Consider the following 57,671-nt stretch of genomic DNA (forward strand, 5'->3'; position numbering starts at 1 on the left):
TAGAAACTGTTGCAGGACCAGGCGTGAAGAAAGCTTCCGCTTTATTTGTCCAGGTCGTTGTTTTAAGTGTATCTCCGTCTGGGTCGGTGCTCATATCCGTATAAGTGATCATCTCACCCATTTTGTAGGAATCCTTATCGGTCGTAAAATTTGCAACCGGCGGTGTATTCGGTTTTAGAATCGTGATCGTCGTGGAGTAAGGATCACTCCATTGTCCATTAGCATCCCTAACAGAGTAGGATACTACATATTGCCCAGGTGTATCATAGATATCCTGCTTCCCTTCCCACTTCTCTTCAACTATGGCTGAACCAATCGGTGAAGAGCTAGAAGTCAGGAAATTCACTGGATCACCAGCATAAATTATAGCCGGTACTGTAAAAGAAGCTTTAGGCTTCAAATTTAGTGAAAGAATGACTCGTTTTTGCACATTATCCACGGTATACGGAATGCCCAGCGCCCCAGTAATGGACGTCAATGGAATCATAAAGGTTCCTTTGAATTGATAAGCTGGACCTTTCATTGTCACATTCTTACCATTTACGGAATAAATCTTGCTGTCTGTCTTAAACCGCATAACGTCGCTGCCTTTAGTAACAATGGTCTCTTTCGTCTTATAATCGTAAATGTATTTCACACCTACACGTTCAACCATAGCTCTAATCGAAACGTAGGAAACGCCATTCTTCACTGCCATTGGCTGATTAGCCAAATATTCAATGCCATTCTGATACATTTTGTTACTATTCATCATAAGTACAAGCTGATTGCTAGCCCCTGCATTAACTATATCTGTTGTAATCGGTGGTGTGGTGGTCGCAGGTATAAGTGTAAGACTTGGACTCGGTGTGGGGGATGGTAACGTTGTTAAAGTAGAATCGGTTATTCCCCCTGTAATTGGCGTTACTGTCGCTGTTGGTGTTGCTGTTGGTGTTGCTGTTGGTGTTGGTATTGCCCCTTCTGCTACCGGACGTGTCAATGATGGCAATGGATCAGTAGCTTCTGGAATTACTTCCGCAACAGTTGTAGTAGCCACTCTTACTCCACTGGTGTTACTGGAGGTAACATTTCCAGCTTCAGCAAAAACGGGTACTGCCGCAGCAGTCTGAGATACGGCCAATAGTACAACTAATGATAGTTTTTTTAAATGCATGATTTGACTCCTCTGCTCCATTTGTAAATATAAGTGGCCCCTAACTTTACCTTCCTCATATATAACGAGACAGTGCTTTTACTTCATGGTACATTCATTATTTCAAATCGTATTATTTGACGCAGTAGATCTCAAAAAGTTTCATTATAAGTAAATAAAAAACAATGTTGTATATTAATTACACCATCCACCTCTATCTCCTTTATTTGTTATCATATAAACTCCACCTAGGCTTTAACCCAATTCTCCAAGCAAGCATATACTGATGCCATAGAAACTACTGGCACGCCGAAAATAAACTATGACCTTACCACTATCGGCGTACGGGCTGGAGGGAAATCCGTGCTAAACATCATCCACGCCTCTTCTGCAGAGACGCCCGCTTCACTACAAAACCATTTCGAGATTTTTCGTGAGCACACCATTGGAATTCGGCATCAGATCACCACGCCCTATGGTAGACAGCCACTGCTGTATGCCGATTGGACCGCCAGCGGACGCTTATATGAACCGATTGAACGGAAGCTGCAGGAAGCCTTCGGTCCATATGTTAGTAATCCACATACAGACTCCAACACGACCGGTTTAACCATGACACTGGCTTATAATGAAGCGCGACAAATTATTAAAAAGCATGTAAATGCTGGTCCTCAGGACATCCTGCTCTTCTGCGGAAATGGAACAACGGGAGCCGTAAACAAGCTGCAGCGTATCATGGGCTTAAGACTCCCTGAGTGGATTCAGGACTATAGCGCCCATTCGATGGAGGAACGTCCTGTGATCTTCACCAGCCATATGGAGCATCATTCCAATATCCTTCCCTGGCAGGAGGGGATTGGTGATGTTGTGACTGTTCCTCCCGGAGAAAACGGAAATATAGATCTTCAGCAGCTTGAAGCCCAGTTGAAATTGTATCAGCATCGCCGCTGGAAAATAGGTTCATTTACGGCTTGCTCCAATGTGACCGGAATTCAGACTCCCTACCAGAAGCTTGCCGCAATTATGCACCGCCACGGAGGCCTATGTTTTGTAGATTTTGCCGCCAGCGCACCCTATGAGCCTATCGATATGCATCCTGTCTCACCGCTGGAGAAGCTGGATGCAATCTTTTTTTCTCCACATAAATTTCTGGGTGGACCGGGCACGAATGGCGTTCTAATTTTTGATGAGGCTCTAAGTAATGGACGTATTCCTGACGAACCGGGTGGAGGTACAGTGGCTTGGGTCAATCCTTGGGGAGGACGCCGCTACACCAACGAAATAGAGATGCGGGAAGACGGGGGAACGCCGGGATTTCTGCAAGCTTTTCGGACGGCACTTTGCGTGAAGCTGAAGGAACAGATGAATGGAAACGGTCAATATATGGTGATTAGAGAGCACGAGCTATGCCAGCAATTAATGAACGGGCTCCGTAGCATACCCGAATGCTCGCTGCTAGCTGGACATCATACAGAACGTCATGGCATTGTCTCTTTTACACTACGTGATATTCATTATAATCTTGCAGTTCAACTACTGAATGATCGCTTTGGTATACAAGCCCGGGGTGGTTGCTCTTGTGCAGGTCCTTATGGGCATTACTTACTTGAATTAGGGTGGGTGCAATCTGCTCAGATCGCTGAGGCAATTACTATAGGAGACCAGTCGCTTAGACCGGGTTGGATTCGCATCTCTCTACACCCCATTATGACGAATCAGGAGGTAGAGAGAATTGTATCCGCTGTACGAAATATCGTGATCCATTTCCAACAATGGAAACAGGACTATTTTTATGATGCTTCTACGAACAGTTGGACCCATATCTACAATGAGGATCCCGCAGAGGCGAAGGTCAAAGCGCTTTTTTCGGTGTAGTTCCCAGCTTATTGTGTAATGTCCTTCACCATGTCCAGATCGGCAGCACTAGCGTTGGAGATAACTTGTTCTACATTTTTACAACCTGGAATTACACTGGTTACTGCGGGATGCTGAAGGCACCACGCCAAAGCCCACTGCGCCATATCGAGTCCAGAAGGGACTTCATTGGCAGCAATTTCAGCTACAGCGCGCAGCTGTTTTTGCCTTACATCCTCTTTATGGTTAGCACGCACATCACCCTGACCAAATACCGCATCCGGCTTGTACTTGCCGCTTAAATAACCACTCGCTAACGGAACACGCGCCAACACACCTAATTTATGCTCGATGCAGAGTGGAAGAATCTCTTCCTCAGGTTGACGATCCAGCCGATTATATACTACTTGTATGGCCTCTGCTTGCACATCCGCTGCTGCAGAGGTCTGATGTACACCCGAGACTGATGCACTTATCGAGACGCCTAAATGACGGATTTTCCCTGCCTGCTTCTGTCTGTCGAGCATGCTCCACAGCTTGTCGTTATCGAATTGCTCATCCGTTCCGGAATGGAATTGATAGAGGTCGATGTACTCGGTCTGAAGTGCACGCAGGGAATCATCCAGCTGCTTCAGCACATCCTCAGCACGCCATAACTGTTCCCGCTGCAAATGTCCCTGAAAATGATGACCGAATTTCGTAGCTACAATCCAGTCCTCACGTTTCCGGCGAGTCAGATAACCCCCGATGAACTTCTCCGACAAGTGATCTCCGTAACATTCTGCCGTATCAATCAGGTTAATACCGAGCTCTCCAGCCTTATCTAGCATGGCATCGACTTCTGCTTGAGTGAAATCCTTGCCCCACTCTCCACCGAACTGCCAAGTACCCAATCCGATCACCGATACATTCATCCCTGTACTGCCAAGTTTACGATATTTCATCATCATTTCCTCCTTTGTTCTATTAAAATAGTCCATTCACATTACTAAGCGGCTTTGTTTCCATCTTCCACCGTTCTAGCGAACCGCGCCTCGATGGCTTTAACTCCCCATAGTGACAATCCAATAAACACCAAGACATAGATGATCTCCCACGGCTGGCGGATAAATCGTTCCAGATCATTTCCAATATATGAAACTGCGAATACCATGATCGCTTTGCCCACAGTGAGCGCAAGGAGGTATGAACGAAACCTCATACCAGCAAGACCAGCAGCCATATTAATTACAACGAAGGGGCCTACCGGGAATATACTAAGCAGAAATACATAACTGAATCCGCTTTGCCGCACCCATGTCATACTTTTGGCTACCTTTGGTCGTTCTGCCCATTTTCGCAGATACCGATGCGAAGCTACTTTGCGAATAATCCAAAATGTGGTCACACAGCCCGCAACCAAGCCGATCCAAGAATACAAAAAACCTAACCATAAACCATATACAGCCCCGTTTAATCCGACGATCGCAATCGTTGGTAGTGGTGGTATAAATGATTTCAAAAACGTTAACGCAATCCCCGGAAAGGGCCCAAACGAACGATATTGTTCAAGCAGATGCCGCAGATTATCCTCTGTCAGCCAAGACATAATATCAAGAAAGTACATAATCAGCTGATCTCCTCATCCGATTGGAATTCTTAACACCTGGTCTCAATTATACACGAAGTTGCGAGCATTCTCACAGCTCTTCCAATATAAAGAAAACAAGCTAGAACTACATGAATGACAGTGGGTAAGTTCTTCGTTACGATAGACAAAATAAGATTAAGTTACTTCATTACAAAGGGACTTCAGGACACTTATCTTGACAGCACAACGATTAATAGTAAGATGAGTGTTGATGGAAATAAAATGAATTTATGGGGGCGTTATTTGTTGAAGAGATTGTCGGTTTTAGCAATGATATGCGTTTTGATATTTTCTGTAGGTCTTATTCCTGCTCCAGTGTCAGCAGCTTCTAAGGGATCCCACATTTTTGTGGATGGGGTGCCACTAAATTCGAGATCTGTGAGTAAAAACGGAGTTTCGTTCGTCCCTTTCCGAGAATTATTCGAGAAGCTTAAGATGAGTATAGAATATAACGCAAAACTGAAACAAGTTACGGGCACCAAAGGCGATTTGAAGATGTCTTTTACTATTGGTAGCAAAACAGCCTACGTGAATGGCCAGAAAAAAATGCTGCAGGCGGCGCCGTTTGCTCAGAATGGCACTACGTTAATTCCGGTTCGTATCGTTGGTGAAGCAACCGGGAACGCCGTTTATTATTCAGCAGCAGCAGATGTGATTCAAATTAATAGCCCATCTTTTAAAGGTGCCTCTTACACCATTGACGGCATCGCGATCTTATTCAATGCCAATGGAACTGTCTTGTTTGGTCCCAACGCATCAAAAGACATGAATTCACAAAAGGAAATAGCTGAGATCGATGCCATTAAAGATTTCACAGCTAACGCTCCCAAAATTCGTATTGTCGGAGTACCGCCAACACAAGAACAATCCAAAGATCCCGGCTATAAAGGATACCCTGATTATTTTGACGCCAATTATGTAACCGCAGCCGGAAACAAGGAAACCTTGCCTCCGCTTATGAGCGAAGGTTGGATTTCCTTATCTATGCTCTCCGAAATTGAAAAAATCATTAATCTTGGAAATAGTGATTCCAACACCCTTAGCATAGGTAAATATGCTGAGATGGGCCTCTTAAGATACGATATCGTTGTGACAGATGAATACAAAAAAGCAAAAACAGGCCAATTCACGTTAAGCGACATACGTGTAAAGAAATATAAGGGCACTATGTATCTTAACATTGAGGATTTACAAACCGTTGGCCTCATTGAGCCTAATTAAACTAGCTTGTTAGTTAGTTCAATAATTCAGAGAAAAGGCCATCCTTTTGCAGGGTGGCCTTTAATTTTCATCATCACAACAAAAAGCCGAGCAGCAAGCTCCGACTCAGGAGCTTACTACTCAGCTTTCAGTACCCGCACCTCAAACCTCTCCACTGTATCAACCCGCCTGCTCACCTTCCGTCCTCAGCCCCGCAACCACAAGGGTTGTCACGTACTTACGAGCATCCGCTGTCAGCAGTAACAGCTCTACCGAGCTTATAGCCGGCTCCCCTCTGACAAACTTTATTCGGGCACCGTCCAAATCCTCTTGGATGCCGGCAATCGTATATCCTTTAAAAAGCAGCCCATCAATCTCCTGCTGCTCTTTGGTATATTCCGCAAAAGCAGACATTAGACTACACCTCCGCTGATTTCTGCCTTAGAAGGAAGAGGAGCCTCCGCTGCAAAACGTTTGCGTTTCAAATATTTTCCTGAACCTGCTTTGCCCACAAATTGTTTGTCACGAATAACAAATTCGCCTCGACTGAGAACAGAAACAGGCTCTCCCTTCACTTCAAAGCCCTCAAACGCATTATAATCTACGTTCATATGGTGCGTGTCCGCAGAAAGGGTTCTTTCTACAGAAGGATCAAAAATGACCAGATCAGCGTCACTACCTACTGCGACCGTGCCTTTTTGCGGATACAAGCCAAACAGCTTGGCACTAGAGGTAGCAATAATATCTACGAATTTGTTCAATGAGATCCGGCCTTTCTGCACACCTTCCGAATATAGAATTGTAAACCGGTCCTCAATGGTTGGCCCACCGTTCGGGATTTTGGAGAAATCGCCTAGCCCCAGATCCTTTTGTCCTTTGAAATCAAACGAGCACTGGTCAGAGCCAATCGTCTGCAAGCTGCCGCTCCATAGCGCATCCCACAATACATCCTGATTCCACTGCTCACGCAGGGGCGGAGACCACACGTATTTAGCACCTTCGAAATTAGGCTTTTCCAACGCCGTCTGATCCAGCACTAAATACTGTGGACAAGTCTCGCCATAGACGCGCAGTCCCTTTTTACGCGCTTCAGCAATCTTCCAAGCGGCTTCCGCACAGGTCACATGTACAACATACAGCTGAGAATCTGTCAGTTCGGTTAGATAAGCTGCGCGTCCCGTAGCTTCACCCTCCAGCTCCGGCGGGCGGGTCAGCGCATGAAAGATCGGATCAGTGTTGCCTGCGGCTAAGGCCTGCTCAACAAGATATTCAATGACATCTCCATTTTCCGCATGCACCATAACGAGTGCACCTTCTTTTTTCGCAGCTTGAAGGGTCTTAAAAAGTGTGCCGTCATCCGCCTGAAAAGTATTCTTATAAGCCATAAATACTTTGAGCGAGGTAATGCCTTCATTCTCAATTATCTCCGGAAGCTCACCCAGTACTTTATCGTTTAATTCTGAGACCATCAGGTGGAAGCTGTAATCAATCACCGCTTTATCCTGCGACTTATGATGCCATGTATCTACGGCTTGCTGTAGCGGTTGTCCTTTGGTGGTTAAGCAGAAATCAATGACTGTGGTCGTTCCGCCATATGCAGCCGCAATGGTTCCCGTCTCAAAATCATCAGCTGTAACCGTGCCGCCAAAAGGCATATCCAGATGCGTATGAGGATCAATGCCTCCAGGAAAAACATAACACCCCGAGGCATCTATAATTTCCGCACCAGGGACATCCAAATGAAGGCCAATCTCCGTAATAACCCCGTTTTCAATCGCCACATCGCCTGTATAAGTATCTGCTGCGGTAACGATGATGCCGTTTTTAATAATCTTTTTCATCCTTACACCACCTCCACTTCCGAATAGGAGCCATTCAAACTGCCGATCACTTTCTGCCGCTGGTTCCAGGTCAGTGGGGCTGCCCCGGTATCCACTGGAACCATATCGATCGCGCCGTCCGCTGGACAGACAATTGAGCAAAGATTACAGCCTACACAATCTTCCTCGCGGACCTGTAGAATAGCTTTCCCATCTGCATTAGTTAACATATCAATACATTGATGTGAAGCATCTTCGCAGGCAATATGGCATTTATTACAGTTGATGCAGTTGTTCTCATTAATACGGGCAACGACCTTATAGTTGAGATCCAGATCACCCCAGTTGGAGTACCGGGATACCGATTTACCGATTAACTCTGTTGCGGAAGCCAAGCCTTTGTCATCCAAATAGTTGTTCAGGCCATCGATCATTTCCTCCACAATCCGAAAGCCATGATGCATGACCGCTGTACATACTTGAATGCCCGTAGCACCCATCAACATGAATTCAACAACATCCTGCCAGGTTGAAATCCCTCCAATACCAGAGATAGGAATGCCGACTCCCCGGTCACGGGCACACTCAGCCACCATACTAAGCGCAATTGGTTTCACGGCCGGCCCGCAGTAACCGCCATGCGCACCCTGACCTCCAACATTCGGAATCGTGTTCCAGCTATGAATATCTACACCAGCAAGGCTGTTGATCGTGTTGATCATACTAATCGCGTCCGCTCCACCCTTAACCGCATGGCGGGCAACTACGGTAATATCCGTAATATTAGGCGTCAGCTTCACAATCACCGGTGTTGTCGCAACTTCTTTTACCCAGGTGGTCTGTGCCTGCACCAGATCAGGCTGCTGCCCCGAAGCAGCGCCCATTCCACGCTCAGCCATCCCGTGCGGACAGCCAAAGTTAAGCTCCAGACCGTCTACACCCACATCCTCTACCCGTTTAACAATCTCATGCCATTTATGCTGCGTTGGTTCTACCATCAGGGAGGCTATAATCGCATGATTCGGGAATCTTTTTTTCGTTTCATAAATTTCCTTCAGATTAACTTCAAGCGGACGGTCAGTGATCAGTTCAATATTGTTAAAGCCCGCAACCCGTTGCCCATTGAAATTTACTGCCGCAAAACGCGATGAGGTATTAATGATCGGATCGCCGAGCGTCTTCCACACCGCCCCGCCCCAACCTGCTTCAAAGGCCCGTTGCACTTGATAACCTGTATTCGTAGGCGGCGCGGAGGCCAGCCAGAACGGATTCGGTGATTTGATTCCTGCGAGATTAATACTTAAATCTGCCATTGATGTTCCCTCCCTGTCATGTAAAATCCAATTTGATTTCTACGCTCAGCCCGCAGATCTAACAACAACCTCCTGCTGGAATGACAATTGTTTAACAATCGCATGGGCTGCATCTTTTCCCTGCTGTGCCGCTGATACAACCATAGCCTCGCCCTTACCTGAACCAAAAATGATGTCCCCAGCGGCATAAATCTGCGGGTCGGAGGTTTGGCAGGTGACCTCATCCACCTTAACAACCCCACGGTCATGCATAAGACCTAAGGAATCTATCAGATCTAGACGACGTTTTTGACCAATAGCTATTACAACCGCATCTACAGGAATCAAGAACTCAGAACCCTCGATCGGCATAGGTATTGGACGCCCATCTTTACCCAGCTCCTCCGTCAGCTTCATCTGCACACATTCCAGTGCGGTTACATTCCCAAGCTCATCACCCACGATACGTTTCGGTAAGGTAAGCCAGTTGAACTCCACACCTTCCTGCTTCGCGAATTCATATTCAAAGTCATATGCCGTCATCTCTTCGCGGGTCCGGCGGTAGACCATTTTTACATTAGTGGCTCCCAGCCGCACTGAGCAAGTCGCTGCATCAATAGCCGTATTCCCTGCACCAATGACAGCGACCCGCTGACCCATCAGCTCTAGCAGAGGAATGCCAGTCTTAGTGGATTCTACGAGCGCAATGGCGTCATAAACTCCAGCCATTTTTTCACCTTCAATCCCTATCGGAGGCACATAACCCATACCCGCTGCCAAAACGATGGCATCATAATTCGACTTCAGCTCATCTACAGAAACATCCACTCCGACTTTTACACCTGTACGTATTTCCACACCCAGCTTCTCTACCTGCTCTACTTCCCAAAGAGATACAGACTGCGGGAGCCGAAACGATACAATCCCATGTGTATCCAGCCCACCCGCTAACGCCTTTGCTTCGTAGATCACAACAGCAAAACCTTCACGGGCGAGCTCCCTAGCCGCAGACAATCCCGCAGGACCACCGCCGATTACGGCTACCTTTTTCCCATTAGGGGTGCCAGCCTTAAATAATTGAACTCCGCTGTTCATCGCCCAATCTGTCGCATAACGCTGCAGCAGTCCGATTTGGATCGGCGCCGAGGCATCATTTAATACACAAGCTCCTTCACACAGCTCATCTGTAGGACAAACACGAGCACAGCTGGCACCCACAGGATTAGAATCCATAATCGTCTGTGCCGAGCCTTTCAAATTGTCAGTAGCGATCCGTTTGATAAAGGAGGGAATATTAATGCTGGTCGGACACGCTTTTATACATGGGGCATCGTAGCAATATAGACAGCGATTGGACTCATCCATCGCACCCTTATGGGTCAAAGGCGGCTCAGCCTCGGCAAAGTTACGCATGAACATATCTGGTGTAAATGCTGTTAACGGAGAAGAATGCTCCATCACTAGTCCCTCCTTATGGGTGCTTTTTCAATTTAATGTTATATAATATAACATTATTTCAAGTTTTGTCTGAATATTTTGCTTACATCTTTGAATTTTTGTAGTAATATAAGCATTAACAGAAATTATCTCTCAATATTCTTCCTGATTAAGTTATATATACTGACATCCGATAATCAAACTATAGTCATTTCGAATTTTCGTTGCATTAGACACTTTGTCTAATTTCAAAACCGTATTTTTTACGTGTGAGAATAGGCTGAGAATAACAGGACGTTAACAGTGGGCATAGCACAGTAGAGCGAGGGGGAATAACTATGGACTGGGAGCTTGTATTAACCATTCGTGACGCTTTAAAAAGACCACTATTTGCAGAAGCCGAGGTGATCGGCGGGAAAAGCGGCCTAAGCCGTGCCATTCGCTGGGTGCATGTGCTGGAAAGTGCCAACTTCGAGACTCTGATTCATGGTGAAGAAATGATTTTGACTACGGGGATTGGTGCAAGTGTCGATCTCCCATCCTCCTTGGAGTTTATGCAGAACCTAATCGACAAAAATGCAGCTTGCCTATGTATTGAGTTAGGTACGTATTTCAGCACCATCCCGCAAGAGATGATCGACTTAGCTAACGCAAATGATTTCCCTTTGATTATCTTCACCCGCACGATTCGCTTCGTCGATATCACCCTAGACCTCCATTCCATCATCATCAATCGGCATCACCGGATGCTGCAAGAACTCGAAAGCATCTCTCGTGAATTCCACCGTCTGACCTTAACCTCACAAGGAACAGTGAAGGTGCTACAATTATTATGTAAAAGCACCCGCACACAAATCGTCTATATGCAGTTGCAAGGCAAACCCTTATTCTTCCCGGCACTTCCGCCCGAAGAGCAAACTCCCCTGCTGAATTCCTTCACCACCTTCGGTGACGAGATGGAAGGCATTCAACCAGACATCGCTCCTTACACCCGAGAATATGGACAAAAGACGATTGCAATCAAGCCTGTAGGCGCGTTGGATCAGACCTGGGCTTATATCCTGATGGTCTGCAATCACAAGCCACAGGAATTTGACTGCCTGCTGCTGGATTCCGCCTCTCTGTCCATCGCTCAGGAGCTGCTGCGGACCCGGTATATGGAGGAGCGTAAGCTCTTTTCAGAAAATCTATGGGTCGACGAGCTAATCAACGGACGCATAGAGGATGATAACCGTCTAAAGGGACTGATCGGAACTAGCTTCAACGTAGTCAATGAGCTCCCTTATCGCGTATGCCTTATCGAGATCAAGAACCCTAGAGACGTAAAATGGAACAGCTCAGAGAACGAATGGGAGTCCATCACCTTCCACCTTTCGCTCATCCTGCGTTCCATTTTCGAAAAATATTCCCTACGTCCGCTGATCACGCTCAAGAACAATCGCCTCACCGTCATTGCCCTCGACATCCAATCGAAAATGCCTGGCAAAATGCGACTTCAGCAAGCACTTGAAGCCCTGCAGAACATCCGCTCCGATGAGAAGCTCAAGGATTTGCAGCTCGTCATTGGAGTCAGCAAATCGCATAAGCGCCTAAAACGAGCCTATTCCGGTTATCAGGAAGCCCTACAGGCATTGTCGTTATACTCCTGTTACCAGAAGTCACTACTCTTCTATGAAGAGCTGGGTGTATTCCAGTTGCTGTTGAGCTTAAATGACGGAAAAACGTTACAGAACTTCATTCGCAGTTATCTCGGCCCGCTAATCGACCACGACCAAACTAAGGGCAGCGAGCTACTTCTCACCCTGCGTGTCTACCTTGATCATGATGGCTCCAAACAGATTGCCGCGCGGAATTTATTCATCGTTAGACAGTCACTGTATTATCGTCTGGACAAAATAACAGAGCTGCTAGGGGAAGACTTCATGCAGCCAGAGAACCGGATCTCCATTCAGGTCGCCCTGCGCGCCTACCAATTTCTATATCCGGAAAAAATCACTTTACCTAGCCCCCGTTCAGCACAGATTTAAAAGTATCGATAATAAATTCTATATCTTCATCCGTGGAGGATAACGGCGGGGCGAAGGTAAGCACATTGTTGAACCCAGCTACCGTATCGCCATTCTTGCCAATAATAAGTCCTTTGGATTTGCATTCAGCAATTATGCCTTTAACGATGTTCAGATCAACCGGCTTCTTACTGACCTTATCTTCAACCAGCTCAATCCCTGTCACCAAACCAAAGCTGCGGACATCACCTACAAGCTTGTGATCCAGTAACTCAGTGAACGCAGTGTTCAGTCTTTTGCCCAAAAGCTCTGCACGCTCCACCAGCTTCTCCTGCTCGATAATTTCCAGATTGCGTAACGCTAGTGCACACGAAGCCGGATTGCCACCAAAAGTATTCACATGGCGAAAATGACCATAATCATCACTAGTATCCTTGAACGCCTCATAGATATCCTTACGAACAGCAGTGGCAGATAAGGGAAGATAAGCACTGGTCAACCCCTTAGCCATCGTTACGATATCAGGCTTCACATTAAAGTTGTGATGACCAAACTTACGTCCAGAGCGTCCAAATCCACAAATCACTTCATCCATAATAAGCAGCACGCCGTGTTTGCGGCAGATTTCCTGCACCCGATCTAAATACAGCTGATGTGGCACAATAACGCCACCACCCGTAATCACAGGCTCCATGATCACCGCAGCTACTGTCTCCACGCCTTCCCAGACGATCATATCCTCTATAGACTGTGCACATTGGAGGTTGAATTCTTCTACAGACATCCCTGCCGGGCGGCGATAGCTGTCCGGGGGAGCTACATGCAGAAACCCGCCTGTCAGCGGTTCATATTTATATTTGCGTTGTGCCTGACCCGTTGCGGATAACGCACCCAGCGAACTGCCATGATATCCACGATAACGGGCAATGAATTTATGGCGATAATGCTGGCCGATTTGCTGCTGGTACTGGCGGGCCATCTTGAAAGCAGCCTCGTTGGCTTCCGATCCACTATTGGAAAAGAAAATCACATAGTCGTCTCCGAGCCATTCATTCAGCTTTTCTGCCAGCGCAATCGCCGGGAGATGACTCTGAGTCAGCGGAAAATAAGGCAGCGTCAGCAATTGATTGTAGGCTGCTTCCGCCAGCTCCTTGCGGCCGTATCCCACGTTTACACACCATAACCCAGACATCCCATCCAAAAATCGGTTGCCCTGTGTATCCGTAATCCACGACCCACTCGCCGAAGCGGCAATCATAGGCGGATTCTTTTCACTATAAGGTGTAATGTTGTGCCATAAATATTTCCGATCCTTGTTTACCGCAAGCTCACTATCATTCCCCAGACTCTGCATAACATTTTCTCCTCTCAGTAGCTCATTTTCTCTAATAACGGGCAGTGATCATCTTTTTACGCGTATAGAACTCCACCCCATCACGCCCATTGGCATGCAGGTCTCCATAGAATGATTTCTTATAACCCGAGAAGGGGAAAAAGGCCATGGGCGCAGGCACACCCAAATTCACACCCAACATCCCTGCATCAATTTCTTCCCGAAATTCACGGATCGCCTTTGCGCTATCTGTATAAATGCATGCCCCATTCGCGAATGGGGACTGATTCGTTACCGCAATCGCTTCACTCAGACTTTTCACACGAATCACAGACAATACCGGCGCAAAAATTTCATCCTTCCAGATGGTCATTCCCGGCTGTACATGATCAAATATCGTCGGCCCGATAAAATAACCCGCACCACCCGTAGCAGCATCCTTCCGCCCATCTCTCACAAGCTTGGCTGCCTCAGCTTCACCAGTCTCAATGTAATAAAGAGTCCGCTCCTTATTCGACTGGCGAATTACCGGACCCAAAAACACCCCGTCATCCGCGCCATTACCAATCTTAAGCTCATCCGCAGCCGCAGCCAGACGACCCACTAGCTCGTCAGCGATATCCTCATGAACCACTACGACCGAGCAAGCCATACACCGCTCACCTGCCGAACCAAAGGAGGCCGCAATGATATTTTTAACCGCATTGTCCAGCTCCGCATCAGGGAGCACAATCGAGTGATTCTTAGCGCCTGCCAATGCCTGAACCCGCTTCCCCTGCGCCGTCCCCGCCTTATATACATATTCCGCAACCGGCTGCGAACCGACGAACGAAATCGCCTTCACTTCATCATGCTCCAGCAGCCCATTCACAACCTCGTGCGCCCCATGTATCACATTCAGTACACCTGGAGGAAAGCCCGCTTCGGCAAATAACTCTGCCAGTCGATTAACCAGCAGCGGCGTACGCTCAGAAGGCTTCAGCACAAAGGTATTTCCACAAGCGATGGCAAGCGGAAACATCCAACAAGGAACCATCATCGGAAAATTAAACGGGGCAATCCCACCGATGACCCCCAGCGGATAGCGGTACATCCCGGATTCAATTCCGGTAGCAATATCAGGAAGCTGGCTGCCCATCATCAATGTGGGGATGCCTGCGGCAAATTCCACACATTCAATTCCACGCTGCACCTCACCTTGCGCCTCTTCCAGACTTTTGCCATTCTCCAGCGTAATCAGCTCGGCCAGCTCATTCCAATGCTTTACCAGCAGCTGTTGATATTGAAAAAAGTAGCGGGCACGACGTGGCACAGCGACCCTTTTCCACGATTGAAATGCGGCAGCCGCAGCCTCGACCGCCATACTGAGCTCTTCTTTGCTTGATATAGGTACATAGGCAATCACTTCGCCGGTCGCCGGATTGTATACCTCTTCTTCCTGTCCGGATAACGACTCTACCCAAGCTCCATTCACATAATTCTTAACCTTCTCGGCTTGCGTCACTAGGTGAGACATAGCTCGCACCTCTTTCTCTATTTCAGATGCACAGATGGACCGCTGATTATAATAGATGACCGCCAGATCAGGCGGCCATCCACTATAACATTGAGCTCAACTGGTTATTTTGCCGCCATTTCTACGATTTCGTTCGTGTAAGCCTCATCTACCTTGACCGGTTCTTTAATGACACCAAATTTTAGCGAAATATCAGCAGTTTGCTGGAACGCCGCCGCATCGGTATATCCCATCTTGGCACTGTCAAAGCCTTCAGGCAGAATCAGCTTGGCAACCTCAGTCATCATTGTCAGCTGATGTTCCTTCGTCGTACTGCCGTCTTCCGCTTGCTTCATCACACTATCCACGGCGGCTGCAGGATCAGCAATTGCATCTTTCCAGCCCTTCAGGGAGGCACGCAGAAACTTTGCCGCAGTCTCTTTGTTCTCCGCAAGCCATTTCTTATTAGCGAACAAGTTATCCTCAAGCATCGCAACGCCTTCTGTATTCATGTCGATAACATTCAGATCCTCAGCCTTAATGCCTGACTCCAACACCACTTGGTACTCGTTGTAAGTCATCGCTGAGGCCGCATCGATCTGATCGCCCAAGAACTGATCCATCGTGAACCCTTGCTTCGTAAAGCTTAGATCCTTATTCGGATCGAACTTATATTTATCGAATAACGCTAATAGTTCAAATTCGTTGCCACCCATCCAGTTACCGACTTTTTTACCCTTAAGATCAGCGGCTGAGTTGATGTCTGCCGATTTTTTGGAGACCAGGACCAATCCGCTCTTTTGATAGATTTGCGCGATCTGCACCAGTGGCATTCCCTCTTCAAGACTCGGCAGCAAGCTGGCTACCCAACCCACACCGATATCTGCGGAGCCGCCTGCCACCTGCTGTTCCGGAACGATATCAGGTCCACCCGGCAAAATTTCTACACTTAGTCCTTCTTCCTTGTAATATCCTTTATCCTGCGCCACAAAATACCCAGCGAATTGTGCCTGCGGCACCCATTTCAGCTGTAGCTTCACCGTAACTGGATCAGCCGCCGGTTCAGTAGCAGCACTTGCGTCAGGAGCTGCTGATGCTTCAGGGGCAGTCGTAGCTTCAGCTGCCGAGTTATTATTGTTGCCCCCGCAACCCGCCATTAAAGAAATACTCAACATCATCACGATTACCAACAAACCACCACGAAATTTGCGTTTTTTCCCGTTCATCAATCGAACTCCCCCTATCGTAATTTAAGTTTGTAACAAGCGTAAACGCCTTCGTCGTCCATATAAGGACGATAAGCGTTTAAGCGAGAAATATAAGGATGATGTATAGTGTGAAACTTATAAATCCTTATATTTCAAGACAGCACAGTAGGGACAATCATCGTGGTGCGTTGTATGCATACAGCCGTGGGCGGTTTCTCTCTTCCATTCCCACTATAGCTGGATGTAATGAGGGTGAGATTAAGTACGCTGCGACGGATGCCACTTAATGAATACTTTCTCCAGCCGCTCAACCACTAAATAGAAGAGCACGCCTGCAATTGCAGCCAGCACAATACAGGACCAGCCCAGTGGCATTTTGGCAACTTTAATGGAATTGGAGAGCAGGTACCCAAGCCCTTTTGAGGAAAAGAAGAATTCGCCGACAATCGCCCCAATCATACTCGCCGTCGCGTTGATCTTCAGTGCTGTAAATACATAGGGTAAGCTATTGCGAATCCGCAGATAACGAAACACTGCCGGTTTACCTGCCGCATAGGAATGCATCAGATCCAGCGCCAATGGATCGATCGCCGCCATGCCTTTATAGGCGTTGATCGCCATCGCAGCCATTGTAGTTGCCGTTACTATGGCAATCCGCGAGCCTATCCCATCCCCGAACCACAGATTCATAATGGGCGCGAGGGCGACGATGGGCACAGCATTTAGAGCAGCAACCAAAGTTAAACTTCCACTTCCCCAGCGCGGCCAAGCTGTAGCAGCTAAAGCGATCAGAAATCCGATAGCAGAACCAACCAACATTCCCAGCACAGCCTCAGTAAGGGTGTATCCGGTATAGGATAGCAACATGCTGAAATTATCCCTCATGGTCGTGGCAATTGCTGTGGGCAACGGCAGCTGATATTTCTTCAGATCAAAGATCTTATGAAAGAATTCGAACTCCCATAGCCCAAGAAACAACACCCCCGCCAATACAGGCAGCAGCACCCCAGCACTTAATACCCTCTTTAGGCCATGCGAGCCGCCCTTACGCTTGGCAATTACCGCAGGCTTCGAGCCTGTTGCAACATTCTTCTGCGTAGCGGTTAATACCGGCTGGGCCACCTCTTTACTAGTAGAGCCTATAAATGAAGCCTCCCGAACGGAGCCCGTTTCCATTAGCGGCTACCTCCTTTCGGTCGAAGTTCAGGCTGCCACGGCGCCACCAAACGTTCTATCAGACTGATCAACCAGTAACTTGCAATCCCCAACAAAGCGCCGACAATCACCGTAGACCAGAACATATAGGTATGGGAGCTGCCATAGTAGAGATTACGCAGCATGATTACGCCAATCCCGTGCTGCGCACCCATGAGCTCTACCAGGATAGCACCAGTCACTGCGAGCGGAGCAGCAATCTTAAGCCCTCCGAACAAACCCGGCAGGGCCGCTGGGAACCTGAGTTTCCAATAGACTGCCCACGGCTTCGCAGCGTAAGAATGCATTAATTCCAGCGCGGAAGGATCCACACTTCGCAAGCCGCGCAGCATATTGAGAGCCACTGGGAAGAATGTAATATAACCCGAAATAATAATCCGTGAAGTCTGCTCATCTCTCACAATCCCATAAATGATCGGCGCCAGCCCCAAGATCGGAATCATCTGCGAGGCGATAGCGTAGGGGAAAGTTAACTGCTCTATCGTCTTCGACAAGCTCATTAACACCGCCAGTGAAGCACCAGCCACCGCACCAATCAGGAAGCCAACACCAGCATTGCCAAAGGTGGCAGCCCCCTCCTTCAGAAGCGTGCCACTATACTTCCACAGCGTGGATAGCACCTCATGAACGTAGGGCAACTTGGACTGAGCTAACGGTGTCTCCACTACATGGAGCAGCATCCAGGAGGTTCCTTCCCAAACTAGCAGCAAACCAAATATCCAGACAAACAACGGCAGCAGGCGCCCCCGTACAAAGATACTGCCCCCTTTCATCCCTACACCCCTTCAAAGCTGTCGCGAATACTTGCGATCAGTTCGAAAAACTCTGGGCTGTTTCTCATTTCCGCCGTTCGCGGACGTGGCAGAGAAATTTCAACCACGGCGGATAAGCGACCTGGATGCGGGGAAAGGACAAACACCCGGTCAGAGAGGAATATCGACTCAGGAATACTATGTGTTACGAAGACAATCGTGTTCTGCACCTTGCTCCAGACAGATAACAACTCTTCGTTCAGACGCTCACGTGTAAACTCATCCAGGGCAGAGAACGGTTCATCCATCAGTAGAATTTCCGGCTCCATCGATAGCGCTCTGGCAATCGCTACTCTTTGCTGCATCCCCCCACTGAGCTGCCAAGGGTATTTATCCGCAAAGCTCTGCAAGCCCACTAGATCAAGAAGCTCCAGCGCCCTCTCTTCACGGATCGACTTTTTAACTCCCATCAGTTCCAGCGGCAATGTGATGTTATGCTTCACCTTCCGCCAGTCATACAGCACAGGACTTTGAAAAACAATGCCATATTTCTGCGCCAGCCTTGCCTCTTTAGCACTTTTTCCAGCGACTACAATGTTCCCGCCCGTTGGTGCGATGAGATCGGCCATCAGTCTCAAAAGCGTTGTTTTGCCACATCCTGAAGGTCCGAGCAGTGAGACGAACTCCCCCTTTGCAATATCAAGACTCACCTGATGCAGTGCAAGCACTTCCGCAGCTTCTGCCCTATAGCGCATTTCAACATTTTCCAGCTGAATTTCAGGAATATTTGTCGCGAGTAATGACATCCTCAGCCCCCCTTATCAAAATAAGCTATGCAATTAATGTTAATTAATCTGACTCATTAGAGAGTGTGTCGAGTTAAAATCCTCTGTTGTGTAGTATTAACTAACATGTTACACGCTGCTCACTGGACTCTCATTAGACAATTAGTAAAATAGCTCCCGCTAAATCACGTCATTTTGTCTAGGGGGACATTTATTCGAGTTTCAAATGAAGTGATTTTTAAATATTTGTAGATATGTGGTAATATTTATCCATATCTTTCCTTAGTAGGAGACAATAGACCCATGGGATCTGTAATTTCGAATTATATTGTTATTGTGGCTATATCTGGTGTCCTGAGCGTTTTACTAGCCCTTTTCGCCTATTATAAAAAAACGGATTTCTTAGGAATTAGAGCCTTTGTTATAAGCTCCTTCACTTCCGCGATTTATACCTTCGGCTTCGCACTAGAACTATCGGGCAAAACACTGGAGGAAATGAGTTTTTGGATTAAAGTAGAGTACCTGGGGATGCCTTTTATAGCGCCCGCCAGCCTTATTATGGTGATGCATTTCGTAGGGCTGGAAAGTCTAATTAAAAAGGGCATGCGAGCAGCGCTGTATATCATACCGTTCATCACAACACTGATGGTGTGGACCAATGATTACCACCACCTCTTCTATAAATCCATTTATTTGCGAGACAATACGCCCTCCCCACTCGTTGATGTAGTGATGGGACCTTGGTATATCGTTCACGGCAGCTTTACTTTTGGCTGTCTACTGGCAGCTATCTGCCTTATGTTATGGCAGTGGAACCGGATGAAACGGGTATACCGGAGACAAATCTTTACCATTCTAATTGGACTAAGCCTTCCAACGTTAGGCTCTTTTTTATATTTAATGGGCCTGACTCCCTACGGGATGGACCCCGTTCCCATCATTATGAGTATCACTTCCACCCTATATATCTGGGCTATCCTATCAAGAGGTATGCTAACAGCTGCGCCTATCGCCCGTGAGAATCTGTTCGAAAGCATGCGAGATGGGGTGCTTGTCACCGATCGTTCGGACATGCTCGTCGATTACAATCGCGCAGCCGCGGATATGATAGAAGGACTTAATTCCTCAGCGATTGGTAAACCGCTGGCTCAACTGTTTCTTAATGCCGGCAAAGATGCCTTGTCCTATGTTATGGATACAGAGCCACTGCTACGCGAAGAACGGGAAGTTGCTTGGATCAAAGGAGACGAGATTTGTTACTACCAAATTCGGTCCTCTCCCGTACAGAAACAAGGGGGATACTTAGCAGGACAAATGATCATGCTGATTGACGTAACTGAACGAATACTGCTTCAAGATAAGCTGCGTCAATTGGCTACGATGGATAGTCTGACGGCGATTTATAACCGTACCTATTTTTTGGAGCTGAGCCGAGGGCTTCTTGTTCAGGCCGCGAGCAATCGGAGTTCACTATCGATTATTTTGCTGGATGTAGACTTCTTCAAAAGCATTAATGATCGATTCGGACATCAATATGGAGATCAAGCCCTTCAGCACATTGTCGAGGTATGCAACAGACATATCCGGGAGGGTGACATCTTCGGACGTTATGGCGGTGAGGAATTTGTGATCTGTTTGCCAGATACGTCACTGAAGCAAGCCGCACAACTCTGCGAAACTATCCGCGCAGATATTGAACAAAGTGTCTTGTATACGCTCATCGGGTCCATTAACGTGACTGCCAGCTTCGGAGTAGTAGAAGCCCTAAGTCCTAAAGCCACTCTAGAAGAGCTACTGTCAGAGGCTGATCATGCTCTGTACAGTTCCAAACGAAACGGACGCAACGCTGTCCACCTCTCCCAGAGATCAGAAATTACACTTTTCAAGCCTATATAAATCGCATCTTTGTCCCTCCTAACGCATTCATCAGCCTGCCTTATTTTTCATAGTCTGTTTTTACGTTTAATAAGAGTTATCTGAAAATCTAATCAGAGTGTAGAAAAAATTCGCTTTATGGATATGGAGGCGCAAGAAATAATGAGGAACCATACAATGATGCAATTTTTTGAATGGCATGTTGCTGCGGATGGGAAACACTGGGATCGCCTAAAAGAAACAGCTTCCGCACTAAAAGCCGTAGGCATTGATTCTGTTTGGGTACCTCCTGTGACAAAGGCCGTCTCCGCCGACGATACAGGCTATGGCGTGTATGATCTTTACGATCTGGGCGAATATGACCAAAAAGGTACGGTACGCACCAAATATGGCACCAAACAAGCACTGATTGAAGCCATTTCGGAATGTCAAAAAAACGGCATTGCCGTGTACGTTGATTTGGTCATGAATCACAAGGCAGGAGCGGATGAAAAGGAAGTCTTCCAGGTGATCGAGGTCGACCCTAATGACCGGATGAAAGAAATCTCCAAGCCTTTCGAGATTGAGGGCTGGACTAAATTCACCTTCCCCGGCCGCGGTGATGAACACTCTTCCTTTAAATGGAATCACAATCATTTTAACGGCACAGACTTCGACGCCAAGTCGGGGCGAACTGGCGTATTCCGTATCGCAGGCGAGAATAAAACATGGAACCAGAATGTTGACGACGAGTTCGGCAACTACGATTATCTAATGTTTGCAAATATTGATTACAGTCATCCAGAAGTCAAAAAAGAAATGATCCAATGGGGAAAATGGCTGGTGGACACGCTCCACTGCAGCGGCTTTCGCTTAGATGCCATCAAGCATATCAACCATGAGTTTGTGAAACAATTCGCGGTAGAAATGTTTAATAAATGTGAGAAGGATTTCTATATCGTGGGTGAGTTCTGGAATTCGGATTTAGAATCCTGCCGACAATTTCTAAATACCGTCGATTATAAGATCGACCTCTTCGATGTCTCCCTTCACTACAAGCTGCATTCAGCTTCCTTGGGGGGGAGAAACTTTGATTTAACCAAAATCCTCGACGACACACTGGTGCAGACCCATCCTACTAATGCTGTGACATTCGTTGATAATCATGATTCTCAACCCCATGAAGCTCTGGAATCTTGGGTAGATGATTGGTTTAAGCAAAGTGCTTATGCACTTATCCTACTGCGACGCGATGGATATCCGGTTGTCTTTTATGGCGATTATTATGGAATTGAAGGTCCTACACCTGTACCAGGTAAAAAAGATGCCATTGATCCGCTATTATACACCCGCTATCACAAGGCTTATGGTGAACAGAAGGATTATTTCGATCATCCCAACACGATTGGCTGGACGCGACTCGGCGTGAAAGACATCGAGCGCTCTGGTTGTGCGGTTGTGATTAGTAACGGTGAGAACGGCCAAAAAAGAATGTTCGTAGGGGAACAACGCGCGGGTGAAGCCTGGGTAGATTTCACCCATAATCACAAGGCGACTATAACGATTGAAAAAGATGGCTGGGCGACCTTCCCGGTCAACGGTGGCAGCGTATCTATCTGGGCTCTGCCTGATAAAAAAGTCGACGAAAAATAAGGGTTGTGTTACTCAAAATAGATGAGGTTGCTCTCGAAAGTAGTGAATGCTGCTTACGGGGCAGCCTCATCTATTTTATGGAATAGTCCAAGTAAAGACCTCACTTAACCATTAAACCTTTTCAGATTGGGTGATGATGGCAGACGATGATGAGAATATGCAGCGGGGATGTGCGGTGGGTGTTTTTGCGGTGGGCGGAGTGAGTTTAACAGTAATTAGGGAAAAGCTCCCTAAAAATATTCGATATTCGCTTATAATCAACGAAATTAGGGAATTCCTCCCTAAAAATTAGGGTAATGCCTTGATTTCCCACCAAATCAGATGAATTTTAGGGATATTTCCCCTAATTATTCTTATGACCAGTAATTTTAGAATTTCAGGGATGTTTCACTCAAACCATCATTTGAAACTTCAATTAACCTTCAACGCAAAAAAAGGGTCGTACCCAAGTAGCTAAAACTACTTTGAGACGGCACCCTCTTCTTTAGTTAGGCCAATGTACATAGAGACTCCACGCACGCCTCACTCTATTCCTCCGCCCTTGGATGGCGGGATACTAACCTCACCAGATCGAGCGTTAAGATCGGCAATGCTATGGAAGCCGGATAAGCCAAGTAACGCGGTTCCCACTCCGGGCTGAATTTTTCTTTATAGCGGCGAAGTCCGACAAAGCCGTACCAATGCCCCCCTCTTTTAAATACGAGATGAGCCAGCTTCTCCTCTTTCAAGGCCCCAGCATTCTCACCCACACTGGACAGCGGGGCATTACCTAGATTGAATCGATGATATCCCTTAGATTTCGCCCATTCTAGCAAACGAACAAATAAATAATCCATCGTTCCGTTCGGCACATTCTTTCGATGGCGCATCAAATCAATCGATAAGGTCATACCCTGATCATACCCATTTGCAATAGAAGCAAATGCCAGTATCGTCCCTTGGGCATTTCGCAGGAGCACGATTGGAGCCAGCTGCAGATAGGCCTCGTTAAACCAACCCAGCGAATACCCTTTTTCGGTGCGCCCATTCAACCATTCGTTCGAAACGGATCGCAGCTCTCGTAGTAAATCTTCAGCGTGCGGTGCTTCTACAACTTCGAATGCATAGCCTTCCCGTTCAAAACGGTTGCATACGCTTCGCAAATCACTGTTCTTTTTGCCACTGAGCGTAAAGGTATCGAGCATTACTAATGCCTCTTCCCCCAGCTTAAAAAAGCGATATCCCTGCTCATGATAGATCGATAAGAAATCAGGTGTGGCCTGATAAAAAACTACGACCAGACCGTACTTATCTGCAGCTTGTCTAAATTCACTGATTGCCTCATTCATGAGACTTCTCTCTCCCAAAGGATCACCAAGGACTACAAGCTTATCCCTAACCCTAGCGAAAGCGAGCAGCACCTTGCCTTCTTGCGCCCAGAAGAAGCTTTTATCACCCAAAAACAACATATGAGTTAAGGCATTGCCTCGAACTTCACCTAGAAAGTTTTTCAGCCTTGCCATATCAAAATTTCCGAATAACTCCTCCGGTTTACGATGGGGTCTAAGGGTGATCACCAAAGTAAGAATGATCCAAGAGAAAGCTAGTCCCCCTACGGCTGTAAAAGCAACATGACTATGCCGTTGTAGCCACTCTGGCTCTACACCGGGCGGGAGGTGCTTCAGAAATCCACGATGTACATGGCTGCCCAATAGATAGTAGCTTAGGGCAATTACTGAAGTAAGCGCAAGCCACCAAATCGTACTCTGTCTGCTTACGGGAGCACTGATCCGGTAGAACCGAGATCTGGAGATCCACAGAATGAGTGCAACGAGGAGTAGAAACAGCGCCTCTTCATAATCAAAGCCTTTAGCCACCGCAAACACAGACCCGGAAAACAATAAAATGCTGGTCCAGATGTACGCGCTACGAACCCGTAATGTAATGCCTCTCGACAACAAAATGAGCATAAAGCCAATAAGTACAGATAAATGATGTGAGAGCTGCATGATCGAGAATGACAATATTTCCTCTGTAATCTTCAGTCTGTACAACAATCCGGGCGTAGCTGTTGATAGTAAGAGAATAAGCCCGCTAGCTAGTACAAGCTTGCCTAGAGCCCACACACCAAGATCGCTCAGAAAGGTATACTGACCCGGCCAACCCCAAATTCTCTGCCAAATGTTAAGAGCGGGTTCGAACCCTGGAGCTGAACGATCTTGACCCTTTTTTCCCTGCAGACCAAATTCCAGTGCCGCCAGCACCAATCCGATCAGCCATGGAATGAGATAATAGAACAATCTAAAAATAACAAGCACTGCCATGGCCTGATCACTTTTGAATCCAAGCTGCGTAAGACCCAGCAATGCAATAAGGTCAAAAGCACCGATACCACCAGGCGCCATACTCAAGATGCCTGCGATGGCAGCAATCGTAAAGATGCCGAATATGGCTGGAAAGTGTACCTCGTGCAAAAGATGACTACTGATTGTCCAAAACGTTACGCCAGCAAAACTCCATTCCAGAAAGGAGGCACCTACAGAGGAAACTACTGTAAGCCAGGGTGTTCTACCTTGTCCCCGATTAATCCACTTTGCATAAAGAGCAGAGCGCTGTACAAACACAAAAAACGGCAAATAAAGCGCCATCCCCCATACCGCAAATACTAACCAATGATGTTCTTCCAGCAATGCCGTTGCCGGGAGTAAACCAAAAATATTTGCCCAAGAAAGTAAAGATAACCCGGTAATCATGAGTGGTGATAAAAAAACGATTGCCGGCGTTAGGACGGAAGTTGACACTCCGCTTTTTTTGTACATCAACGTCCTTAAACCCACTCCAGCCAGACCTGCAAAACCAATTAAATTATTAAATGTATTAGCTATCCAAGCATAACGGAAGGTGTCCCACAGCCCTACTTTTAAACGAAAATGTGCTCGTATCAAATAATCATAAGCACTCATTACAGCTACTGCGAGAAGTGCAAATCCGATCATTTGCAAAACGGCAGATGTAGGCACTCTTCTTAGCTCACGCATAATAAGTCCTAAATGAACCTGCTTCAGCTCATGTTGCCCCTCCCAATACACCAGCGCTATGATAGCTACTGGAAAGAGAGCTCTCACCGCCCGAATCCGATAGATGGATAAGAACAGCCTTACAATTTTGAATCTTTCTAATGTTTGTTGTTTTGATTGCATTAGGCCACCTACCCTTACCGCCGACACACGTTGTGCTAGACAATTTTTACAACCATTTCATTATAACAATTATTGGAATAAAAAACCCATGATAATCAACACCTACTACATTAGACTGCCAGCACAGCCCTAATCCCTGCAATAGTTAAAGAATGTTAATGAAATTCTATTTAGCTAAGGAACATTGAGACTGTAGTTTACACATAAAATTGTACAACAAAAAGGACATCCCTCACGGCAAAGGATGTCCTCTCTGTTATGTAGCACGGGTTTAATTAGCGTTTATACTCGAATATCAAATGTGCCTTTACTATCCGTTGTTGCGGTAGCTATCTCTTGCGGACTTGCTGCAGCAAGCGTATTGTTCGCAGGTTTGGCAGGTGCCTCTACAACACTGCTAGCGGAGGAAGTACTGCTCTGAGACTTCTGCGAGATTTGTGCCTCGATGATCTTAATCTGTTGCTCAATTTGCTTCGTTTTCGTTTCCTTGGTCTTGTCATCGTCTGAGCTGGCATTAATCTTGTCCAGTTCTGCTCCCAGTTTCGCTTTTTGTTTCTCAAGCGTACTGGTATCTGTAGTGCTAGATGTCGAGGTAGTATACGATGTGGAACCTGAGACTGCTGATATACTCATGGTTATCCCTCCCTTCCTTACCTCCAATATAATCCTTTTGCAAGTAAGGAACGTTAAGACCCGCTGAAAGTTTGCTGAAAGTACTACTTGCCAGGTTACAATGATAGACCGCTAGGAGCTTGCTTTTCCTCGTCTAACAAGCAGCAGATAAGATAGAATCGAGAGAATTCCCGTACATGCCATCACAATCGCCATCGGAAGTGCGGACTCAACGCCACCAAGACCCACAAGTGGCGCTACACAGCTACCTAGCAACAGGGGGATTAATCCGATTAATGCCGAGGCACTGCCTGCAGTTTCACCTTGATCTTGCATCGCCAGTGAGAAGCTGGTCGCTCCGACAATCCCTACACTGGAGACAACCGCAAATAGACAGATCAGAATAGGAATCAATCCTCCTCCTACTAGAACCGTCAGCAGTAGCAAGATGCCCCCTATCGTACAGAGCAATAGTCCACTGAGTAACAGCTTAGTCTCACTTACCTTTCCAGCAAGTCTACCGGCAATTTGGCCAGTAATAATAATCCCAATCCCATTCACTGCAAAGATCAGACTATATACCTGCGGGGTAACCGCAAAAATATTTTGCAATACAAAAGAAGAACCTGAGATATACGCGAACATAGATGCTGTAACGAAACCTTGAGACAAGGCATAACCCATAAACTTACGATTGCCCAGCAATACCCGGAAGGTAAGCAGTGTACCCTTCAGTCCACTCTTAGAGCGTCGCTCCTTCGGCAGCGTTTCCGGCAAGCGCAATAAAATAGTTAAACAAAAAATAATTCCGGCAGCAAATAATACGAGGAATATCCCTTGCCATGTAGTCACCCTTAACAGCTGGCCCCCAATAACCGGAGCTAATATCGGTCCGAGACCATTCACAATCATCAATAGTGAGAAGAACTTCGTGAGTTCAGAGCCACTATATAAATCACGAACAGCCGCTCTAGAGACAACCACCCCCACTGAACCAGCAAGACCTTGAATAAACCGCAATACGATCAGCAGTCCAATCGAAGGACTAAAAGCACATAGCACTGAGGAAACGGCGTAGATGAACATGCCTATAAGAAGCGGACGACGGCGGCCGTATACATCACTCAGCGGTCCAGCGACCAACTGACCTGAAGCAAGCCCCAGCAAAAAGAAGGTCAGACTAAGCTGCACTAAAGCAGCCGTCGTACCGAAATCCGCGACAAGCGTAGGCAGTGCCGGCAAATACATATCAATCGACAACGGGCCGATTGTTGTAATGGAGCCGAGAATCACAGCCAGCTGTAATCTCTGCTTCCGTGAGGGTCCATCTGAGGCAAGCTTATTCCCATTTTGAATTCCAATCATAATCCTTACTTCAACCTTTCTAAAGCAACCCTTGGGCCTTTTTTGTATTCTTCATACTAACGTAAAGGAAGTGAATTGATCAATCCTTTTATGGAGGGTTATAGGTGCCTGTATAACAAGAATAACCGCCATTCGGCGGTTATTCTGATTGTTTTATGCATTTGTAGATGTGCTGCGCATTTGCAACCAATCTCTAGCGGCTTCAGCCTCAGCAACACTCAGGCGATGACCTTGATTCCCCCAGTGTGTTGTAACCTCTGCGCCTGCCTTCTGTAAAATAATCTCCAAATCCTCAGTCTCCGATGAAGCGATAAGCGGATCATTTGTGCCCGCTCCAATGAAGATAGATACTCCCTCCAGCGAAGGAAGTGTAATATTCCGAAGCGGTACCATCGGATGCAGTAGAATTGCAGCGCGGAAAACATCCTTATAATGGAACAGCAGGCTGCCTGCAATGTTCGCACCGTTAGAGTAACCTACGGCTACCAGATTGTTGGCATCGAAGCCGTATTGTGCTGCGGCTTCATCCAGAAACTGCTTGATCTCGTGAGTACGGAAGATTAGATCTGCTTCATCGAATACCCCTTCAGCTAACCGTCGGAAGAACCTCGGCATACCATTCTCCAGCACATTCCCTCTGATGCCTAGCACCGATGAATCAGGAGATAACAACCCGGCAAGCGGCAGCAAGTCCTGCTCATTGCCTCCAGTACCGTGAAATAATACAAGCGTGGGTTTCGTTACATCTTTACCTTTATGGAATACATGAATCATCCCTGCTTCACCTCAATTTCTCTTATTTGAATAGGACTTAAATTTTCTTCGATAGCCGCACGATGCGGTTCATACCAAGAAGGCAGCATCAATTTCTCGCCCAGAGCATCCGGTGCCTCATCTCGAGCAAAGCCTGGAGGGTCTGTAGCAATCTCGAAGAGGATCCCCCCTCTTTCACGGAAATAGATCGCATTGAAGTATTGGCGGTCTTGAACCGGTGTTGGATGATGTCCATGGCTCTGTACATGTTGCCCCCATTCCAGCTGCTCAGCATCATCTTTTGCACGCCAAGCAATATGGTGAACCGTACCTGTACCTCCCGCACCTAGCGGGATTGGCGTTGTCTTCAGATCAATAATATTACCCAAATCGCCAGTGGTTCTGTAACGACTATATCCGTCTCCATCCGCGATATGCTCCATTCCCATCGTATGGACAAGCGTCTCTGCCGTTTGCAGCGGATTGTTGCTGTAGAGCACAGCGCCACCGAACCCTTTGATCGCATGCTCGGTAGGAACCCCTCCGAAAGACCACTTACTAAGCGCTCCTTCCTCACGTTCCACAAGGTCAATACGCAAACCGTCATAATCAGTGAAGGATAGATAGGTTTCCGAGATTCTATTGCTGAGGGTGACCGAAATTTGATATGCAGCAAGACGTTGTTTCCAGAATGCCAAAGAGCCCACAGGTATTGCATAAGTGGTTACACCGACCTGTCCAGCGCCGATTCTACCTTTACGCCCCACGGAAGATGGAAAGAATGTAATTATCGTCCCCGGTGCACCCTGTTCGTTCCCAAAATATAAATGATAAACTTCCGGAGCGTCAAAATTAATCGTTTTCTTCACCAGCCGTAGTCCTAAAATACCGGCATAAAAATCAACATTACGCTGAGCATCGCCAACAAAAGCTGTAATATGGTGGATTCCTGCAGTTTGAAGTGTCATTATTATAAACCCCCTTCTTAGTTAAAAATCAAGGCATCCAGAGAAATCGAACCCGGCCCCGTAAGTGCTATACCTACCGCAACCACAAGTACTGTGAGTGGAAACTCAATACCATTTGCAGTAGACCAGAAGCCATTTGGCGCATGAACCTTAATGATGGCTCCAAGCATCGTAGCAGCGATTAACACTGCTGCAACAGGAGTTAGTAGCCCTGCCGCGAACATAAATCCACCCGCCAGCTCTAGAATGCCTGCCAATACCGCCATTGTAACCCCTGGTTTAATGCCGATGGACTCCATCCAGCCGCCTGTACCCTTCGGTCCATAACCACCAAACCATCCAAACAGCTTCTGAGCACCATGTCCTATGAACGCAATTCCGATCACTAATCTCATCAATAATATCCCTGCACTTATCATTTCTATCCACTCCAATTTCCTTTGATTTAATTATCTTAACATTAAGATATATGATAAATTTTTTTGTCTACCAGCGGCAAGAAGCAGCGAACTGCTTCTAACCTTATAGAAGCGCTCTTCCTAATGATATTTCAGCGCTCTATACACCTTTACCTAACTTCTTCAGTAAATCGATAGCCTGGCCCTTCTCTTCCTTATCCAGTCCATGCATCAGATCATGAATCGAAGCCACATGACGCGGGAAAATCTTATCGAACAGCTCACGCCCTGCATCCGTAATCTCCGCATAGGTCACGCGTCTGTCCTCGCTACACGGCACACGTTTCAGCAGACCTTTCTTCTCCAGCTTGTCGATATTATAGGTGATGCTTCCACTCGTAACGAGAATCTTCTCTCCAATCTGTTGTAGTGGAATACGGGTCCGGTGATACAGCACCTCAAGCACCATGAATTCGGCAGATGCCAGCCCGTAACTCTTCATATCCTTCACAGCTTGATCCATCAAGCTTCTGTAAGCCTTAGACAATACAACAAATAACTTTAAAGAAGACGCCTGATCCATCTCCGTAGTATTCTCAGTATTAAGAACATTCTCTTCGGTATTACTCATCATTCCCACCTCCAGTTTGACAGCGATGTTGTTCAATATAAAGTAAATGTCTTTACATTAAATATCTTTAAGTTAAGATAACTATACTTCCTCACACTATCTTTGTCAACCTTGCCACTCCAAAAAGATAACATAAGGTGCTTAACGAGCTGTTAATGTTCTTTCTACGACTTTTTAAGAGCGTGATGAAAATCACTCTAAGTTTGACCTGACCCTTAAAACGGCGTATTCTTGTCTTTACGAATGACTATTTAGTAAGCGATTTCACATCTCTCAAAGGAGGCAACCTGATGGTGGAGGAACAAGCTGGTGCGCGGCGCGTGCTGATCGTAACAGCCGTAGCCGCAGAGCGAGACGCTGTCCTGCGCGGCCTACAAGGCAGCGACAGGTTCCATGTGATTGCTGCCGGCGCAGGTACGGCAGCAGCGGCGGCGGGAACCGCCGCAGCACTCGCAGCCGGATCTTACGGCTGCGTAATCAGCGCCGGGATCGGCGGCGGCTTCCCGGGGTTGGCACCTTTAGGCTCGCTGGTCGTTGCTAGCGAGATGATAGCCGCCGACCTCGGGGCCGAGACGCCGGAGGGCTTCCGCAGCGCTGCCGAGCTTGGCTTCGGCAGCGTGTCCGTGCCGGCTGACCGCGGCACGGTACAGGCAGTTTCGGCCGCGCTGGCAGCGGCCGGACTGACCGTAAGCACGGGGACCGTGCTTACGGTCTCGACGGCGACCGGCACCGCGGAGACGGTCGCCGCCCTCATCGCGCGGCATCCCGGTGCCGTCGCGGAAGCGATGGAAGGCCACGGAGTTGCCGTGGCCGCTGAGGCGCTGGGGCTCCCGGTACTGGAGCTCCGCGCCATTTCGAACCCGGTCGGTCCCCGCGACCGGGCCGCCTGGAAAATCGGCGATGCAATGGAAGCATTAACGGCGGCAGCCGCTATACTATTGGAGGTGCTGTAATGACAACTGAGCTTAATATCGCTTTTTCCCCTTGCCCTAACGATACCTTTGTATTCCATGCCTGGGCACACGGGCTTGTCCCGAATGCACCACAACTTAATGTAACCTATGCCGACATTGATATTACCAACACGCTTGCTGCTAACGGAGAAGGTCCTGAAGTTCTTAAAATCTCCTATGCCGCCCTTCCTTGGGTTCTTGAGCGCTACAAACTGCTGCCATGCGGCGGTGCACTGGGTCGTGGCTGCGGCCCGCTGCTTCTTACAGCAAGTGGCCCAACAGCGATCAAACGTCCCGAGAAGCTAGCTGGGCGCCGAATTGCAGTACCTAGCGAACGTTCTACAGCTTATCTGCTCTTCAGATTATGGGCAGCACAGCATATAACGGGAGGGATTGGCGAAATCGTCGTCATGCCTTTCGATGAGATCATGCCTGCCGTACGCGACGGACATATCGATGCCGGACTGGTGATTCACGAAGCCCGCTTTACTTACGCATCTTATGGTCTAAATATGTTGACTGATCTTGGCAGCTGGTGGGAGAGCGATACCGGACTGCCGATTCCACTCGGCGCGATCATTGCTCGCCGCGATCTGGATGCCGATGCCATCACTGGCTGGATTCGCAGCTCTCTACAATATGCGTGGGATCATCCTACTGATTCTAGAGACTATGTGCTTAGCCACGCTCAAGAGCTCGCTCCAGAAGTGGCTAAATCACACATTGATCTCTATGTGAACGACTTCTCGATGAATCTAGGTGATGACGGCTACGCTGCAATCACCGCCTTACTAAATCGTGCTGCAGCAGAAGGACTTGTACCTTCCATTGATCCTGCATTACTTCGGTAGCATTTGCTAGACGTTCTTAGCGCACTTTAAAACTAGACATAACCCACAATCCCCGGTACACCATAAGGTGTCCTCCGGGGATTTTTGTTTAAAATATAAGAAAGTATAAGTTTCACACCATACTTTATGTCTTATATTTCCCGCTTAAACGTTTGCCGTCCTTATAAGGACGCCGAAGGCATTTATGCTTGCTCTGAGTAACATTCCCCGCGATTGCTTCGAACCATTATTTGGCAAGGCGAAGCGATGACTATACAATAGACCTATAAATAGGTTCTATGAAGGAGGATCACATGATACCTGAAAACAATAGCAAACAAAACATCGATCGATTTCTCGGCTTTCAAGAGGACTATGACCGCTACCGTCCTGAAGCTCCTGCCATGATCATCAAGCTGCTGACCGACTACTTAGGCAGCACACCTTCAGTCGTCGCAGATATAGGCTGCGGCACGGGCTTGTCTACTTTTCTGTGGAAGGATATCGCGGACAACGTAATTGGCATTGAACCGAATCCAGATATGCTGGGAAAAGCAATCGATAAATTAAGCCGGATAGAAGATCCTCAATCCATCACTTTTGTACAAGGTTATTCTAACCAGCTTCCACTTGCAGTGGACAGCGTAGACATAGTGACCTGCTCACAATCATTCCACTGGATGGATCCTGAAAGCACACTTCGAGAAGTCTCCAGGGTCTTAAGAACAGGTGGCGTCTTTGCTGCCTACGATTGCGACTGGCCTCTCCCCCTTCAACAGAAGGTAGAAGAACGTTACAACCAACTGATCTCCAAATCCGAGGAACTGCTCGCCTTGCTCTTACCTGATGCTGAGAGAGCACATAAATGGGACAAAGAAGGGCATTTGTCACGAATTCAGGCTAGTGGAGCTTTCTCTTTTGCAAGAGAGATCGTATTTCATAATCTTGAGTCCTGCGATGCACAGCGCTATGTTGGACTCGCTCTAAGCCAAGGGGGTATAAGAACCGTTCTGAAGCAAGACGCTACCCTACTCAATCAGGACATTGCAGATTTCAGCGCTGCAGTTGAAGACCATTTTCAAGGCCGCACCTTAGAGGTTCTGATCAGCTACCGAATGAGAATCGGCATCAAATAATCTCTACCCATAACGCAAAAACGCCCCGATTCTCCCCCTAGGAGGAAGGTCGGAGCGTTTTCTTATTTTATTTGACTTCTTTCATGAACAAATTTAGGTTCTCAACGATTTCCTTAGATCTGGAATGGTGTAAATAATGTCCACCCTCGAACGTCATCACTTTTCCATGCACAGATTCCTTAACTTGCCCTTCATGCAGAGGAATCCAATCTTTCACGGTTGTATTATTCGCTTGTATAAAGAATATAATGGGAAGATTCTTGTCGAATTTCAACCCTCTGGCTGCGACAAAGTTAGGATATATATGTTCCATTTCATTTAAGGTAGTGGAATTATTCATATTTTTGAGCGATATCAATTTCATTTGTTTTTTGGTCTCATCATCAAATGGCAGTCCATCATAAGGGTCACCGCTTAATTGCAATCCCAATCTAATGATACCTGAGTCTTTGAGCAGCTTTAATTTTTTTATCGGGAATTTAACATCCATACCGCCTTGCTCAGGAACACTACTATCAACCCCTACAAATGCACTCACTTCGTTTGGATATTTCTTCGCATATTCCAATCCGTAAATACCTCCAATGGAGTGACCCATTAGAATATATTGGTCAATGTTTAGATTCTGTACGGCTTCATGAACCTCACTTATGATATTCGCTGTAGTTCGTTCCTTATCGGTCTCATCACTTAATCCATAACCAAACGGCTCAACCGCGACCACTTTGTAAAATGGTGATAACTCATCAATCAACGGCTTAAAATCAAGTGCTGGCGCTCCAGTTCCAAAGCCCGGGATAAGCACAATAGTCTGCTCCCCTTGTCCTTGGATCAAAACATTCATACTTTTTCCGTCAACAGGAACTAACTGACCATATTGATGTATTTTTTTCTGATCTGTTTTGTTGCTAATCACATTAACTGTATAAACAACGGCTAGAAAAAGCACGATCAAAATCACTATTGCTCCTAATATTTTTAGCAATAAGTTACGTACTTTATGTTTCTTCTTTCCATTCTCCGTCTTTATTACCTCTGTTTGTGTCACCCTCATCTTCTCCCTGTCCTAATCTATTACACAAGCTACCTTAGCGTTGCGCTAATAAGATCTTAACCAAAGAAGATGTACTCCAAATGACTACAATGTGAACGCAGTATGAATAGACCAAAAAATCTCCAGCATCACACGCAAGGAGGCTTGCATGTGACACCGGAGCATGAACAATGAGGCGTGTATTTCAACCCCTCGCAAAATATCCTTGAACACTAATTATTCTGTCGGCACTATAATTGGTAAGGTGACGGTGAAGGTCGTTCCTTGGCCAGGTTCGCTTTCCACTCGGATATCCCCTTTATGAAGCGCTACGATCTGTTTAACAATGGCTAGTCCCATCCCGCTACCGCCATACTTGCGGCTGTGAGAACGATCGGCTTTAAAGAAGCGTTCAAATATACGCTCTTGGTCCTCGGGAGAAATACCAATGCCAGTGTCGGATATTCGGACGGTTACATTGTCCAAATCTTGTTTGATGCTGACGTTAATCACACTGTCATCCTCAGAGAACTTGATGCTATTGCCAAGGAGGTTCGTCCACACCTGACTTAACAGGTCATGGTCTGCCCATACGATTACTGATTTCAATTCAAGTTCAAAACTAATGTTGCGTGCCGACCATTGGGGCTGTATCGCCACGATTACACGTCTGATCTGTTCATCCAAACTGAACGTAATAAGCCGCAGTTGTTGGGATTGCGATTCAAGCAAGCTCAGCTTTAACAAACTATCGCTCATCTTGGACATCCGCTCCGCTTCAGCAATAATAATGTCGAGATAACGATTCCGTTCACCCTCTGTGAGGGCTACTTTCTTGAGCGCAATAGCATAACCAGATATCGAGGTAAGCGGAGACTGAACCTCATGCGACACATTCGTTACGAACTCCCTGCGCATTTGCTCAAGGTGCTGCAGATCATGCATCATTTCCTCGAAGCTATTAGCCAAGGTACCTAGCTCACCCATCTGCTTAATATTCAATTCGACATTGAAATCCCCAGTTGCTATTCGCCTAGTTGCCTTTGTCAGCCTTTTGATCGGTCTCACTAAGAACATAGAAGCGACCAGTATCAATACGCTCCCCGTTATTAACGAATACGCCAAAAAGTTAAATAGCAGATTCCTCGTAGAAGACAAAGTAGGAGGCACAAGCGGCTCCACAAACATCGCCTTCGTTCCCATTTCGGTTTTCAAAGGTAGTCCTAAGAGGTTGGAAGCACCTATACTCGGTTTAACTTGAAGAGCTTCACCACCCAATACTTTCTTTAGTTGCTCTCTAGTCACGGTAGCAGGGATCTCTCCATTAAGCGCTCCGTAAGACTGAACCTGACCGTTCTCATCGTAAATTCGAATATGATAGGAATCAAGCTGCTTCATTCCACTTATAAGAGCATCGGCTTCACGTGAGGGTAAGGTTTCGTATATCCGTTCGATATCCTGACCAAAACGAAGTAAGGGAATTCGCAGGTTTTCGTTTAATTTATCTTGAAATACCCAGGTTGTTACAAATAGAGAAATCAGTGTGCCTCCGATTACGGAGACCAGAAAGGTCAGAACAACACGTGTATATAATGATCTGATCATTCATATACCTCAAGCCGGTAGCCAAGTCCACGAACCGTCTCGATACGAAAATCAGGAGTAGTCGCGAACCGCTCGCGCAGACGTTTGATATGCACATCTATCGTTCGATCGTCTCCAGCGTAATCAATCCCCCAAATCTGATCAATTAGCTGCTCGCGCGTATAGACTTGTCCGGGTGTTCCAGCGAGCTTATATAGCAATTCGAACTCCTTGAGCGGCAACGTGAATGACTCCGTCCCTCTCATCACTTTATAGGTCTGTCGATCAAGAATGACGTCACCGAAATGGATCGTCTGTGTCGAACCAATCTTGTATCGCTTCAATAAGGATCTAACACGAACCGTCAACTCCAGTGGATCGAATGGCTTCGTCAAATAATCGTCTGTCCCCAGTTCGAAGCCCTTCACCTTCTCCCAGGTTTCACCTCTCGCAGTTAGCATAAGTAAGGGAAGATCCGGATTGGCTTTTCGGAGCTCTTTACATAACGTCCACCCATCCATAATCGGCATCATGATATCGAGTACAACAAGATCAACCTGCTTTGAGGCGTAAACGGCTAATGCTTCTTTGCCGTCTGCAGCTTCGGCTGTATCAAATCCGTCGTTACGTAGAAATAAACAGACGAGTTCGCGAATGTTCGCATCGTCGTCAGCAACTAGTATAGTAGGCATTCGTAACCTCTTTTCCTGTTATCCATCCTAGTCATTATACTACAATATACTTCCAGCCAAGAAGGAACGCCTTCGGCATCATTTAAAGGGTGAGGATCGTTTCACGAAAGCGCAAAACTTATACCTTCTTATATTTCAAAAAAGAGCGTCTAATACGGTAATCCGCATGTAGACGCTCTTGGAGTCGTTTGACTTCACCTTCAAACGACTTACTTCTTATTCATCTTGAACTTCAGGAAGAGCTCATTGTAATGAGCAAGCATCCGTTTGCCAAGATTATCATACACCTCAAGCCGATCCGTAATCTCAGCAGGCGGGTAGAACCGGGTATCCTCGGAAGTTTCCTTCGGAAGCAGCTCCAGCGCAGGAATGTTAGGCGTGGAATAACCTACGTATTCTGCATTCTTAGCCGCTACATCTGGGCGAAGCATGAAGTTAATGAACTTATGCGCTCCATCCACATTATCCGCAGTTCGTGGAATGACCATGTTATCAAACCACTTGTTTGAGCCTTCCTCAGGCACTACATAATCCAGTTTATCATTCTCATCCATGATCTCAGAAGCATCACCGGACCACACAATCCCGACCGCAGCCTCTTCATTGGCAAGCAGCATCTTAATCTCATCTCCGACAATCGCCTTAACGTTAGGAGACAACCTATTCAGCTTGGTCAGCGCTTCTTGCAGGTGAGCCTCATCCCGGTCATTAACGGAATAGTGCAGGCTGTTCAAAGCCATACCCATCACTTCGCGTGCTCCATCCACCAAGAAAATGTTATTCTTCAGCCTGCTGTCCCAAAGGGAATCCCAGCTGGTGAAGTCCATCCCTTGGGTCATGTCAGGGTTGAAAATAATCCCAACCGTTCCCCAGAAATAAGGCACGGAATACTTGTTGCCAGGATCGAAGGAAAGGTCCATAAACCGCGAATCAATATTCTTTAAATTCGGAACCTTGCTATGATCCAGCGGTATGAGTAAATTTTCTTCTTTCATCTTGGCAATGGCGTAATCCGAAGGAATTACGACATCAAAAGTAGTTCCACCCTGCTCCACTTTCGTTAGCATGGCTTCATTAGAGTCAAAGGTTTGATAAATGACCGTTAATCCGGTCTCTTTTTCAAATTCCTTCAACAGATCAGGATCGACATAGTCGCCCCAGTTATAGATAGTCAGTGTATTCCCTCCGGAATAGCCCTCTCTCGAGTTCATCCAGGAGCCCAGGTACATTAACGCGAATGCCGTGATCATGATCGCCAGAAAAGCATTTACCAGCTGTTTCATCTAGGCACCCCCGCTTCCGCTACTGGCTCCGCCACAGCTTCCGAAGTATTCTGACGGTTCTTCTTAAGGGTCAGGAAGTAATAACCGACAACGAGCAGTATCGTGAACAGGAAGATCAGTGTCGATAGCGCATTAATGGACAACGACACCCCTTGCCGAGCTCTGGAATAAATCTCAACCGACAGCGTCGAATAACCATTACCCGTTACGAAGAACGTAACTGCAAAGTCATCCAGTGAATACGTAAGTGCCATGAAGAATCCACTAAAGATCCCCGGTTTGATAATCGGCAGAATAACCTTAGTCAGAACATCCTTGCGGCTTGCGCCGAGGTCACGTGCTGCATCCGTCAGTGAAGGACTCATATCCTGTAAATGCGGCAGAATCATCAACACGGCAATCGGTACACTGAACGCGACATGCGAAAGCAGGACGGACACGAAGCCAAGCTTGATGCCTGCAATGGTGAACAGGATCAGGAACGATGCACCGATAATAACATCCGGACTAACGATCAATACGTTGTTCAGAGATAACAGGGTGTTTTTAGCACGGCGGTTCTGTACACTCTTAATGGCCAGTGCACCAATAATAGCGATAAGCGTGGCGATAGCCGAGGACAGAAGCGCGATTACAAGTGTGTTGATCATGATGATAATCAGACGGGTATCCTGAAGGACCTCACGGTAGTAATCCAGCGTAAAGCCCTCGAACTTGTGCATCGTCCCCCCGCTGTTGAACGAATAGTACATCAGATAGAAGATTGGCGCATACAGAACAGCGAACACTAGCACTAGGTACAGATTGGAGAACCCGTTTTTATTTCTCATTCCGCACCCCTTTCCGCGATCCGCCGGTAATAATCATAAACAGCGCCATAATAGCAATCAGAAACACTGCAACCGTGGAGCCCATGCCCCAGTCCTGTGTGACCAGAAAATGCTGCTCAATCGCAGTACCGAGTGTAATGACCCTGTTGCCTGCAATCAGACGAGTAATCATAAACAGGGACAGCGCTGGTATGAATACCGCCATACATCCGGAACGTACACCCGAAATGGTCAATGGAAAAATAACGCGCCGGAACGTCGTCCAGCCTGAAGCACCCAGATCACGTGCCGCATCCAGCAAGGATAAATTAAGATCCTCCAAAGCGCTGTAAATCGGCAAGATCATGAATGGGATAAAGATATACACAGATACAAATACAAAGCTGAAGCCCGTAAACAAAATTTGTTGTTCTCCGATTCCAAGCAGATCAAAGAAATTGTTGATTGGTCCGAACGTACCAAATATGCCGATAAAAGCGTAAGTTTTCAGCAGCAAATTAATCCATGTCGGTAAAATAATCAGCAATAACCATAGCTGCTTATGCTTCGTTCTCGTCAACAGATATGCCGCCGGATAGGCGACCAGCAAAGAGAATGCTGTAATCAGAAACGCATACCAGAATGAGGTCAGCGTCATTTTTAAGTACACAGGTGTAAAGAAGTTCACGTAGTTATCTAGCGTAAGATGCCCATCCAGATCAAATAGAGAATAATAGATGACAAGCAGCACTGGTGCGATTACAAACAAGGCAATCCACAGGTAATAAGGGATGAGATAATACGATCTGCCCTTATTCTTCATGACTCTCCACCTCGCCGTAAGCTTCCAGACGTTTGTCGAACTCTTCCTCCGTTTCACCAAAACGCATAACATGAATCGCTTCCGGATCAAAGTAAAGGCCAATTTCACTACCTACCGTCGCCTTACGTGTAGAATGCACAAGCCATTCATGTCCGGATTCATCATAACAACTGATTTCATAGTGTACGCCACGGAACAACTGGGAATCCACTCGCACACGTAGCTTGCCCTGTTCCAGCGTTGAAATCTCCAAATCCTCTGGACGTATAACAATCTCCACAGATTCATTTGGTTTAAGACCGGCATCGAAGCATTCGAAACGGCGCCCGTTAAACTCCACCAGATAGTCTTCAATCATAACACCCGGAACAATGTTGGACTCGCCAATAAAATCAGCTACAAAGCGGTTAATTGGCTCATCATAGATATCGTTAGGTGTTCCGCTTTGTTCGATTTTTCCTTTGTTCATGACAAAAATCCAGTCGGACATCGCGAGTGCCTCTTCCTGGTCATGTGTAACAAAAATAAAGGTAATACCAAGTCGTTGCTGCATTTCACGCAGTATGTACTGCATCTCTGTTCGCAGCTTCAGATCGAGCGCAGATAGCGGCTCGTCCAGCAAAAGAACCTGCGGCTCATTCACAATCGCACGGGCAATGGCCACGCGCTGACGTTGACCACCGGACATTTCGTTAATGGCACGCTGCTCATAGCCCACAAGGTTGACGAAACTTAGCGCTTCCTGCACCTTCTTCGTGATGACGTCTTTCTTAAGCTTCTTAATGCGCAGTCCGAAAGCCACATTCTCGAATACGTTCAGGTGTGGAAATAATGCATAATCCTGAAAGACCGTATTTACCTGCCGCTCATTGGCTGGAATGTGGTTGATCACTTTACCGTTTAAATAGATAGAACCGCTTGTTGGCTCTGCGAACCCAGCGATCAATCGTAGAATAGTCGTTTTACCACAGCCTGATGGACCAAGTAGTGTATAGAATTTGCCGCGCTCTATCTCAAAGCTGACTCCTTTTAACACCGGATCTTCGTCGTCATATTGCTTGGTAACCTCTTCAAATGAAATAATGGTGCCTTCCTGAATAGTTATAGCTAACAACCTCCCTGCCTAAAGTATCACAATACTATTTTACCCGCATCTCGCGGAGAACAATCGAATGGGCATGCTCAGCGCTAATAAGCGACAATTCCTCCTCTCATTCGACACTCCAATAGATATAGCATATTAGATTGTACCATTATATGCGATAGCGTACAGGAAAAAGGAATGCGTAAACTTAACAACTTTGTAAAATATCCAGTCCTCCATGCCTTTTTTAAGGTGCTATAATGAAAGCGAACTGAAAGACCAGACAGTTTTTTCATTTTTTTCCGAAAGAAGATGAATGATAATGAACGAGGGGTTACAAGACCGCCTTGAAAAATATGGTTTCTCACTTTACATGATACGAATTACGCTGGCCGCTTCACTTTCATGGGTCGCCGTACACAGCATATATGGTAGCCAATATTTATACTTTGCACCCCTTGCGGCTATCCTCATCACCCAAGCCAGTGTTAAAGCATCGCTAGAAAAAGGAATCTACCGCCTGATCGGCATTATTCTTGGCGGGGTCGTTAGCCTAATTGTTGGCCAGTTTTTTGATGTAGGTGGGCTTTCTATCCTGCTCATTCTACTCATCGGGATTGGTATCGCTACGGCCTGTAAGATGAACATTCAAGCTGTCTCACAGGTGGGTGTTACTTCCGTCCTGGCTCTTACTTTCTACCAGAATGACTACGTGCTTTGGAGAATAGGGGAAACGTTCATTGGTGTGCTGATCGCCCTGGCCATCAATATGATTATCGTGCCGCCGAACAGGTTCGTCAAGGTAAAAGCATTGGCATTCGAAGGAAGTCTTCTACTTGCGGATGCATTAAAAGATCTCGTAGGCGTAAGACGTGATTCTCCGAAAGATAATTTGCTGGAGGAAGCAGGTAAACTCCTGTCGAATAGCAGCCGGGAACAGAAAGAAATGTTCTATACCCTCACACATTATCAGTGCCGTGGTGAACTGAAGGGACTCATACAAGCTACTTCACATCTGAAGAGCATTCATTCTTACGTCCAAGAAATTGCAGACGAAATTCGCCTTCTACCCGCGCATCATGCCTCTTCTGACTGGATGAAGGAAGTGTTGGAAGCAACTGCAGATTGTATTGCGCTTTATGGAACCAGAACTTTATCAGACGCCGAGTGCCAACGTTCTCTTGCCGATTGTATAGAGCACGCTCGAGACCTGCAGCTGGCTAGTTTCTCTCAACTACAAGGAAATTGTTCACTTTCAAGCATTCGTGATCTTGGTGCGGTCTTCAGTCACTTAAACCGGGTGCTGGAGGAAGTAGAACGCGCTAAATCCGCTACTTATGTTGTAGCCACTCGGCCCTCAACAGCTGAAGTCGCACGCGCTTTACGTTTTATTAAAAAGGGACTCTCCCAGAAGCTATAAGCTTCGGGAGCGTCCCTTTTGTTCATATATAAGAAAGTATAAGTTTCACACTATATTTTATCCCTATATTTCTCGCTTAAACGCTGATTACTACTTACATTTCCTTAAATTCGAATTAAACCGACTGCTTCGCGGCACGTCCTATCCTCACATTCACCAGAACAATGCTGCTAACAATAAGCAGTAGACCCATCACAAGATTCAAAGTAATCTGCTCATTTAAAAAGACTACACTAGTCCCTATCGAGATCAGTGGGATCAAAAAAGTGAATGATCCGACCTTCCCTGCCTCGCCCTCGTTAATCAGCTTGAAATAGATCAGCCAGCCTAAAGCGATCACAAAGACTGCAATAAACAGTGTATCGGCTATAAACGTTCCACTCCAGGTGATATCCGACCACTTTTCTGTAGCAGATCCCGAAAGCAGCAAAATGATACCACCGATCGTTATTTGCATAGCGGTCATCCATAGCATATCCACGCGCACAGCATTTCGTTTCATATATACCGTTCCTAATGCCCAGCTCAAAGCACTGGCCAAAGCAAGCACAATTCCCCATACAGAGATGCTTCCGTTAAGTCCTCCAATACTGAGGGAGCCTACTCCGATGAACCCTAGCAACAGACCTGCCATTTTGAGCCCGTACATGCTCTCTCCTAACCACAGCCATGAAAAAACACCCAGCAATACCGGCTGCAGAAATACAATGGACGAGAATAATCCTGCGGGTACATACTGCAAGCCAATCGTCTGAAATCCATAATAAAACACGATACTTAATATAGCCGAGGTCAGATAGATCGGCCATAGCTGCTTGAAGCGAAGCTCCTTCATCTTAGGAAGTGCAATTAGAATAAGAATGAATCCGCCGATGACGGTTCGGATACCTGCAAATAATAAGGGTGGAGCGTAGTCTAAGGCGATTTTGGATATAGGCCAATTTATGCCCCATACAATCACCAAAAATATAAGAAGGATGATGCTTTTCTTCTGCTGATTCATGTATTCACTCCTTGGTGTAGATTCATCACAAATGATACAATAATTAAGAATATAAATGAAATGAATAATACTCATAAGGGGCATATCATATTTGTTATGAACAATAATCAAATTCGTTTGTTCGTCAAAATCGCGGAGAGCGGTAGTTTTACCAAAGCTGGTGTAGAACTGAATATGACCCAACCTGCTGTCAGTCGAGCAATTTCCTCTTTAGAAGCCGAACTGGATGTAAAGCTATTACTTCGAGATCGACGGAACGGTCTAATGCTTACTGACATCGGCAAGCGTATCCTTGTTATTTTTCGTGAAATTCTAATGGGCTTTGATAAGGTCAATCAGGAGATTTTTGCCGAGAGGGGGCTTGAGAAGGGAAGCATTCGAATTGGGGCTTTTCCAGTGGCTTCTGCCTATTTTTTACCGAAGATTATTAGCTCTATCACTGAAAGATATCCAAATATTACGATTAGCCTGCAGGAGGGCTCTATCGCCGAAGTCAGAGAATGGCTGGAATCCAAAGAAATTGATGTTGGCTTATTGCTCGCTCCTTGCGAGGCGTTCGAAACCATCCCACTATATAGAGAAAAGCTGTACGCTGTAATCAGAGATGACCATCCTTTGCACGAGCGTTCTGTCATAGGTGTGAGAGAATTAGCGGGTGAGCCTATGCTGATCTGTAAAGCTGGTTATGAACCACCGGTGGTAGATTTATTCCGCAGAAGCAGCAGCTATCTGAATGTAAAATATGTGGTTAATAACTATGCAACAGCTCTTAATATGGTTCAAGAGGGGCTGGCTGTGGGTGTGATGTCTGAGCTATCTTTGTTATCTTTACCTCCAAATGTAGTAACCCGTGAACTGCAGCCCGACGCCTACAGAGATATACATATCGCAGTCAGCTCGCTTACCGATACTTCCATAGCTGTAAAGATGTTCATAGAGACAGCTCTGGATCTTTTTACTAAGCCTAAAAAAATGGATGATGAGGAGTGCTGAAGATGAACTTTAAAAGACTGGGAAATAGCGGACTACAAGTATCCGCATTGGGACTGGGGACAAACGCTTTTGGTAAAAGGGCAGATCAAGAGACCTCCATTCAGATCGTACATACTGCGCTGGATCATGGCATTAACTTTATCGATACCGCTAATATTTACGCCGGCTCTGAATCTGAGCGAATCATCGGTTTGGCCTTGGAAAGTAGAAGACATGAGGCTGTTCTCACCACTAAAGCAGGCTTAGTTAAGCATGACGGACCTAACGGAAGCGGCTCCTCGAGGCGCCATTTGATGCAGGAATTAGAAGATAGTCTTCGCCGTCTAAAAACGGATTATGTCGATCTATACCAGATCCACACCTTCGATCCCTATACCCCACTTGAAGAGACGTTACGGACCTTGGACGATATGGTATCTTCAGGCAAAGTACGCTATATCGGAGCTTCCAACTATAAAGCATGGCAATTAATGAAGGCGATTGGAATTAGTGAGGCACGGAGCTTCGCCAAATATATTTCAATTCAGTGTAGCTATTCCTTAGCAGATCGGACCCCGGAGAATGAGCTTCTCTCCCTTTGTCTTGATCAAGGTGTAGGGATTATTCCTTATTTTCCACTGGCGGGCGGAATTCTCACAGGCAAATATAATTCAAACGGTTCCGCACCTTCAGGATCGAGAGCAGATACCGATCCTAATTTCAAAAGATTCCTGAATCATGAACGAATCGAATTGGGGAACAAAGTGGGGCGGATAGCTGAAGAACTGGGAACCTCTTCTACTGCACTTTCCTTAGCTTGGCTCATGAATCGTCCTGCCGTCTCGACAGTTATTGTTGGGGCTACACGCGTGGAGCAGCTGGAACAGAATTTGCATAGTACCTCCATTCAGCTTAACGAAGAAACAGTGAGCAAGCTGGATGAGGCAAGTGATTCCTTCCGCTTTGGCGAGCCTTTCGCCTTTTATCGGCTCCCATAGTCTGAACTACTATAATGAAGGAGGGAGTATTATGACAACACATACAACGGCTAACATTCAAGTGATGCTTGAAGAGCATAAGGACTTTTTTAATCGTGGCGCAACTAAAGAGGTAGCCTTTCGGCTTAGTCAGCTTCAGAAACTTAAAGACAGTATTAAACGATACGAGAGTCGTATTATCACTGCCTTACAACAGGATTTAGGAAAAAGTGAGTTTGAGGCTTATGCCACAGAAATCGGCTTCACCTTGGACAGCCTAGGTTACATGATGAAGCATCTCAAACGTTGGGCGAAGCCTGTAAAGGTTAGATCACCACTGCATTTATTTCCTGCGAAGAGTTATATCTTAAGTGAACCTTACGGTACCGCGCTCATTATAGGTCCTTTTAATTATCCATTTCAGCTGCTGATCGAACCGCTTATAGGCGCCATTGCCGCTGGGAACTGCGCTGTCCTCAAGCCATCAGAGAGCACACCATCCATCACGGCTGTTATAGAGCAGCTCATTCAGGAGACCTTCGAACCCCAGTATATTCGCGTAGTTCAGGGGGAGAAAGCGACCACCAATCTGCTGATCCATGCCAAGTTTGATTATATTTTCTTCACGGGCAGTGTTCCGGTCGGCAAAATCGTGATGGAAGCCGCTGCGAAGAATCTAGTGCCTGTAACCTTGGAGCTTGGCGGGAAAAGTCCGGTCATTGTCGACACATCAGCCAATCTTGATGTTGCAGCGAAGCGAATCGTATGGGGGAAATTATTAAATGCGGGTCAAACCTGTATCGCCCCCGATTATTTGCTCGTTCATAAGGATATTGCTAATGAATTGATCACCAAAATCAAACATCAGATTACTGAATTCTACGGTCAAAATACGCAGCCGAATACAGATTATGGCCGAATCGTAAATGAGCGCCAGCTGCAAAGACTCGCCAGTCTCATTGAACGGGATCAGGAAAAGGTGGTTATGGGCGGAACCGTCATTTCAGAAGAACGTTATATTGAACCTACACTAATCTACCCTGCGGCTTGGACTGACGCTTCTATGGAAGATGAGATCTTCGGCCCGATCCTACCCATATTGGAATATCATCAATTGGATGAAGCTATCCGGAGTATTAACGAGCACCCAAAACCACTTGCGCTTTACCTGTTCACAGAGGATAAAAATGTTGAACAAGAGGTGCTTTCCCGAGTCTCTTTCGGAGGAGGCTGTATCAATGATACGATCTCGCATGTGGCGAACGCTAGCTTGCCGTTTGGTGGGGTAGGTAACTCTGGAATCGGCGGTTATCACGGGAAGCACAGCTTTGAAGTCTTTTCCCACCGCAAAAGCATCGTCAAGAGAGGCACAAGAATCGACCTCGGGATTGTGTACCCGCCCTATGGGAATAAGATCAAGCTGGTACGAAAAGTATTAAAATAGACAAAGCAGAAAACCTCCCATGACTGGAAGGCTTTCTGCTTTTCAGGGGAACGACTTTTCATTATTTGAACAGCTGTACCAATTCCTCTACATGTAACTCCGCGGTAGAAGGAAACCAGAGCTCAGCACTCTCTTTCAAGGATGGACTTCCGGCTCCAACGGACCTCATACCAGCGGCTTTGATGGCAGCTATCCCCTCTGCTGTATCTTCGATAGCTACGCAGCAGTCAGGTGATATGCCCAGCATCTCGGTAACCTGTAAATAAATTTCCGGATCCGGCTTGCCCATACGGATGTTTTTAGGGTCAGCAATCGCCTGAAACAAGCGTCCGATCTTCAATCGTTCAAGAATCAGCATTGCATTCTCATTAACGGAAGCCAGTCCGACAGGGATTCGCTTTTCCTTCAAATCGGTCAGAAGACTATGGATACCCGGGTGCAAATCATCCGGTGTCATTTGTTGAATCAGCTGTTTATACTTTTCGTTCTTTTTATTGCAGAGCATTCCTTTTACCGGTTGGGGTAAATTCAGACCGCTTCCCTCCAGTAGAATCTCTAAACATTCCATTCGACTATGGCCCTTCAGACGTACATGCTTCTCTCTATCAAAAGAAATCGCCAGCTCATCGGCTAAGGCTTTCCAGGCCAGATAATGATACTCACTAGAATCGGTAATAATCCCGTCCAGCTCGAAAATAACAGCTTCAAGCTGCTTCACATTTGAAAGGGACACCGGCTTCTTTACAGTTAACTGCACAAGGCTCCCTTTATGTAGAATTTCAACCACTTCACCTGTCAGTAGTGTATAGATCACTACCTTACTATCAACATAAATATCCAATAAATGCCCACCGCTTGTTATTTTAAACCGATAGCTGTCCCATTGTGCTGGCAAGGCAGGATTAAAGGATAGCATACCGCCACATAAGCGCATTCCACCAAACCCATTTACAATCGACAGCCAAGATCCTGCCATAGCAGCAGTATGCAGCCCGTCTTTCACATTGCGGTTAATATCATCTAAGTCCATCCGTACCGTGCGGTCAAAATAGGCGTACGCCCCCATTAAATCACCAATCTCAGCAGAAATAATACTGTGAATGCACGGTGACAAAGAAGAATCATGTGTCGTTAGCGGCTCATAGTAATTGTAATTGCGGATCTTGTCCGCCAAGCTGAACTGATCACCTAACAGAAACATGGCCATCACCAGATCTGCCTGTTTGAGCACCTGATGGCGGTAAATCACCAACGGATGGTAATGAAGCAGAAGTGGATATTTATCCGCTGGTGTATGTTCAAAGTCCCACTTCTTCTTAGTCAGAAACGTATCATCCTGAGCATAGATACCAAGCTCCTCATCAAAAGGGACATACATTTTTTCTGCGGCGACCAGCCAATCACCAGGCTCTTCCTCAGTCAGACCAATCTTGCTCTTCAGACGCTCAAAATGCTCCGGATACTGCTTCTCTAACAGTCTGGCTATCTCATATGCATAATAGAGTTGATCCCGTACCATAAGATTAGTGTATGCATTATTGTTAACGATAGCTGTATACTCATCGGGACCCGTTACTGCGTCAATACAGAACGCACCCGCTCTGGCCGGATTAAAATGACCCAGATCCACCCAAAAGCGAGAGGTCTCGAATATCATTTCCGCCCCCTCCAGGACCAGAAACTCATAATCGCCAGTTGCCCGCACATATTGTTTAATGGCATAGGCAATATCCGCGTTAATATGCATTTGTGCTGTTCCTGCCGGAAAATAGGAAGAGTTCTCAGCTCCGTCTATGGTGCGCCAAGGATATAGTGCTCCCTTCTGAGACATCACTGCTGCTCGTTCCCGTGCCTTATCTAACGTAGCATAACGAAACTCAAGTAGCTTCCGGCTAATCTCCGGCTGTGTAAATGTAAAGAAGGGTATCATATACATCTCGGTATCCCAGAAATAGTGACCTTCGTATCCTTCACCCGTCAGGCCCTTGGCCCCGATGTTAGTAACCCCGTCACGTCCTACGGATTGCAGCAATTGAAAAGCATTAAAACGGATACCCTGTTGAAGCGCAAGATCGCCCTGAATTTCCACATCGGTATGTGCCCAGAAATGATCAAGAAAAGCCCGTTGTTCATGAACTAGTGCTTCAAACCCACAGTTCTCCGCCAAGTGTTGCACTTCTAAGCACCTGCTTAACAGTTCGTCTTCTGCATAATCCTTAGAAGTGTGATACGAAATGTACTTGGTCAGGGAGATCCTTTCCCCCATCACCACGGGTACAACCCATTGCATGGATAATCGCTGATCTTCTAGCTGCACGAGCCTTTCATATCCAGAGCTACAATTCAGACTGTGACTTATCCCTGTTAAAAGAGCAAACCCGGTATGCCGCGTCCTCTGCTTCATCCACAAAAAGGACTGCTCGAGTTCATGACCGGTTTCCACTAGCAGCAAATTGGGTTCCTTACTCCCTGATCCCAGCCGGGGGTCATCCGTGACCTCCGGCCTTTGAATCTCACCATCGATCGATGAAGTAAACGTTAGGGTTCCCTCAAAATTCAATGCCTTGACCTCGTAATCTATGGCCGCTAAATGTTTATGCTGCATGGCCACCATCCGACGAATGTTCAGCTGTACCCTGTGTCCGGCAGGAGATTCCCATTCTACCTGCCGATGCAAGATCCCATTTCGCATATCCAGCTTCCGTTCATAACGGTGCACTTGCCCACTGTTTAACTGAAAGGCATGACCCTCAATGCTGAGCTCAATAATCTTGGCGTCCGTCACGTTCAGCATGGCTTGGTTGCGGGAAGGATACCCATAAGCTCCCTCTGGATACACAATAGGCTCGGAATCAAAAAATCCATTCAAGTAGTTCCCTGTTACAGATGAGCCCGAGTGGCCATGGTAACCTTCCTCGAAATTACCGCGCATGCCAATGTATCCATTACCAAGAGCAAATACACTTTCGCTTCTTTGATTGTTCTCTTCATCATAAGTCTCCTCATCAAGACTCCACTCCCGGTAAGGATACACCGCAGCCGGATGTACGTATGGTTTCATCTTCATCTCTCTATGCTCCTCCTGACACAGTTTTGTTCAATTATCCCTTTATCGATCCACCCATAAGCCCTCTGACGAAATACTTTTGCAGCAAGAAAAAAATCGCGAGCGGCATCAGCATAGAGATAAATGCAGCCGAGGTGAGTAAATGCCAGTCGTTGCCCCGTGAGCCTACTAAGTCGGCGATTTTCATCGACATGACCTGCACTGACGGTTGATTGCCGATAAAAATCAGCGAGACTAAATAGTCATTCCACACCCATAGGAATTGAAAGATTCCGATAGAAGCCAGTGCAGGCACAGATAACGGTAGAATCAGCCTACTGAAAATAGTGAAATGGCTCGCCCCATCCATAAAAGCCGACTCAAACAAATCCTTAGGAAGCTGACTGATAAAGTTATACATAAAGTAGGTAACCAGCGGTAATCCAAAGGCCGTATGCGCCAGCCAAATGCCCAAGTAACTTCCGTTCAGTCCAAGAGCTGTATAATCTTTGAGCACTGGAATAAGTGCCACTTGTATTGGAATAACGAGCATTGCGATAATTATGACAAAAAGCGTGCGGCGTCCAGGAAAACGTAGCCAAGCAAAAGCATAGGCGGCAAAAGAAGCGATCAATACCGGAATGACCGTCGCCGGAACAGCAATCGTCAGTGTATTCCAGAAGGCCTGCGACAATCCGGTACCCTTTTGCACCGTTTCACTGCCATCGGCTTGCTTGAGCTTGTATTCCTTGCCCGAGAGCACGTTATTGTAGTTATCCAATGTGAGATCCGGTGTCATTTTCCAGCCTTGTTCCTGTTGATTTATGGTACGCGCTCTGCGGTTCTCCCACATCAAACGACTGCCATCGGCCTTAACGCCTGCCTTCAGCTGATCATCTGTATAGGTTTTGCCATTCACCTCGATTGGCTCCCGCAGATCCACATCTTTAGATAGCTGAAGGGTCTCTCCAGCCTTCCACTCCTGATGGGGAAAAGCTTTCCACCATCCAGTCTGCAGAATATCGGCAGCAGGACGGAAGGAGGAAATGAAGAGCCCAAGAGTCGGAAGTAACCAAATGAAACAAATCACACCCAGCACGATATTAACAATCGTCTTGCTGCCTTTTCTCTTCTTTTTCCCTGCCATTAGAATCCCCCTTGCTTACGGAACTGACGTAGATTGATTATGATCACAGGCAACACCGCGATCAGCAGAACAATAGCCAGCGTGGAGCCGTAACCGAAATTCCGGTACATAAAGAATTGGCGGTAAAACTGTGTAGCCACTACCTCTGTATCGTATTGACCTCCTGTCATCACCATGACGACGTCAAATATTTTCAACGTAAAGACGATAATGGTCGTTGTCACAGTCAGAATGGTTGCTGAAATGTAGGGGATCATGATTCCAAAGAAGATCTTCACCTCATTAGCACCATCCACTCGTGCAGCTTCCAATATGTCGTCAGGAACTCCCTTAATAGCTGCCGAGAATATCACCATCGCAAATCCGGTCTGCATCCAGATCAGAATGATGATGAGGAAAAAGTTATTCCACGGCTGAAGCATACTCGTCCATGCCTGTGGTTCTCCCCCAAAATAAGTAACGATGGCGTTCAAAAGTCCAATTTGTTCATCGCCGGGTTGATAGTAATATACAAACTTCCAAATAACGCCTGCGGCTACAAAAGAAATAGCCATCGGCATGAAAATGATCGATTTAGCTAGCTTCTCATAGCTGCTTCTGTCGGCAAGAATTGCAATCAAGAGCCCAAAAGCTACACATGCCAGTGTACCAACGAATACCCAAAGTAAGTTGTTACGCAGTGCCGTCGCCATTAGATGGTCGCTAAAGATCGCTGCATAGTTGCTGAGACCCACAAATTTCTCTGAAGAAGCATTGAAAAAGCTTAAATACAGCGTCCGCAGCGCAGGCAGCACCAATAGCCACCCCAATATAATCACTGCCGGACCAATAAAAATATAAGGCAATACCTTTCGGCGTACGTAATCAGGATATTGCTCGACTGCCCAGGTAAGTGTGTAATAGATCAGATAAACACCCAGAACCCCCCATAGAACAGCCAGAACCGCCGTTAGTAGCGGGTTTAGCGTGGAATCCCGAAAGAACAAAAAGATCAAGCCATTAACAACAACATTGGCTATTAATACTAAAAGAGACAACAATACCGCCCTAAGGCTTACCGTCTGCTTGGCTTTTAATTGTGGCTTCATTTGTGGTTGTAGTTGTGATTGTCCACCCATATTAGCTCCAGCTCCTCCTATACTCGCGCTTTGGAAAACAAAAAGAGGGGCAGAGAACCTTCAAATCTCGCTGCCCCTCTTTTAACTGTGTGCTTTCAATATTAGGTTAGTTATTCCAGCCAGACTGGATTTGTTCCAACGCCTGATCCAGCGTCGCAGTACCACTTACGTAGTCGGTCATGCCCTTCCAGAAGGTACCTGCGCCCACTTTGCCCGGCATCAGGTCAGAGCCATCAAAGCGCAGCGTGGAAGCATCCTGAACCAACTTCGCCATCCGGCGATCGGATTCTGAGGTATACCAATCCAGGGAAGCATCATTCATTGGAGCAATTACACCGCCCGATTGCACCCAGCTCTTAATGGATTCTCCTGTAGTAAAGAATTCCATAACTGCACGAACTTCAGGACGATCGTTGAACATCGCGTAAATATCGCCAGCAACTAGTACTGGTTTACCATATTGAGGGTCAATAGGCGGCAGGTAGAACCAATCATAATCTACATCAACCTTTGCGGTTTCAGGGAAGAAGCTTGTAATAAAGTTGCCGAGCATATTAAACCATGCTTTAGGAGGATTATTGAACATTGGCGCTGGGGCATCCCCGAATGATGTCGTCACGATGGATTTTGCACCACCATAGACATAATCCTTGTTGAGCCAAATTTTCGACATGGTTTCAACTGCATTCTTCACTTCTGGAGAGGTAAATGGCAGCTCACCTTTTACCCATTTATCGTAGTTCTCAGGTGTAGTTGTGCGCAGCATTATATTTTCTACCCAGTCTGTTGCCGGCCAGCCTGTTGCAGCACCACTCTCGATTCCAATAGCCCAAGCAGGATCACCGTCTTTCGCAATTTGTTCCGTCAGAGCCATCATCTCATCCCATGTCTCAGGAACCTTGTAGCCTGCTTCATCAAATTGCTTTTTTGGATACCAGACCAAGCTCTTTACGTTACTGCGGTTCCAGATTCCCGCCATGATCTTGCCGTCTTTCCCGTCCATATTAGACATATCAAGCCAGCTCTTGTTGTAATTAGCCGTCAATTTGGCTTGATCCAGTACGTTAGTTAAATCGATAACCTTGCCAGTCTTAGCAATCGAGGCTAGCAGTCCCGGCTGCGGGAAATCAGCGATATCCGGAGCATTTCCACCGTCTACTCGAATGTTTATCGTAGCTTCGAACTCTTTTGAGCCCTCGTATTGAATATCAATTCCTGTCTTCTCTTCAAACTCTTTAATACTATTCTCAAATTTCACTTGGTCAGCATCTACGAAGGGGCCGAACATCGTTACTTTAGTTCCTTTATAGTCGCCCTTCATGGCTAACTCTAGCGGAGATCCCGATGGCTCGGCGCTAGGAGCAGTTGTAGCTTTCTCAGTGTTATCTGCTGTTGGGCTGGTAGTCGCCGCAGGTGGATCTGTAGGCGCTGCATTGTTGTTATTGCCTCCGCCGCATGCGCTCAGCATCATAGTGAAGGATAAACACAGTACTAAAGCCAATGACTTTTTACGTCCTGAGGTTTTCTTCATCTTTTGTACATCCCCTTTAATGGTTTTAGAGATTGCTTCTGACTCAATCATCCGGTACCCTGGCATGTATAAGCAGCTTGTAGCAGATCACCTCCTTGCAAAGCTTTTCAGAATCTAAGGATCTATACTAAAAAAGAATCGAATCACAAATTCCAATTAATTGTAGCGCTTACATTTGTTATAGTATCATATAAAGTAAGCGTTTCCAATCTGTATTTGAAATGTTTTGGTAAAAATTATTTTTATTGTCTAGGCAAATATTCAAATGTTGCTTAATACGAGCGCTGAATTCTGAAAAGCTTTTCAAAGGGTGGTACACAAGTGAACTACCCCTATTTTTCTCGTGTAGATTCCCGCACAATCAGCTTATGCTCCATCTTCTCATTCAATACCTGCACTTCACCTGTTGTAAGCAATTCATGCAGCTTCTCGGCTGCACGATACCCTAACTCGTAAATTGGCTGTGCAATCGTAGTTAGCTTCGGGATGAACATACCCGACATCCTTAGATTATCAAACCCAATCACGGATACCTGACCCGGAACAAGAATATTACGATCCTTCAGATAAGAAATCGTCCCCATCGCGAATTCATCAGCCACACAGAAAACAGCAGTTAGCTCAGGGTAATCCGTAAATAGTTCATGTGCAGCTTGATAAGCATGTTCAAACCGGTGACTGGCGTATTTGCTCTTCGCAATATTCTGCTGTAACCCTGATTCTGTTAGTGCCCTTACAAATCCCTCATAACGTGGTGGTCCTGATACAGAATTATCATGGTTAAAACCAATCATGCCAATATCTTTATGACCTAAATCAATCAGGAATTTTACCGCATCATAGGCAGCCGCTTCATCATCCACCTCCACACTTGGAATATGAAACTCATCGGAATGTGAGGACACTAGCACAAATGGAATTCTACAACCGACCAATTTATCATGATATTCAGGGTAAAGGACATCACTGGCGAATACGATTCCATCCACCTGTTTCTCATGGAAGTTATCAATATAGGACAGTAGACGTTCTTTGTCACGGTCCGTATTGCAGATCATTAGACTATACCCAAGCTTGATGCAAGCATCCTGCATCCCACGAATCACCCCTGCGAAATACAGGTTCTCAATATCCGGAATAAGCAGGCCCAGTGTAAAGGACTTCTTGTAAATCAAACCACGTGCAAATGAATTTGGTTGATACCGCAATCGTTCTACAGCCTCCATCACTCGATTCCGTTTGCTCTCCACTACCGAATTCGGTGCATTCATAACACGTGACACTGTGCTAATCGACACCTCGGCCATTCTGGCAACATCTCTTATGGTTGGCTTCATAATGATAACTTCCTTTTTTAGGGAACTTTTCGATGTGATTATAGCAAGCCCGATTGGAAATAACAATAGAATTTTTGAAGCGCTTACATTATTTTTAAGAATTCATCTTCTCCTCCTCTTTCTTCACTCGGAAGATAAACGACTTACTTAAAGTGTGTATATAGTTTTATTACATGGTATACTATCCGAGTAGCGATATTCGTAGCTACAAATACTGCTCTATGAGCATAGAGCATTTATTATAGGAGGGATAATATTGAAACAACCTCGTGACATTCGATTCTCCGTACTGGACCTGGCTTCTATTGTGGAAGGAGGGACCGCGGCAGACTCTTTTCATAACTCTCTAGATTTAGCCCAGAACGCTGAGAAGTGGGGCTATCATCGGTATTGGTTCGCTGAACACCATAATATGATCGGAGTTGCCAGCTCTGCTACCTCACTCTTGATCGGACATATTGCTGGCGGCACCCAAAGTATACGTGTTGGCTCTGGTGGCATTATGCTATCCAACCACGCACCACTTGTTATTGCCGAACAGTTCGGGACTCTCGAATCTCTATATCCGGGACGGATCGATCTTGGACTGGGCAGAGCACCCGGATCTGATCAACCAGCTTCCCGTGCGCTGCGTCGCGGGCTCGGAAGCGATGGCAGTGAATTCCCTGAGCAGCTAAGTGAGCTAAGAGCTTACTTCGACCCTGCAGGAGCAGGGTCGCGCCCAGCTGGAGTACGCGCGGTTCCTGGGGAAGGCTTAAATGTTCCCATCTGGCTCTTAGGCTCCAGCGGCTTTAGTGCTGAGCTAGCAGCCAAGCTAGGGTTGCCTTTTGCCTTTGCCAGCCATTTTGCACCTGAGTATTTACTTCAGGCGCTGCACATATACCACAGTAATTTCCGTCCATCAGAAGTACTAGACAAACCTTATGTTATGGTCGGACTAGGGGTTACAGCAGCCGATACCGTAGATGAGGCAAGAAAGCTAGCTACCTCGCAGCAGCAGCAGTTCCTCAATATCATCCGCGGGCGTACAGGCAAGTTACAACCACCTGTTGAGAGTATGGATGGGCTATGGACGGTACAAGAAAAAGCAATCATGCTCGATAAGCAGCGTTATTCTTTCTCTGGCGATAAAGCAGTGATTAAAGAACGACTTCAAGACATTCTGAAAGAGACACAAGCAGATGAATTGATTATCTCCGCAGGGATTTATGATCATGAAGCTCGTCTTCGTTCCTATGAAATTGTAGCTGAGGCTATGAAAGAACTGTAAGATTGCAGTCTTAACGAGGCAGGACGTTATCTTAGTATCGGGAATTCTCCCGGTTCAGATATGCGTCTTGCCTTTTTTGTTTTGTTTTCGAGACCGTTCTTAATAAAACACCACTAAGATATTAAAAAACATAAAAATAAAGAGATATAGAGAGAAATCAACAGATAAACAGACCATATACTTATTATTTAATCAAATATGATCTCATTAGTTGGAATACATCATTTTTCTTTCGATCTCATTTTGATTATACTTTATATATTCGCTATAACGAACGATTTGTATTTTGGCTATGCCCTCTTTCTCCGTTCATTCAGAAAGATTCCGTCCACAAATGAAAGAGTGGTACTTTACGATACCACTTATTTCGACAATGTAGAATGGAATAATCGTTTAAAACGGAGGATTTTGCCGGAAGCCCGCAGATTTTGTTTTTTAACAGCTACAATGGGCTCAGGAGAAAGGAGCAAAGAAAGTGAAGAAGAAATACCATTCGGTCTTCATAGCTGCTTACGTTCTGATTATTCTGGTAGGAGTAATATGGCACGCTGGAGGGGTAAGCGCTCAGGATACCATTAAGCTTACTGTGAATTCTCATACCACGAGCACAGCCACCATGAACAATATGAAGCCCGGTGACGAAATGAGCTCAGAGTACACGATTATTAATGATGGCACAGAAGGCTTTGATTACTTTGTGGACTTTAAATTCATCTCTGGAGACGTAGAGTTATACAATATTCTCCAAATGACACTCGAAAAAGAGGGAGTAATCATCTATTCGGGAGTGATGAGTGAGGCAACTGGCAGAGTAACCATCGGTTCACTTGCTGGAGGAGAGAAGAATGTAATTCAAATGGATGTAACCTTCCCATGGGAAGCCGGCAACGAATATCAAGGGAAGGCCACGACCGTAGCTTTTGAATTCTCCGCTTCCGGAGAACCAGGTCCATCCGCCGAGCCTACTTCAACACCTACACCAACGCCAACAGCGACCGTCACACCTACACCTGATCCATCACCTACAGCAACGGCAACGGCAACAGCAACAGCAACAACTGAACCTACTACAACACCTACTGAAACACCATCAGCTACACCTGAAGCTTCACCGACACCTACGATTGCACCAACTACGACACCTACGGATTCACCAACGACTACTGCTTCACCTACAGCTGTCGTAACACCAGGTCAGTCAGTGCCTCCAACAACAACACCAACAGCAACACCATCGCCTACACCTACAGCTTCACCGCCTGCAGTCGATGAAATAAGCGTTACTGAAGAACCGATTCCAATGGGCGGAAGCACTAATGAGCCTACACCTGCAGCGTCACCAGGTGCCGGTAGTCAAACCACCAGTGCAACACCTCAGCCAAGCGATGAGGTAGCCTTACCTGACGGCGACATTCCTTTGGGAGCACCAGAGGCAGGCAACGAGCTTCCAAATACCGCCGAGCCTTGGTATAACTTAATTCTTGCCAGCTTAGCTATTGCGGTACTCAGCGTGATCATCATGCGCAGATTGAAATCGAAGAAAGAATAACATTTAGTAATTTAAGTCTGGAGGAGAGAGTATGAAGAAGCGTAATGGTGTCTTATTA

General features: G+C 46.4%; 48 protein-coding genes (2 of these 48 running past the window's edge). 15 read left to right on the forward strand and 33 right to left on the reverse strand.

Annotated features, from left to right (window positions below):
- On the reverse strand, positions 1–1,153 hold the 5' portion of the coding sequence (locus tag ACWNM1_RS00705; protein ID WP_449599169.1) for a stalk domain-containing protein. It extends 1,097 nt beyond the left edge of the window; 1,153 of the gene's 2,250 nt are visible here — the first part of the coding sequence; the start codon lies at positions 1,151–1,153; its stop codon lies beyond the left edge, outside the window.
- Positions 1,154–1,495: 342 nt separating this feature from the next.
- On the opposite strand from ACWNM1_RS00705, the gene ACWNM1_RS00710 reads away from it, so the two are divergent.
- Positions 1,496–3,007, forward strand: a complete 1,512-nt coding sequence (locus ACWNM1_RS00710; protein WP_449599170.1) for an aminotransferase class V-fold PLP-dependent enzyme — start codon at positions 1,496–1,498, stop codon at positions 3,005–3,007.
- 8 nt (positions 3,008–3,015) lie between these two features.
- Here ACWNM1_RS00710 and ACWNM1_RS00715 read toward each other — a convergent pair whose 3' ends face one another.
- Both ACWNM1_RS00715 and ACWNM1_RS00720 read right to left on the reverse strand, forming a co-directional pair.
- Positions 3,016–3,930, reverse strand: coding sequence for an aldo/keto reductase (locus tag ACWNM1_RS00715; protein WP_449599171.1), 915 nt, complete (start codon positions 3,928–3,930; stop codon positions 3,016–3,018).
- A gap of 44 nt (positions 3,931–3,974) precedes the next feature.
- Entirely contained in the window at positions 3,975–4,592 is a 618-nt protein-coding gene (locus tag ACWNM1_RS00720) for a TVP38/TMEM64 family protein (protein WP_042192646.1), read from the reverse strand.
- Positions 4,593–4,886: 294 nt separating this feature from the next.
- Between ACWNM1_RS00720 and ACWNM1_RS00725 the strand changes: the two genes are divergently transcribed.
- Positions 4,887–5,837 (forward strand): copper amine oxidase N-terminal domain-containing protein, encoded by a 951-nt coding sequence (locus ACWNM1_RS00725; protein ID WP_449599395.1) that lies wholly within the window; start codon positions 4,887–4,889, stop codon positions 5,835–5,837.
- Positions 5,838–5,996: 159 nt separating this feature from the next.
- On the opposite strand, the gene ACWNM1_RS00730 is transcribed toward ACWNM1_RS00725, so the two are convergent.
- The 4 genes from ACWNM1_RS00730 to ACWNM1_RS00745 are packed head-to-tail and all read right to left on the reverse strand — an operon-like array spanning position 5,997 to position 10,386.
- Entirely contained in the window at positions 5,997–6,230 is a 234-nt protein-coding gene (locus tag ACWNM1_RS00730) for a hypothetical protein (protein ID WP_449599173.1), read from the reverse strand.
- On the reverse strand, positions 6,230–7,657 hold the full coding sequence (gene hydA, locus ACWNM1_RS00735) for a dihydropyrimidinase (protein WP_076219130.1): 1,428 nt from the start codon (positions 7,655–7,657) through the stop codon (positions 6,230–6,232). The genes ACWNM1_RS00730 and hydA overlap by 1 nt, the downstream gene beginning before the upstream one ends.
- A gap of 2 nt (positions 7,658–7,659) precedes the next feature.
- Positions 7,660–8,949, reverse strand: a complete 1,290-nt coding sequence (gene preA, locus ACWNM1_RS00740) for an NAD-dependent dihydropyrimidine dehydrogenase subunit PreA (RefSeq protein ID WP_449599175.1) — start codon at positions 8,947–8,949, stop codon at positions 7,660–7,662.
- 45 nt (positions 8,950–8,994) lie between these two features.
- Complete coding sequence (locus ACWNM1_RS00745; protein ID WP_449599176.1) at positions 8,995–10,386, reverse strand: NAD(P)-dependent oxidoreductase; 1,392 nt, start codon at positions 10,384–10,386, stop codon at positions 8,995–8,997.
- A gap of 317 nt (positions 10,387–10,703) precedes the next feature.
- Here ACWNM1_RS00745 and ACWNM1_RS00750 point away from each other — a divergent pair, with 317 nt between their 5' ends.
- A complete protein-coding gene (locus ACWNM1_RS00750) occupies positions 10,704–12,392 on the forward strand; it encodes a PucR family transcriptional regulator (RefSeq protein WP_449599177.1) in 1,689 nt (562 codons plus the stop codon).
- On the opposite strand, the gene ACWNM1_RS00755 is transcribed toward ACWNM1_RS00750, so the two are convergent.
- The 6 genes from ACWNM1_RS00755 to ACWNM1_RS00780 all read right to left on the reverse strand — a co-directional run bounded on the left by ACWNM1_RS00755 (position 12,367) and on the right by ACWNM1_RS00780 (position 19,180).
- On the reverse strand, positions 12,367–13,725 hold the full coding sequence (locus tag ACWNM1_RS00755) for an aminotransferase (protein ID WP_449599178.1): 1,359 nt from the start codon (positions 13,723–13,725) through the stop codon (positions 12,367–12,369). The two genes, ACWNM1_RS00750 and ACWNM1_RS00755, sit on opposite strands and share 26 nt — an antisense overlap.
- Before the next feature lie 31 nt (positions 13,726–13,756).
- A complete protein-coding gene (locus ACWNM1_RS00760; RefSeq protein ID WP_449599179.1) occupies positions 13,757–15,220 on the reverse strand; it encodes a CoA-acylating methylmalonate-semialdehyde dehydrogenase in 1,464 nt (487 codons plus the stop codon).
- 104 nt (positions 15,221–15,324) lie between these two features.
- A complete protein-coding gene (locus ACWNM1_RS00765; RefSeq protein ID WP_449599180.1) occupies positions 15,325–16,425 on the reverse strand; it encodes an ABC transporter substrate-binding protein in 1,101 nt (366 codons plus the stop codon).
- 240 nt (positions 16,426–16,665) lie between these two features.
- Positions 16,666–17,583: an ABC transporter permease gene (locus ACWNM1_RS00770; RefSeq protein WP_449599181.1), complete on the reverse strand. Its 918-nt coding sequence runs from the start codon at positions 17,581–17,583 to the stop codon at positions 16,666–16,668.
- On the reverse strand, positions 17,583–18,395 hold the full coding sequence (locus tag ACWNM1_RS00775) for an ABC transporter permease (RefSeq protein WP_449599182.1): 813 nt from the start codon (positions 18,393–18,395) through the stop codon (positions 17,583–17,585). Before ACWNM1_RS00775 ends, ACWNM1_RS00770 begins: the two co-directional genes overlap by 1 nt.
- A gap of 2 nt (positions 18,396–18,397) precedes the next feature.
- The gene (locus ACWNM1_RS00780) at positions 18,398–19,180 is read right to left on the reverse strand and encodes an ABC transporter ATP-binding protein (protein WP_449599183.1); all 783 of its coding nucleotides are present in this window, start codon (positions 19,178–19,180) and stop codon (positions 18,398–18,400) included.
- Between the two features lie 282 nt (positions 19,181–19,462).
- Here ACWNM1_RS00780 and ACWNM1_RS00785 point away from each other — a divergent pair, with 282 nt between their 5' ends.
- Both ACWNM1_RS00785 and ACWNM1_RS00790 read left to right on the forward strand, forming a co-directional pair.
- Positions 19,463–21,055, forward strand: coding sequence for a histidine kinase N-terminal 7TM domain-containing diguanylate cyclase (locus tag ACWNM1_RS00785; protein WP_449599184.1), 1,593 nt, complete (start codon positions 19,463–19,465; stop codon positions 21,053–21,055).
- Between the two features lie 138 nt (positions 21,056–21,193).
- The gene (locus ACWNM1_RS00790) at positions 21,194–22,666 is read left to right on the forward strand and encodes an alpha-amylase (protein WP_449599397.1); all 1,473 of its coding nucleotides are present in this window, start codon (positions 21,194–21,196) and stop codon (positions 22,664–22,666) included.
- Positions 22,667–23,193: 527 nt separating this feature from the next.
- On the opposite strand, the gene mprF is transcribed toward ACWNM1_RS00790, so the two are convergent.
- The 7 genes from mprF to ACWNM1_RS00825 form a co-directional block, all read right to left on the reverse strand.
- Positions 23,194–25,845 (reverse strand): bifunctional lysylphosphatidylglycerol flippase/synthetase MprF, encoded by a 2,652-nt coding sequence (mprF, locus tag ACWNM1_RS00795; RefSeq protein ID WP_449599185.1) that lies wholly within the window; start codon positions 25,843–25,845, stop codon positions 23,194–23,196.
- Positions 25,846–26,127: 282 nt separating this feature from the next.
- Positions 26,128–26,478 carry a FlxA-like family protein gene (locus ACWNM1_RS00800; protein ID WP_449599186.1) on the reverse strand — a complete coding sequence of 117 codons (351 nt, stop codon included), beginning with the start codon at positions 26,476–26,478 and terminating at the stop codon, positions 26,128–26,130.
- A 111-nt stretch (positions 26,479–26,589) separates the two neighbouring features.
- Positions 26,590–27,822, reverse strand: coding sequence for a multidrug effflux MFS transporter (locus ACWNM1_RS00805; protein ID WP_449599188.1), 1,233 nt, complete (start codon positions 27,820–27,822; stop codon positions 26,590–26,592).
- A gap of 153 nt (positions 27,823–27,975) precedes the next feature.
- On the reverse strand, positions 27,976–28,596 hold the full coding sequence (locus ACWNM1_RS00810; RefSeq protein ID WP_339799300.1) for an alpha/beta hydrolase: 621 nt from the start codon (positions 28,594–28,596) through the stop codon (positions 27,976–27,978).
- Complete coding sequence (locus ACWNM1_RS00815; RefSeq protein WP_449599190.1) at positions 28,593–29,543, reverse strand: ring-cleaving dioxygenase; 951 nt, start codon at positions 29,541–29,543, stop codon at positions 28,593–28,595. The genes ACWNM1_RS00810 and ACWNM1_RS00815 overlap by 4 nt, the downstream gene beginning before the upstream one ends.
- Positions 29,544–29,560: 17 nt before the next feature.
- Positions 29,561–29,962 (reverse strand): DoxX family protein, encoded by a 402-nt coding sequence (locus ACWNM1_RS00820; protein WP_449599192.1) that lies wholly within the window; start codon positions 29,960–29,962, stop codon positions 29,561–29,563.
- A 139-nt stretch (positions 29,963–30,101) separates the two neighbouring features.
- The gene (locus tag ACWNM1_RS00825; RefSeq protein ID WP_449599193.1) at positions 30,102–30,575 is read right to left on the reverse strand and encodes a MarR family winged helix-turn-helix transcriptional regulator; all 474 of its coding nucleotides are present in this window, start codon (positions 30,573–30,575) and stop codon (positions 30,102–30,104) included.
- Positions 30,576–30,862: 287 nt separating this feature from the next.
- On the opposite strand from ACWNM1_RS00825, the gene ACWNM1_RS00830 reads away from it, so the two are divergent.
- From ACWNM1_RS00830 to ACWNM1_RS00840, 3 genes are all read left to right on the forward strand, one after another.
- Complete coding sequence (locus ACWNM1_RS00830) at positions 30,863–31,525, forward strand: futalosine hydrolase (protein WP_449599194.1); 663 nt, start codon at positions 30,863–30,865, stop codon at positions 31,523–31,525.
- Positions 31,525–32,376, forward strand: coding sequence for a 1,4-dihydroxy-6-naphthoate synthase (locus ACWNM1_RS00835; protein WP_449599195.1), 852 nt, complete (start codon positions 31,525–31,527; stop codon positions 32,374–32,376). Before ACWNM1_RS00830 ends, ACWNM1_RS00835 begins: the two co-directional genes overlap by 1 nt.
- Before the next feature lie 293 nt (positions 32,377–32,669).
- Positions 32,670–33,491, forward strand: a complete 822-nt coding sequence (locus ACWNM1_RS00840) for a class I SAM-dependent methyltransferase (RefSeq protein WP_449599196.1) — start codon at positions 32,670–32,672, stop codon at positions 33,489–33,491.
- A 67-nt stretch (positions 33,492–33,558) separates the two neighbouring features.
- Here the strand turns inward: ACWNM1_RS00840 and ACWNM1_RS00845 are convergent, their stop codons facing one another.
- The 7 genes from ACWNM1_RS00845 to ACWNM1_RS00875 form a co-directional block, all read right to left on the reverse strand.
- Positions 33,559–34,539 carry an alpha/beta fold hydrolase gene (locus ACWNM1_RS00845; protein WP_449599197.1) on the reverse strand — a complete coding sequence of 327 codons (981 nt, stop codon included), beginning with the start codon at positions 34,537–34,539 and terminating at the stop codon, positions 33,559–33,561.
- Positions 34,540–34,761: 222 nt separating this feature from the next.
- Entirely contained in the window at positions 34,762–36,129 is a 1,368-nt protein-coding gene (locus ACWNM1_RS00850; RefSeq protein ID WP_449599198.1) for an ATP-binding protein, read from the reverse strand.
- A complete protein-coding gene (locus ACWNM1_RS00855; protein ID WP_341059230.1) occupies positions 36,126–36,800 on the reverse strand; it encodes a response regulator transcription factor in 675 nt (224 codons plus the stop codon). Before ACWNM1_RS00855 ends, ACWNM1_RS00850 begins: the two co-directional genes overlap by 4 nt.
- A 209-nt stretch (positions 36,801–37,009) precedes the next feature.
- Positions 37,010–38,083, reverse strand: coding sequence for an ABC transporter substrate-binding protein (locus ACWNM1_RS00860; RefSeq protein WP_449599199.1), 1,074 nt, complete (start codon positions 38,081–38,083; stop codon positions 37,010–37,012).
- Entirely contained in the window at positions 38,080–38,913 is an 834-nt protein-coding gene (locus ACWNM1_RS00865) for an ABC transporter permease (RefSeq protein ID WP_042131492.1), read from the reverse strand. Before ACWNM1_RS00865 ends, ACWNM1_RS00860 begins: the two co-directional genes overlap by 4 nt.
- The gene (locus ACWNM1_RS00870; RefSeq protein ID WP_042192705.1) at positions 38,903–39,715 is read right to left on the reverse strand and encodes an ABC transporter permease; all 813 of its coding nucleotides are present in this window, start codon (positions 39,713–39,715) and stop codon (positions 38,903–38,905) included. The genes ACWNM1_RS00865 and ACWNM1_RS00870 overlap by 11 nt, the downstream gene beginning before the upstream one ends.
- The gene (locus ACWNM1_RS00875) at positions 39,705–40,814 is read right to left on the reverse strand and encodes an ABC transporter ATP-binding protein (protein WP_042194671.1); all 1,110 of its coding nucleotides are present in this window, start codon (positions 40,812–40,814) and stop codon (positions 39,705–39,707) included. Before ACWNM1_RS00875 ends, ACWNM1_RS00870 begins: the two co-directional genes overlap by 11 nt.
- Before the next feature lie 307 nt (positions 40,815–41,121).
- Here ACWNM1_RS00875 and ACWNM1_RS00880 point away from each other — a divergent pair, with 307 nt between their 5' ends.
- Positions 41,122–42,219: an FUSC family protein gene (locus tag ACWNM1_RS00880; protein ID WP_341146646.1), complete on the forward strand. Its 1,098-nt coding sequence runs from the start codon at positions 41,122–41,124 to the stop codon at positions 42,217–42,219.
- 115 nt (positions 42,220–42,334) lie between these two features.
- Here ACWNM1_RS00880 and ACWNM1_RS00885 read toward each other — a convergent pair whose 3' ends face one another.
- On the reverse strand, positions 42,335–43,222 hold the full coding sequence (locus ACWNM1_RS00885; protein WP_449599200.1) for a DMT family transporter: 888 nt from the start codon (positions 43,220–43,222) through the stop codon (positions 42,335–42,337).
- A gap of 96 nt (positions 43,223–43,318) precedes the next feature.
- On the opposite strand from ACWNM1_RS00885, the gene ACWNM1_RS00890 reads away from it, so the two are divergent.
- From ACWNM1_RS00890 to ACWNM1_RS00900, 3 genes are read left to right on the forward strand one after another with little or no spacing between them, the layout of a single operon-like run.
- Positions 43,319–44,215 (forward strand): LysR family transcriptional regulator, encoded by an 897-nt coding sequence (locus ACWNM1_RS00890; RefSeq protein ID WP_449599201.1) that lies wholly within the window; start codon positions 43,319–43,321, stop codon positions 44,213–44,215.
- Between the two features lie 2 nt (positions 44,216–44,217).
- Entirely contained in the window at positions 44,218–45,192 is a 975-nt protein-coding gene (locus tag ACWNM1_RS00895) for an aldo/keto reductase (RefSeq protein ID WP_449599202.1), read from the forward strand.
- A 31-nt stretch (positions 45,193–45,223) separates the two neighbouring features.
- Positions 45,224–46,615, forward strand: coding sequence for an aldehyde dehydrogenase (locus tag ACWNM1_RS00900; protein ID WP_449599203.1), 1,392 nt, complete (start codon positions 45,224–45,226; stop codon positions 46,613–46,615).
- A 61-nt stretch (positions 46,616–46,676) separates the two neighbouring features.
- Here ACWNM1_RS00900 and pgmB read toward each other — a convergent pair whose 3' ends face one another.
- The 5 genes from pgmB to ACWNM1_RS00925 form a co-directional block, all read right to left on the reverse strand.
- Positions 46,677–49,682: a beta-phosphoglucomutase gene (gene pgmB, locus ACWNM1_RS00905; RefSeq protein WP_449599205.1), complete on the reverse strand. Its 3,006-nt coding sequence runs from the start codon at positions 49,680–49,682 to the stop codon at positions 46,677–46,679.
- A 34-nt stretch (positions 49,683–49,716) separates the two neighbouring features.
- On the reverse strand, positions 49,717–50,808 hold the full coding sequence (locus ACWNM1_RS00910; RefSeq protein ID WP_042131499.1) for a carbohydrate ABC transporter permease: 1,092 nt from the start codon (positions 50,806–50,808) through the stop codon (positions 49,717–49,719).
- Complete coding sequence (locus tag ACWNM1_RS00915) at positions 50,808–51,896, reverse strand: carbohydrate ABC transporter permease (RefSeq protein ID WP_449599399.1); 1,089 nt, start codon at positions 51,894–51,896, stop codon at positions 50,808–50,810. Before ACWNM1_RS00915 ends, ACWNM1_RS00910 begins: the two co-directional genes overlap by 1 nt.
- A gap of 136 nt (positions 51,897–52,032) precedes the next feature.
- Positions 52,033–53,457 (reverse strand): ABC transporter substrate-binding protein, encoded by a 1,425-nt coding sequence (locus tag ACWNM1_RS00920; RefSeq protein ID WP_449599206.1) that lies wholly within the window; start codon positions 53,455–53,457, stop codon positions 52,033–52,035.
- Between the two features lie 332 nt (positions 53,458–53,789).
- Positions 53,790–54,794, reverse strand: a complete 1,005-nt coding sequence (locus ACWNM1_RS00925) for a LacI family DNA-binding transcriptional regulator (protein ID WP_449599208.1) — start codon at positions 54,792–54,794, stop codon at positions 53,790–53,792.
- 256 nt (positions 54,795–55,050) lie between these two features.
- On the opposite strand from ACWNM1_RS00925, the gene ACWNM1_RS00930 reads away from it, so the two are divergent.
- From ACWNM1_RS00930 to ACWNM1_RS00940, 3 genes are all read left to right on the forward strand, one after another.
- Positions 55,051–56,064, forward strand: a complete 1,014-nt coding sequence (locus tag ACWNM1_RS00930; protein ID WP_449599210.1) for an LLM class flavin-dependent oxidoreductase — start codon at positions 55,051–55,053, stop codon at positions 56,062–56,064.
- A 475-nt stretch (positions 56,065–56,539) separates the two neighbouring features.
- On the forward strand, positions 56,540–57,613 hold the full coding sequence (locus tag ACWNM1_RS00935) for a hypothetical protein (RefSeq protein WP_449599212.1): 1,074 nt from the start codon (positions 56,540–56,542) through the stop codon (positions 57,611–57,613).
- A gap of 31 nt (positions 57,614–57,644) precedes the next feature.
- Positions 57,645–57,671 carry the 5' portion of a sortase gene (locus ACWNM1_RS00940; protein ID WP_449599213.1) on the forward strand. 627 nt of this gene lie beyond the right edge of the window, so the window shows 27 of its 654 coding nt (coding positions 1–27); its start codon is at positions 57,645–57,647; the stop codon falls past the right edge of the window.

Source organism: Paenibacillus sp. Marseille-Q9583 (assembly GCF_976954365.1).

Excerpts from the sequence above, each read along its gene's own strand:
- ACWNM1_RS00755 (WP_449599178.1), bottom strand. The coding sequence starts at position 13,725 with ATGCAGAGTCTGGGGAATGATAGTGAGCTTGCGGTAAACAAGGATCGG.
- ACWNM1_RS00860 (WP_449599199.1), bottom strand. The coding sequence starts at position 38,083 with ATGAAACAGCTGGTAAATGCTTTTCTGGCGATCATGATCACGGCATTC.
- preA (WP_449599175.1), bottom strand. The coding sequence starts at position 8,949 with ATGGCAGATTTAAGTATTAATCTCGCAGGAATCAAATCACCGAATCCG.
- ACWNM1_RS00825 (WP_449599193.1), bottom strand. The coding sequence starts at position 30,575 with ATGATGAGTAATACCGAAGAGAATGTTCTTAATACTGAGAATACTACG.
- ACWNM1_RS00890 (WP_449599201.1), top strand. The coding sequence starts at position 43,319 with ATGAACAATAATCAAATTCGTTTGTTCGTCAAAATCGCGGAGAGCGGT.
- ACWNM1_RS00780 (WP_449599183.1), bottom strand. The coding sequence starts at position 19,180 with ATGTCATTACTCGCGACAAATATTCCTGAAATTCAGCTGGAAAATGTT.
- ACWNM1_RS00885 (WP_449599200.1), bottom strand. The coding sequence starts at position 43,222 with ATGAATCAGCAGAAGAAAAGCATCATCCTTCTTATATTTTTGGTGATT.
- hydA (WP_076219130.1), bottom strand. The coding sequence starts at position 7,657 with ATGAAAAAGATTATTAAAAACGGCATCATCGTTACCGCAGCAGATACT.
- ACWNM1_RS00915 (WP_449599399.1), bottom strand. The coding sequence starts at position 51,896 with ATGAAGCCACAATTAAAAGCCAAGCAGACGGTAAGCCTTAGGGCGGTA.
- ACWNM1_RS00720 (WP_042192646.1), bottom strand. The coding sequence starts at position 4,592 with ATGTACTTTCTTGATATTATGTCTTGGCTGACAGAGGATAATCTGCGG.
- ACWNM1_RS00775 (WP_449599182.1), bottom strand. The coding sequence starts at position 18,395 with ATGAAAGGGGGCAGTATCTTTGTACGGGGGCGCCTGCTGCCGTTGTTT.
- ACWNM1_RS00750 (WP_449599177.1), top strand. The coding sequence starts at position 10,704 with ATGGACTGGGAGCTTGTATTAACCATTCGTGACGCTTTAAAAAGACCA.
- ACWNM1_RS00770 (WP_449599181.1), bottom strand. The coding sequence starts at position 17,583 with ATGGAAACGGGCTCCGTTCGGGAGGCTTCATTTATAGGCTCTACTAGT.
- ACWNM1_RS00835 (WP_449599195.1), top strand. The coding sequence starts at position 31,525 with ATGACAACTGAGCTTAATATCGCTTTTTCCCCTTGCCCTAACGATACC.
- ACWNM1_RS00820 (WP_449599192.1), bottom strand. The coding sequence starts at position 29,962 with ATGATAAGTGCAGGGATATTATTGATGAGATTAGTGATCGGAATTGCG.
- ACWNM1_RS00830 (WP_449599194.1), top strand. The coding sequence starts at position 30,863 with ATGGTGGAGGAACAAGCTGGTGCGCGGCGCGTGCTGATCGTAACAGCC.
- ACWNM1_RS00730 (WP_449599173.1), bottom strand. The coding sequence starts at position 6,230 with ATGTCTGCTTTTGCGGAATATACCAAAGAGCAGCAGGAGATTGATGGG.
- ACWNM1_RS00840 (WP_449599196.1), top strand. The coding sequence starts at position 32,670 with ATGATACCTGAAAACAATAGCAAACAAAACATCGATCGATTTCTCGGC.
- ACWNM1_RS00925 (WP_449599208.1), bottom strand. The coding sequence starts at position 54,794 with ATGAAGCCAACCATAAGAGATGTTGCCAGAATGGCCGAGGTGTCGATT.
- ACWNM1_RS00870 (WP_042192705.1), bottom strand. The coding sequence starts at position 39,715 with ATGAAGAATAAGGGCAGATCGTATTATCTCATCCCTTATTACCTGTGG.
- ACWNM1_RS00920 (WP_449599206.1), bottom strand. The coding sequence starts at position 53,457 with ATGAAGAAAACCTCAGGACGTAAAAAGTCATTGGCTTTAGTACTGTGT.
- ACWNM1_RS00880 (WP_341146646.1), top strand. The coding sequence starts at position 41,122 with ATGAACGAGGGGTTACAAGACCGCCTTGAAAAATATGGTTTCTCACTT.
- ACWNM1_RS00805 (WP_449599188.1), bottom strand. The coding sequence starts at position 27,822 with ATGATTGGAATTCAAAATGGGAATAAGCTTGCCTCAGATGGACCCTCA.
- ACWNM1_RS00900 (WP_449599203.1), top strand. The coding sequence starts at position 45,224 with ATGACAACACATACAACGGCTAACATTCAAGTGATGCTTGAAGAGCAT.
- ACWNM1_RS00765 (WP_449599180.1), bottom strand. The coding sequence starts at position 16,425 with ATGAACGGGAAAAAACGCAAATTTCGTGGTGGTTTGTTGGTAATCGTG.
- ACWNM1_RS00785 (WP_449599184.1), top strand. The coding sequence starts at position 19,463 with ATGGGATCTGTAATTTCGAATTATATTGTTATTGTGGCTATATCTGGT.
- ACWNM1_RS00855 (WP_341059230.1), bottom strand. The coding sequence starts at position 36,800 with ATGCCTACTATACTAGTTGCTGACGACGATGCGAACATTCGCGAACTC.
- ACWNM1_RS00815 (WP_449599190.1), bottom strand. The coding sequence starts at position 29,543 with ATGACACTTCAAACTGCAGGAATCCACCATATTACAGCTTTTGTTGGC.
- ACWNM1_RS00760 (WP_449599179.1), bottom strand. The coding sequence starts at position 15,220 with ATGTCTCACCTAGTGACGCAAGCCGAGAAGGTTAAGAATTATGTGAAT.
- ACWNM1_RS00850 (WP_449599198.1), bottom strand. The coding sequence starts at position 36,129 with ATGATCAGATCATTATATACACGTGTTGTTCTGACCTTTCTGGTCTCC.
- ACWNM1_RS00715 (WP_449599171.1), bottom strand. The coding sequence starts at position 3,930 with ATGAAATATCGTAAACTTGGCAGTACAGGGATGAATGTATCGGTGATC.
- pgmB (WP_449599205.1), bottom strand. The coding sequence starts at position 49,682 with ATGAAGATGAAACCATACGTACATCCGGCTGCGGTGTATCCTTACCGG.
- ACWNM1_RS00725 (WP_449599395.1), top strand. The coding sequence starts at position 4,887 with ATGATATGCGTTTTGATATTTTCTGTAGGTCTTATTCCTGCTCCAGTG.
- ACWNM1_RS00810 (WP_339799300.1), bottom strand. The coding sequence starts at position 28,596 with ATGATTCATGTATTCCATAAAGGTAAAGATGTAACGAAACCCACGCTT.
- mprF (WP_449599185.1), bottom strand. The coding sequence starts at position 25,845 with ATGCAATCAAAACAACAAACATTAGAAAGATTCAAAATTGTAAGGCTG.
- ACWNM1_RS00895 (WP_449599202.1), top strand. The coding sequence starts at position 44,218 with ATGAACTTTAAAAGACTGGGAAATAGCGGACTACAAGTATCCGCATTG.
- ACWNM1_RS00865 (WP_042131492.1), bottom strand. The coding sequence starts at position 38,913 with ATGAGAAATAAAAACGGGTTCTCCAATCTGTACCTAGTGCTAGTGTTC.
- ACWNM1_RS00745 (WP_449599176.1), bottom strand. The coding sequence starts at position 10,386 with ATGGAGCATTCTTCTCCGTTAACAGCATTTACACCAGATATGTTCATG.
- ACWNM1_RS00800 (WP_449599186.1), bottom strand. The coding sequence starts at position 26,478 with ATGAGTATATCAGCAGTCTCAGGTTCCACATCGTATACTACCTCGACA.
- ACWNM1_RS00910 (WP_042131499.1), bottom strand. The coding sequence starts at position 50,808 with ATGGCAGGGAAAAAGAAGAGAAAAGGCAGCAAGACGATTGTTAATATC.